Origin of the sequence: Paenibacillus oceani (genome assembly GCF_014705615.1) — a bacterium.
Taxonomy (GTDB): domain Bacteria; phylum Bacillota; class Bacilli; order Paenibacillales; family NBRC-103111; genus Paenibacillus_AB; species Paenibacillus_AB oceani.
In genome coordinates this window covers 1-57,671 of the sequence record NZ_JACXJA010000015.1, presented here as the reverse complement: position 1 = coordinate 57,671, position 57,671 = coordinate 1, and the positions used below count along the sequence as shown (strand labels likewise).

Sequence of the window (57,671 nt, the reverse complement as noted above, 5' to 3'; positions counted from 1 at the left end):
TTGCTGTAATCCCGCTCCGCCAGGATTCGGCCTACCTCGAAGAGCGGCGCATATTCCGCTTTCGTTGCCGGTTCTCCAGTTTTTTGTTGGAGATAAGTATCCATTTCATCAGCAAAACGGTGATTGCGGTTGTTCCGGTTCATTCCGATTCCACGCTCCCCAGCAGTTTTCTTAGCTTCTTCATCGTCCGGAACAGGATGATCCCGACGTTATTTTCACTGATGCCCAGCAGCTCGGAGATTTGCGTATGCTTAAGCTCTGCGCCGAATTTGAGGGCGATCATATTCCGTTCCCTGGCGTTTAACGATTGCAGGGCCTGCTGCAGCTGATCGTTGAACTCTCCTTCGATGATCAGACTTTCCGGACTTTTTTTGCCGGATACAAGCTCCTTCAAACCGGTGAGCGAGAACAGCCTGCTGCTCTTTAGACTTCGATAATAGTCGTTCACGGTATTTCGGGCAATGGCAAACAGCCAGACTTCAAAAGGTGATTTGTTCTCGGAATACGTCCCGATTTTGATGAACGTCCGCTCGAACACTTGGCTGGTCAAATCTTCCGCCGTAAAATGGCAATTCACCCGGTAGGCGATGTAGTTGTATATTCGTTTGTGGTACGTTTCATAAATAAAAGCGAACCGGGATTCCGCTTCTGTAGGCGTTAACGCCTCCTTGGAGACGAAGGGATGAACGATCGCGCGCTGCTGCAAGCAAAAGCTCCTTTCTGATGAATTCTGCTTAGCTAAGCAATTCATAAGTAAATACGGATCATTTGTCTTTTCATTACGCCGTTGAATAAAAGAATTTTACATAACCCGATTATAAGGAATAAAAGTCCGGCCGAGGAAAAAAACAAACAAGCCGGCTGTTGCGCCGGCTTGCTGCGAGGAGAGTAGTGAATTTTATGGAGCTGGCCGTTCCATGCCTGTGCCGGTTCCGCGCCCGCGATTCATGCCGGGATTGCCGCCTGCACCGCCCGGACCTACGCTGCGTCCGCTCGTAACTCCCGATTCATTCAACCAGGTGACGGAGCCGGAAATGTTGAAGTCCACGATTTTCGTTCCACCCGCATAAAGGGTGTAGGCCGTGTCCTGCTTGAGGGCCGGGGAACTGAACACAACCGTCTGATACGCTTTGGAAGGCGTAGCGCTTACGACGACGTTCCCGCTGCCGTCCTTCAGCTCGACGGCCGTGCCTGCCGCTTTCGTCTGCGAGAACGTCATCAGGACGGAGCGCCCTGCGGACTGCTCCGAAGGAGCCATGGCCATGCCTGCGCTTCCGGCGGCGATCAAGGTGCCCCCGCTAATGGTGAACGTTCCGTCATAGTCCAAGGCTCCGTTGCCGCTCGAAGTCGGACCGTTCACGATGACCGTGCCGCCCGACATGTCGATCGAGCCGTTGGAATCCAATCCGTCGCCGGCGGCGTCCACCGTCAAGGAGCCTCCGCTGATGACAAGCTTGCCCTGACTCGCCGCGGTGAAATTGTTCTGTCCCGGGCGTCCTCCGACCGAGGAGCCGTCATTTCCACCGGCAATATTAAGGCCGTCGTCACTGGCGACAAGCCGGATGATCCCGTCGGTTATCGTGATCTCCGAGCTTTCGATTCCTTCATAGCTCTTGGCAATATCGATCGTGCCGCCTGTAATGGCGATGGAAGTATCCGCATGGATACCGTCGTCACCGGACGTTATCCGAAGCTCTCCGCCGGCGATCGCGATCGAACCGTTGCTGTGCACTGCATCGTCTCTGGAATCGATAGTTAAGGTACCCGACGTCACAAGGATCGTCGTGGCCGCTTTAATCCCTTTTGTGCTGGGCGAATCTTCTGTTGCCGTTTGTTGTTGTTGGGCCGTATTCGGGCCGCCCCGCGATCCCGGACGGTCGTTGCCCGTTCTTACCGCGCCGTTCGCGCTGCCGCCGCCTGCCACGATATCGTACGTGCCGCCGTCGATCCGGATCGCTGCCGCGGATTGCAGGCCGTCGCTTCCGGCTTTGATACGGAACGATCCGCCCTCGATGGCGATGCTGCCTTTCGATGAGTCGGTATCGTTCGTCGTTTTGATGCCGTCTCCGCCGGCTTCGATCGCGATCGTTCCGTCTTTGACGGCGACCTGATCCCGGCCTAATAGTCCGTCGTCCACCGCATGGATCTCAATCGTGCCGCCTGTAATTTTCAGATCGTCTTTGCTCGTCAATCCGTCATTATAGTTGCCTCGCACGATCAGCGAGCCCGTTCCGGTCAACGTAAGATCGGCTTTGCTGTATACAGCCGAATTCGGCTCGTCGTCGGAGGTTCCCGCTGCAGCATAATTCGCTCCGTCCGAAATTTTATTCGTTGTGCCTTCCTGCAAAACGATCGTGGCTTTATCCGCTTCTTTAATGTAGAGGGCAGCACCGCTCTTGTTCGTCAAGTCCGCTCCGTTCAGCACGAGCCGTACTTTCTCCGTGTCCGCCACCTCGACCGTAATTTGACCGTCCTCCCATGTGCCGCTGACCACATAAGTTCCGGGCGACGTTATGGCAACGGACTTGTCTTTGGCTTTGGCGCCTGTCCCTTCGATCGTCGCAGCGGCTCCGTTCAGCTTGATATATACCGGATTTTCCTGCGTCCAATCGGTCGCAAAATCGCTGTCTTTGTACGCCGCTTTCTCCGGTTCGCCCGCAACATTTGTCGTATTCACCGCTGCTGCCGATACCGCCCCCGAATCGGCTGGGGCAGAGGAGGGAGGAGTAGAGCTGTCGCCGTTGCAGGCGGCCAAGACGGTCGCCATGCATAACAGGGCGCATCCTATTTTTGTTCGCATATGGGTCATGGATATCTTCCTTTCGTTCTTCTTAATAGTCTGTCGTAGTGGGACTCATCGTTAGGGTAATGTCCAGATTCCCGTTCCGGACTCGGATCGCATCCAGAAATTGCTTTTGATCCGTGGCCGTGCTCATCGTGATCAGATAAACCAGCTCATAGAGGCTGCCGAGCTCGGTCGTTCTTACTTTTTTCAGCTCATAGTTGACGTCAAACTTCTTGAACACGCCGTCGAAAACCGCTTCATAGCTCAAATCCTCGGGAATCGTCACTTTCAGCATCAGCTGGGTCGTTTTCTTGACCCCGAACTTGGTCAAATTCAAAATAAACATCAGCAAGCAGAGGCAAACTGTAAACAAGACGGCATATCCGAAGGAGCCGACGCCGATCGCCAGTCCGGCCGCCATCGTAAACAGGACATATGCGATATCTTTCGGATCGCCGGGCGCGCTGCGGAACCGGATGATCGAGAACGCTCCCGCCAAACTGAATGCACGCGCGATATTGCTCCCGATCAGCAAAATGATGATCGCAACGATCGCAGGCAAAACGACCATGGTCAGCGTAAAGCTCGGCGAATATCCGCTGCGGCTGCTTGTATTCATATAGGTGAAGCTGATCACCAAGCCTACGACAATCGACATCAGAATCGTCAGGAGCGCATGGGGCAACGATAACTCTGTCGTGGCTGCGGCGGAACTGAAAATAGAATCAAGCATACTGCATGCCTCCTTGCCGGGTTTTTCCGAGTTTTACGTATTTTTTGTACTCATTGCCGTATTTGGAGAAGCTCGTGCGAAACATCTGATGCTCCGAAAGCATTCTCGCCAGCCACATCGGGATCGTCTTCTCGGCCTTAACCTCCATTAACCATCGCCCGGGCTCCAGCAAAGGCTCGCCGTAATCTCCCGCTTCCAGCATCAAGTCGTATCGTCTCGACCGGATGTTCGTATCGAACGTAATTCTCAGATCGCGGTTATCGATACTAAACAGCGCTTTTCGTTCATAGGCCAAATACACTTTCGGCTCCAGCTCGTACCGCTGCCGGAAATAGTGGATTTCCTGAATCACTTGCGCGTTCATATAAGGCATGGGGGCCGGCTCGATTCCGGTTCTGACGAAATCGTACGCTTCCTGAAGCCGGAGCGCCGATCTTCTTTTATTGACCAGACCGAACACTTTCTTTTTCAGCTCGAGATATACGCTCGCATCCGCTTTGGGTACGCCATACGACCGCAGCCGGAGCTTCTCTTTGTATTTCGGTTTCGATAAACTTTTGCGAATCAAAGCGTCGTCCTTCGTATCGAAATACAGGTTGCTGATGGAATAAAACGAATACTCCTTGTTGTAATTGTCCAGCTCCATATACTCGAGCAGCCTGTTGGAAAACCGGTGGAAGGCCGCTTCGTCCAGCAAATACTTGTTCTCATATCGATTAAATACTTCAATAGTCATGTGCCAGCACCCTCTCCGCGTCGAACGCTCATCTAACTATTCGCAGTATATCTCCCTAAGCTGAAGCGGTTCTGAAGGCAAGTTGAAGAGAACATGAGAATTAGCTGAAAGACTGCTGAATGAGAAAGGGGGGAGACGGGCGATATTCCTGTTCAAGATCGGCAGACAGGGCAGTTGATAATGGAAGGAACACGGCAAAATGATAGTTATTAATGTTATTAAATAGAATTTAGTTAACTGCATTAATTACACGTCTACTTAATTACGTTAATTAAAATAAGGGCAGGTCTTAGATCGTAATAGAGGCTACATAATATTTCTTATGTAACCATCCGAATCGCATATCCGCCGGACCAATCCCCAGGTACTAGTTAAAAATAGTACTTTTCCCGCCACCACCCAGTTGCTACAATTACCCCATACGTAAATCGTAGTATGCTGACGATTGGGGGCATCTTATGGATACGAGACGTGTGAAAATACTCGCTACCGGCAAATATATGCCGAAACGAAAAGTAACCTCTGAAGAGATCGACCGGCTGCTGGGAGTGCCGGAAGGGTGGGTTTACAAAAAAACGGACGTGTCGGTTCGTTATTTTATAGATGATGAAACGTCCTCCTATATGGGGGCGGAGGCGGCGAAGGAAGCGATGAAATCGGCGGGGCTGCATCCGAAAGATATCAACTGTATCGTCTATGCAAGCGGAACGGCCGAACAACCGATCCCCTGCACGGCTGCGCTGGTACAAAAAGCGCTCGGACCGGAATGGCACGGCATTCCCTCCTTCGATATCAACTCGACCTGTCTGAGCTTTCTGGCCGGGCTCGATGTGATGTCGTATCTGGTGGAAGCGGGCCGGTACGGCAAGCTGCTGCTCGTATCCGCCGAGATCGCTTCGACCGGACTGAATTGGGGCGATAAGGAAAGCGCGGCGCTGTTCGGAGACGGCGCCGCCGCCGTTATTGTCGGCAAAACGGAGGAGGGCGGAGGCTCGAGAATTATTCGGACCGCTTTTAAGACCTACGCAAACGGAGCCCGCTTGTCCGAAATACGCGGAGGCGGTACAAGGCTTCACGCCGGGCAATTCAGCGAATTGACGCGCGAGCACTATTTGTTCCGCATGGACGGCCAGGCTATTTTCCGGATGGCGTACAAACTGCTGCCGGACTTCGTCTCGTCGCTGTTAGCAGGGGCGGGGATGCGCATGGACGACTTCCGGCTGGTTATTCCGCATCAAGGAAGCGCCATGGCGATGCGGTTGATCCGCAAAAAGCTGGGCATCAGGGAAGATCAACTTATGTACATTACGCCGGATCACGGCAATACGATCGCCGCCTCGATCCCGATGGGGCTTCATGAGGCGATACGCCGCGGCCGGATCAACCGCGGAGACCGGATCTTGCTGCTCGGCACCTCAGCCGGATTGTCTCTGGGGGGCATGATCCTTGAGTATTGAACCTCAAGCCGTACTTATCACAGGCGCCCGGGCGCCGGCTGCGTTGGAATGGGTCCGGCTGTTCCATGCGGCAGGACGGAAGGTGTATGTGTGCGACAGTCTGAAACGGTTCGTATGCCGGTATTCCCGGCTCGTATCCGGTTCCGCGTTCGTTCCTTCGCCGAAAGACAATACGGAAGCTTTTATCGAAGGGCTGGTCGGGCTCATTCGAAAGTACCGGATCGCTCTGGTCGTGCCAACCTGCGAAGAGATATTTTATGTGGTTAAATATCGAAATGGACTGGAAGCGGAAGGGGCTGCAGTGTTCACCGATCAGCTTCCCGCTCTGCTGGGTTTGCATAACAAATATGAATTTATCCGGATGGTGGAGAAAAACGGATTGCCGGTCCCCGAAACGTACCGGATCACGAGCGAAGCGGAGCTGAGGGACATTGTTGCCGGTTCAACCGTGTCGCAAAAGTACGTACTAAAGCCCGTCTACTCCCGGTTTGCGTCAAAGGTCCGGATCATCGAGCGAAGCGCCGGCGGCCCACTCGTACAGGCTCCGGATTCCTTGTCGCCGGACTGCCCTTGGGTGCTGCAGCGGTTTATCGAGGGTACGCCGGTTTGCACATACAGCATCGCCAAGGACGGCCGGCTGTTTGCCCATGCGGCTTACGAATCGCGTTACCGGGCCGGGATGGGGGCGTCGGTTCATTTCGCCGCGATCGAGCACCCGGCTGTGCTTCGCTGGGTGGAGACGTTCGTCGCAGCCGAGAAGCTGAACGGACAGATCGCGTTCGATTTTATCGTGGATAGGGAAGGTACCGTATACCCGATCGAGTGCAACCCGCGGACGACAAGCGGGATCCATCTCTTCGCGCCGGGGGACGGGGTAGCCGAGACGGTTCTTCTTTCCGCCCGGGAGAACGGGGTAATGCCGCTCATTCAGCCGCCTGTAGGCCGGTCGTCGATGATCGGTATGATGATGGGCGTGCAGGCGGTACGGCTCGGAGTGCCTTGGGCGGCTCGCGTCGAAACGGTGCGGGATATGCTCCGCAGCCGGGATGTGCTGATCCGTTTCCGCGATCCGCTACCGTTTTGGTCGCAACTTTTCTCATTATGGGAACTGTTCAATATGAGCCGCAGACGCGGTGTCTCGCTGCTGGAGGCGAGCACGATCGATCTGGAATGGAATGATGACGGATGAGAGCGCTGGTTACGGGAAGCACCGGTTTTTTGGGGAAACGGCTGGCCGAACGACTGCACGTGCTCGGGTGGGACATCACGGCTGTCGGCCGGAACGATCAGGCCGGCAAAGCGCTGTCCGGCGCAGGAATCCGCTTCGTCAAGCTGGATTTGCGGGACCGCGAAGCCGTTCACCGGGTTGTTGCCGGGCAGGACGTCGTGTTCCACTGCGCGGCTTTATCGTCGGCTTGGGGGATATACCGGGATTTTTATGAATCCAACGTTACGGCGACCGGGTTTTTGCTGGACGCGGCGCGGGCGCATTCGGTTCAGCGGTTCGTTCATGTTTCCACTCCGAGCGTTTATTTCAACTACACGGACCAATTCAATCTGACGGAAGACAGCGAGCTGCCCAGCCGGTTCGCGAACGATTATGCCCGCACGAAATACGAGGCGGAATGCCGGGTACGCGAGGCGTTCGCTGCCGGACTGCCGTCGCTGATCATTCGGCCGCGGGCGATATTCGGACCGGGCGATCCCGCCTTGTTCCCCCGCCTGATGCGAGCTAATGACAAGGTTGGCATCCCTCTTATCGACGGCGGACGGGCTCTGATTGATCTCACTTACGTCGATAACGTGGTAGATGCGCTGCTGTGCTGCGCCCAGGCCTCCGAATCGGCCTTGGGCGAAACTTACAATATTAGCAACGGCGAGCCGGTTCGATTTGTCGACGCAGTTGACCGTTTGTTCGGTCAATTGGGGGTAACGCCGCGTTATCGCCATCTGGCTTATCCGACAGCTGATCGGTTGGCGGCTGGGCTGGAAACGGTGTACCGTCTGCTTCGGCTTCGCGGCGAGCCTCCGTTTACCCGTTATACGATCGGGGTGGTGAGCTGCAGTCAGACGCTCGACATCGGGAAAGCGGGACGTTTGCTTGGCTATGAGCCAAACGTAAGCGTCGATGAAGGACTCGCCAGATTTGCGGACTGGTGGCGGAAACCTCAAAAGTAGGGCAGATTTGTGCAGCATACGACTGGAGGTACCGACATGATGAAAGCTATTAACCGTAGGCCGGTAACCGTTACGTGGCTGACGGCCGGCTACTGCACACATCCGGAATGGGTTACGATCCGGGGAGGTTCGCGCCGCAACGTGCGGTTTCCTGCCGGTTTTGCCGTTATCGAGCATCCGGAACGCGGAATCCTCTTGTTCGACACCGGGTATGCTTCCCGTTTTTTTGACGCTGCTGCCGGTTGGCCCTATTGGATCTACCGGGAAATGACGCCCGTCTTTTTTGAGGAACGGCAATCTGCGGCATCACAGCTGCTGGACAAGTTCGGCAAGCGAGCGGAGGAGATCCGGACCGTGATCGTCAGCCATTTTCATGCGGATCATATTGCAGGGCTGCGGGATTTTCCGGAGGCGGCGTTTTACTGTTTCCGCTCCGCGTACGAAGCCATTCGGGGGAAGCGCGGCTGGAGCGCCCTTCGCGCCGGTTTTTTGCCGGATTTGATGCCGTCCGATTTCGCCGAACGCGCCGTGCTTCTGGAGGGGAGCGGAGACAGCTGGCAGCCGCTGCCGGACGATCTTCCGTTCTCTACAGGCTGCGATCTATTCGGCGACGGAAGCGTGGTGGCAGTTGACGTCTCCGGTCATGCGGCGGGACAGATGGGCGTGTTCATGACGACGGAAGAGGGGGAGCTATTCCTGTGCGCGGATGCCGTATGGTCGAGCCGCGCGTATCGCGAGAGGCGCCCGCCGCACCCCGCAGCAAGTATCATTATGTCGAGCCGGAGCGACTACCGGACCAGCTTCGAGAAGCTGTGCCAGCTGCACGAAGATCGGCCGAATCTGCGAATTATGCCAAGCCATTGCCGGGAATACGGCGTCCCCGCCGGGAAGGAGGAGAACGGATGAAGATGAAGCAGCTCGCGCTTACCGCTTCCGCCTATATCCGGACCCGGATGCTGGGACGAATCCGCTCCAGAGACCAACTGCTGCAATGGCAGGAAAAGCAAATCTTGCGCCATATCGCACGGGTACGAGCTTTATCCGCTTACTACCGGGAGTTGTGGCAAGGGTTGCCTGACGAGCAGTGGAGAAGCTTTCCGGTAATCGACAAATCGGATATGATGACGCATTTCGACCGGTTGAACACGATAGGCATCCGCAAGGATGAGGCGATGAATGCCGCGCTTCGGGCGGAGCAGACCCGCGATTTCCGGCCCGGGATCGGTTCGGTTACGGTCGGATTGTCCTCGGGTACGAGCGGCAATCGCGGGCTGTTCCTGGTCAGCGAGCGCGAACGGCTCGCCTGGGCCGGGACGGTGCTCGCCAAGCTGCTGCCGGGCGCATTCGCGAGGCGGGAGCGGGTCGCTTTTTTCTTGCGGGCGAACAGCAATTTATATCAAAGCGTCAATCAAGGAAGGCTGCAGTTCGTTTATTTCGACTTGCTGGCACCGGCCGACAAGCTGATCGCCCAAATGAATGCCTACCGTCCGACCGTTGTCGTCGCTCCGCCGTCCATGCTCCGGATCATTGGAGAAGCCCATCGCTCGGGCTCGATGAATGTCCGCCCGAACCGGTTGATCTCGGTAGCGGAAGTGCTGGACCCGCTGGACCGGCTCTATATCGAGGAGAGCTTCATCCGCCCGGTGCATCAGGTATACCAATGTACGGAAGGTTTTCTGGCCGCGACGTGCGAGCGCGGCACCTTGCATCTGAATGAAGATGTCGTTTATATCGAGAAAGAAGTCGTGGACGCCGAGCTAGGCAAATTCGTCCCGATCGTAACCGACTTCTCCCGCATCACGCAGCCGATTATCCGATACCGTTTAAACGATATATTGACCGAGAGAAGGGAGCCATGCCCTTGCGGGTCCCCCTACACGGCGATTGAATCGATCGACGGGCGGTGCGACGATTTGTTTTATATCCCAGCCGCCGATGATCCCGCCCGATTCATTCCGATCTTCCCTGACTTTATATCGAGAACGGTCATTCGTGCCTCCGAGCATATTGAGGAATACGAAGTGGAGCAGCTGGCGGCGGACCATGTACGGATCTCGCTTCGGGTAGAAGCGCCCTATAAACAGGTGACAGAACGGACGGTCGAAGGGATGATGCAGGAGCTGTGCCGGCAAGCCGGCTGCGTCCCGATCCGGATCGATTTCGCTCCGTATGCGAGTGAGCGGGGGGATCGGAAGTTGAGGAGAGTCAGACGGACGATGCGGACGGCAAATATCCCCGATCCGGTTGGACGGGGATAAGGAGTCTGCGGAATTGTCGAAGTTAAGGCTCTCGCCGGTCGATCGCTTCGGCCATCGTTTTGTCCGTCAGGTGCGCATAAATCTGTGTGGTCTCGGGGGAGGCGTGACCGAGTTGCTCCTGGGTTTTGTAAATGTCGTTGCGCAAATAATAGTCGGTCGCGAACGAATGGCGCAGCTTATGGACCGATAAGTACGGCTTGCCGAAATATTTGGCATATTTAATGACCATTTCCTGAATGGCGCGTTTCGTCATCCGTTTGCCTTCTTTTGATCCGTTGGCGACGGCGAGAAACAGCGCTTTTTCTTTTTTGTCCGGCGCATAGCGAAGCGAACGGATCTCCAGGTAGGCGGTCAGCGATTCCACCGCTTCCTGACGGAAGTAGACGGGCGTTTTGAACGTCTCGTCATTTTTACCTTTCCGGAACACGTATACCAGCTTCTTCTTCAGGTCCAGATCGTCTATACTCAAATTGACCACTTCCGAGACGCGCAGACCGGTATTCAAGACCAGGCTGACGATGCAGACGTCGCGAACCTTATTAAGCTCATATGAATATAACGCTTGCTTGTTGTTGCATACGTCCTGGGGGTACCCGCTTTGAATGTAGTCGATAAACTCGAGAATCTCTTTTTCCTGCAGCAGCTTGCCTTCCAGCTTCGCGGCGGTGTCTTTCGGCTTGTGCGTCCGCTTGATCTCGACTTTGGCCATCACGTTCCGCTTGAGCAGGGGATAATAATCTTCATCCTCGGCGATCTGGCTCAAGTAATGAAAGAGCGAGCGCAGCGAAGAGAGCTTGCGGGAGATCGTCGTTCTCGTATTGGCGCCGTCTTTTTTCGATGAAAGATACATCCGGTATGTGTTGATATTCTCCATACGCAGCTTCTCCAGCACTTCGATCGGGATGTCGCGCCAGGCGGCAGCTTCGGTCAGCCCCTCAGCCATCAGCCAGGAGAAAAACGTTTCGTAATCGCGCACATATTCAAGCAGGGAGGAAGGGGACAGGTCCGGCAGCTTATAATTAATAAACTGCTCGACATACCAGGGCATGGCCGGGACGCGTTTGTCCAGCTCTTGGCGGTCTTTCAGTTTAATGACGTTCATAGGGATCACCTCGACAAACTGAGTTCGAATGCAGTTTACGTAACTTTTATTATGTAAACTAAACAAATTTACCGTTATTTTCTTTCCTAATCAGTCTACCCGATAATAAGGGGGACGTAAATGGATTCGGCGGAAGCTTTGGAACGCATTGGCCTAACACTTTGAATCGTTGTGAACGTTTCGCGATTAACGTGTATAATGTGGATATACAGCCGACAGGCAGCACTGATTAGATCAATACGAAGGAGACGGAACCATCATGCAAACGTTTCAGCAGGAAATAATACGCAAGCTCGGCGTACAACCGGCGATCGATAGCGCGGCGGAAATCGAGAAGAGAGTCCAATTTTTAATCGACTATGTGAAAACATCCGGCAAAAAGGGTCTCGTCCTGAGCATTTCGGGCGGGCAAGATTCTACGCTTGCGGGCAGGCTGTGTCAGCTGGCGGCGGAGCGGCTGAGACAGGAATCGGGCCAGCCGTATACATACATAGCGGTCCGGCTGCCTTACGGCGTTCAACTGGACGAAGACGATGCCCAGGCCGCGCTTTCGTTTATCAACCCCGACCGTGTGGTGACGATCAACATAAAAGAAGCGGTCGACCGCTCGATGCAAGCGTTCCAGGCCGGTACGGGCGAGACGTTGTCCGACTACTGGAAAGGGAATACGAAGGCGCGGGAACGGATGAAGGTCCATTACGATTTGGCCGGCCACTACGATCTGCTGGTAGTAGGCACCGATCATGCCGCGGAAGCGCTGACCGGATTTTATACGAAATTCGGCGACGGCGGCTGTGACGTGACACCGCTGGCGGGATTGAACAAACGTCAGGGGAAGCAGCTGCTGGAGCATCTGGGCGCGCCGCGCTCGCTCATTTACAAGGTGCCGACCGCCGACTTGCTGGACCATAACCCCGGCCGCACCGACGAAGACGAGCTTGGCTTCAGCTACGACGAGATCGACGATTATCTGGAAGGAAAACCGGTGAGCGACAGCACCCGCGAGAGGATAGACACTCGGTATATCCGATCCGAGCATAAGCGGAGAATGCCGGTTACTCCCGATGAGACCTGGTGGAATAACGGGTAAGTAGGACCAATGTGCCATATACGGCTGCACTTAGAAAAATTGCCGATTGCAACAGAAGCAATTTAGAGGGGTAACCCATCATGTTTACGTATACTTCGGATGAAGGGAACAGGCCGTATATGAACCTGGTTATTGACTTCAGGTAGTGTAGAACAGTTAAGCCAGCGACTAAGAATACGGTTCCGGCCGTTGCCGAAAGGATGAGTTTGCAGATTCGGGAGCAGCCTGCGAGGGAACGCTTCCATACAAGGAGCAGCAGTGCAGGGAGGGTGGATAACCCCATGATCCACCATTCCAGATTTACAATAGCCAAGTGTATACCGTGGTGAATCGTTCCGATTGTATAAGTACACACCGAGGTCAGAATTCCAATAACGAATCCCGTCAGGAATGGATAGTGCGTCGTATTCACCTAATCTCCTCCCTTGTGATTCATCCATAATTTACCTACTATTATACCATTCATGACCTATGCAGTTCATCCCAGTAGATTGGAATTGAAAGATTCCGTTAAAATGAGCCTAAAGATCAAAATACTTCTTGACTTTTCAGAAACAACCCTATAATCACGAAGGATACCTTTTTAAATACGGGGTATGGTACTTATGCAAAGAATTCTTCACGTTTCTTGAGGAGTATCGATTTGATTGGGTTACCAAAGCCAAGCGGAATACCGCTTTATTTCGCAAGGTCTTGGAGCCTGGCACAGGCAGAGAGCGTTACGTTCCGCTAACACCTGTTATGCTCATCCGTGAAGTGTTCGGAAAGTTAATGCGTCAAGCGCCATCGGGCTTGGTGGCAATAACCAGAATTTAACATAAAATATATTATGTTAAATTCTCAAAATAAAAACTGTCAGGATTCCTGACGGTTTTTTCTTTTGTGCAATCCCGCTGCATCATGGTCGCCGGTTTCAATTCCATTACATTTTGCGCTGCTTCCCGCTATCGTGTTAATGTTGGAGTAGTCACATCATCAATGTTAATCGTGGCACATCATTTTAAGAGATATTGTATATTTTAAGGGAGTTGCGAGCGGAGGATCGACATGCCCAAAATTTTGCTTGTTGAAGACGAAAAAATACTTCGTGAAATTTTAAAGGATTACTTTCTAAATGATGGCTATGAGGTTATGGAAGCCTCTGATGGTATAGCCGGATTGGAATTATTTCAACAACATGAGATCAACTTGATTATTCTCGACATTATGTTGCCGGGAATGGACGGGTGGTCGGTTTGCCGCCGCATTCGCAAAACGTCCGATGTACCTATTATTATGCTTACGGCGCGAGTCGACGAAGACGACACGCTGCTCGGTTTCGAGCTTGGTGCCGATGACTATGTAACGAAACCCTATAGCCCTGCGGTGTTATTAGCAAGGGCCAAGCGCTTACTCGACAGCCGGGCACGTACGAATAAAACGACAAATACGAACGATACACTTATTATTAATGGCATTACTATTCATTTCCCGTCGCGATCGATAACGGTGGATGGCGAGCAAGTAAGCCTCACGCATACAGAATTCGAAATTTTAGCTTACTTGATGCAAAATCAAGGAATCGTGATTTCAAGGGAGCAGCTTATCATGAAAATATGGGGATACGCTTATGCCGGAGACGATCGTACTCTGAACACGCACATACGAAACCTGCGGACGAAACTAGGCAACAAAGCGCAATACATTACAACGGTCGTACGAACCGGATATAAGTTCGTGGATAGCTTATGAAGATCGGGATTGTCGCAAAGCTGTTTCTTCTAACTACTGCTCTTTGCACGCTTATATTGGCTGTTATCTACGTGGGACAAACGATATTTTTTGAGGAATATTATACGAATAGGAAAACGAAAGAGATACAGGCGAACATCGAGGTATTCAAACAGGATCATTTATCCGCTAAGCCCGCTAAAGATGAGTTTCCGTACTTCCAGTACCAAGAGGAAATGTTCTTTCAAAATCATAACACGTGGATCACGATGCTCGACCGCTACGGTAATCTTAAATATACGAACGAATTCTATCTTCAAGTTCAATTAGATAGCGATAAGTCCTATGAATCGTTTAAGGTGCCGTTGCATCACTTGATCAACATAGATGATATGTCATCAAATAAGTTCGTTTTCAGTCCAGACCAACGTCTAATTATTTCCGGTATTAAAAAAGATGCTACAATCATGCCGATTCGAATACAAGACAAGTTCGTTACTTATGGTATGAACGACCAACTTCTAATCATGCCCATCTTCGAAGATAAAGCGACTGTAATTGACGTTCAAATTCCTACTCCGGAAGAGTTCTCGAACTTTAGCTTTAGTTTCTCGAACAGCCTCTTTATGGAGCGGATCAAGGCGTTTCAGGCTAACTTATTGTGGTCGAATAATCCTCAACCGATCAATACGGTTCAAACGTTTGATTACGAGAAAAATAAGGTGAAATACAAGCTTTTCGTCCACAGCATCGAGGACGTAGACGGTGAACCCGCTTTTTTAATTGCGATGACTTCCTTGCAGCCCGTAGGCGAGGCAGTGCGTATGATCAAAGATTACTTAGTTTATATCGTCGTTTTTGTACTTGTGCTTATTTTGCTCGTCTCGTTTTATTATTCTAGAAAGATTGCAAAACCGCTTTTAAGACTTAATTCAGCGACTCAAAAGATTGCTAATTTGGACTTTTCAGAATCGATATTAGTCTCCTCGAAGGATGAGATCGGCGAATTGTCTCACAATATCAACCATTTGTCTGCTACTCTTCATTCCTACATTGGACAGCTTCGGCAAGAGATCGAAATGGAGAAACAGCTTGAGAGCACGCGTAAACAATTTATTTCCGGCGTATCGCACGAACTGAAAACACCGCTAAGCATTATGAAAAGCTGTATCTCCATTCTCAAAGACGGCGTAGCGAGCGATAAGAAGGAGCATTATTTCGAAGCGATGGAAAACGAAGTCGATAAAATGGACCTTTTAATCGTGGATATGCTTGAACTGGCCAAATTCGAGTCCGGGACTTACAAAATGAAGTTGGACGTATTCTCGATCGATAAGATCATCGAGTCGGTATATGAACAACTTGCTTTGGACATTGCTTCCAAACAGCTCGACGTTCGGTTGCAACTTGATCCGGCGGAAGTGGCAGCCAATCAGCTTCGCATCGAACAGGTCATCACGAATTTTATGACTAACGCCATTCGTTATACGCCCTCGAATGAACGCATTATCGTATCGGCCATTGAGGATCAAGAAGAAATCATGATCTGCATAGAGAACTATGGGGTTCATATCCCGCAAGATCAACTAGACAAAGTGTGGGACCGTTTTTACCGTATTGACACTTCTCGACATCGATCCCATGGGGGAACCGGTTTAGGATTAGCGATTTCTAGACAAATATTAGAACTTCACGATTCCTCATACGGGGTAGAAAATACCAAGAACGGGGTCGCTTTTTACTTTTCGCTAAAGAAAGCATAATTACAACAATCTAAGTTAAATTTTGGATTTGCAAATATCGGCAGGCTACAGGATCCGTTCCTTAGTCTGTCTTTTTTATTTGTCAATTCACCTCTCGAAATCTTTATCTTATCTTTATTCCGGCTCCATTTGATCTTGATATCGGGAAATTACTATAGATTCATGAAAACATTTATTCGTTTTTTCACAATTGGCGTCGCAGCAATCCTACTTGTATCTTTTTCTTTGAACTTACGACAGGAGGGAACCACTAAAAAAGATACGATACAACCAGTATCTACTGCTGGAACAACCAACCCTACACAACCGCTGAGCGGAAAAACTATCATTATTGATCCGGGACATGGCGGAAAAGACGTTGGGACAATCGGAGGACAAAACAGTTACGAAAAAGACGTGACATTGCCTACTGCGCTCAAAATTCAGCGAAAACTAAAAGAGAAAGGCGCGAATGTCATCCTTACACGCTCCGATGATGAGACTGTATCGTTAAGCGAAAGAGCGAATATAGCAAATAATCATGAGGCGGATTTGTTTGTCAGCATCCATTTTGATGCATTCGATGACCCGGACGTCCACGGAATAACGGTCTATTACAATAAGACAAGCGATGAATCGCTCGCGCAACAATTACATGACGGGATTTTTAAATCAGATCTGAAGGCGAAAGACAGAGGCGTAAAATTCGGAGATTATCGTGTACTTCGGGAAAACATAAAACCAGCTATATTGCTCGAACTCGGTTACCTCTCGAATAAAAACGAAAAGTCTCGGATAACTTCAACCTCCTATCAAGAGCTCCTATCCACTGCGGTCGTTCGTGGAATAGTGGATGCGATAACGTAATGCGAGGGAGCTCGGAATTGCAACGTTCCACACAAGTGCGATTGTTGTAACGCAATCGCCATTCTTTACTGTCCCGACGCGTGCCAAATCCGGGGGACGTTAGACGTTAATGGATATGGCCGTTAAAAAGAAGGAGTGAAGCTTAAAATGAAGACAAAAAGGCTAGGGATATTGGCGATGGGGATGGCCGTTGTGACGGCAGCCTGTAGTGATTCGGGAAGCGAGGCAGGGACGAACGACCAGGCGAAAACCGTCGTGACTTTTTCGGTTCTGGAGTTGAGTCCTTTCTATGAAACGGCGGAAAAAAGATTTGAAAAGAAACACCCAGACATCGACCTGCAAATTCAAGCCGTGAAAAAATTGGGAGAAACATGGAAGGATGGGGCTTACGAAAAGTATACGAAAACGACGAATACGGAGTTGTTGGCGGGCAAGGGAGCGGACATTCTCGAGTTGACAGGGTTACCGTTGCCAGCATATGCAAGTAAACAGCTTGTTGCAAATATGGACGAGCTCTTGAAACAGGACACGTCGCTGAACAGCGCCGACCTGCAAGCGAAGCTCGAAGTGTTTAAGACGGACGGTGGTTTATACGCCATGCCGCTCGGGTACTTCATGAGTGGATTTGTAGGCGACGGAAATCTACTAGCGGGCGAGAGCATCGACGATAGCCAGTGGACGTGGACCGAATTCGCCGAGGTCGCGAAGGGCTTGGTGCGTAAAGAGAGCAAGGGCCGAATCTACGCTTTGGCTAACAGTCGGCCGGAAGTGATGCTGCAGGAAATCGTCGACGACAGCTTTGCCGATTTCGTCGACGTCTCGGGGAAAAAAGCGGCCTTCGACTCGCCGGGATTCGTCGCCGTCATGCAAATGGTCAAAACGATGTACGACGATGGTATCGCGACCGCCAAGCAGGCCGAAACCGGTCGTCAGTTGTTTTCTTCCGCCGTAATGCTTTCGCCTGCCGCTTTGATCGATGAATCTCACTCTTATTTCGAGAATCCGAAGCTGATGAGGAAGCCGCAAGCCGGAGCGGCGGGTACGAGGCTCCTCCCTAGCACCGAGCTTGCGATTCGGGCCAATTCCCCGGTGAAGGATGAGGCGTGGAAGTTCGTTTCGTTCCTATTGTCTGAGGAAGCGCAATCGCTGGAGGAGAGGGAAGGATACGGATTCTCGCTGCTGGAGTCGGTAAACGAGAAAAAACTGAGCGACATCGAGAAGCAGGTCGCCGGTACCTATAAGCTTCCAAGCGGAGCAACGGCTAAAGTTTCCGCCGAGCAGTTCGCCCAGTACAGACAGTTCATGCGATCTCCGGGGTATTACACGGGGAGAGACGGAAAAGTCGTGATCATGGTCGGCAAGGAATCAGCCGCCTTCTTCAGCGGCCAGAAGTCGGCCAAAGAGGTCGCCAAGCTGATCCAAAACCGGGTGACGACGTATTTGAACGAGTAACGGTTTAAGAAAAGCTTAGGGGATTTAGTTATTCCGAGAAGCTATTTAACGAAAGGGAGGTGAAACATGCACTTTCGTAAATGGTCAAAAAAACATAGTTATATTGCGGTTTGGTTTCTCGCGCCAAGCGTGATAGGTTTTTCCGTTTTTTATTTAATACCATTCGTAATGGGAGTCTACTATTCATTCACGAATGGAGCTTCAGGAGGTTCGTTCGTAGGCTTCGCCAACTATCAAGATCTGCTGGCTAGCGATTCCTTTCGAAAGGCTGCGCTAAATACGGCTTTATTTACTTCAGTCAGTGTGCCCATTACAGTAGTAATTTCCCTTTTCATTGCCCTGCTGCTCAATCAAAATATATATTTTCGTAATTGGCTTCGAACAGCATATGTCTTGCCGCTCGTAGTGCCGGTTGCATCCGTTGTCCTCATCTGGCAAATCCTTTTCGATTGGAACGGGGCATTAAACAGTTGGTTGAGCGGCTTTGACCTTGAACGTATAGATTGGATGAAGTCGGAGTGGGCGAGAGTCGTGCTTTCTGTTGTCTATGCGTGGAAAAACGTAGGGTATAATGTCATCTTATTTCTAGCCGGTTTGCAAGGAATTCCGAAAGACTATTACGAGACAGCCGAAATCGAGGGTGCAGGCGCTTATCACCAATTTACGCGAATCACGTTGGTTTATCTAACACCCACGACGTTTTTTATCGCCTTAATGGCACTGGTCAGTTCGTTCCGGATCTTTCGGGAAACGTATTTAATCGCCAGTGATTACCCGCACGACAGCATCTACATGCTGCAACATTACATGAACAATATGTTTCTGTCGCTAGACATTCAGAAGCTAACTTCGGCAGCCACGTTGATGGTTGCATGTATGGTCATCATCGTTTCCGTTATGTTCACCTTGGAACGTCGCCTAGCATCATTCATGGAGTAAACAGGGAGGGAGTATGAAGCCAAGGGCCATCATTTCTAAAACTATAATCACGATCTTCCTGGCGCTATTGGGTATCGTCATGCTGGCGCCAATCGTTATATCCTTAACAAATTCACTCATGACGGAGCAGGAGATCGCGTCCAATTACGATCGGATCGGTCAAATGACCGTTGATGCCGCAAGCGGAAAAGACGCGTTCGTGAACTTGAAGATTATTCCCGATTGGGTTTCCTTCAATCAATACGCGAAAGTGCTGATTGCGACTCCGACGTATCTGAAGTTTTTTTGGAACTCGGTCTATCTGGTTGCACTCATTATCGGTGGTCAGGTTATCGTCGCGGCACTAGCTGCTTATGCTTTCGGGAAGCTTCGGTTTCGTGGCAGAGACAAGCTATTTTTCATTTATTTGATGACGATGCTCATGCCGTTTCAAGTGACTCTCGTCCCGAACTACATTATTGCCGACCAATTAAATTTGTTGAACAGTGCAGGAGCGATTATCCTTCCCGGAATATTCGGGGCATTCGGCGTATTTATGCTTAGACAATTCATCAAAACGCTCCCGTATGATTACGTTGAAGCCGCGACGATGGACGGCGCGAGCCATCTGAGCATTTTCCTGCGGATCATCTTACCGCTTGTTAAACCTGGTTTAGCTGCGCTTATCGTTCTATTGTTCGTCGATTATTGGAACATGGTAGAACAACCGCTTATTTTTTTGGACGATGACTTCAAGCAGCCGTTATCCGTCTATCTATCCGTCATCCAAGAGGAAGCAAGGGGAGTTGGATTTGCTGCATCCGTCTTATATATGTTTCCGATGGTGTTGTTGTTTTTATATGCGGAAACTCATTTTATCCAGGGCGTCCAAATGTCCGGCATCAAGGGATAGGGGGATTCAATATCAATAGCCTTGAAACTGAACACGAAAATGTGAAAAGAAAGAGAACGATCAAACGGTTATCGTTGTTATTTTTTGGAGGATTACTCATCCTAACGCTTTATAGCAATACATTGCAATCGATGGGCCTCCCGAAAGTCTTGGTCGCGTTCGGCAGAGAAGAACCGCTCGTTCATGTCTTTCATGGCGAGGGCGTTCTGGAGCCGGTCATCGAAGCTTCGTTATCGAATAAATCCGGCTGGGAGATCAAAGAAGTCATCGCTGCGGAAGGGGACAGCGTAAAAATGGGGCAAACACTCGTCGTTTACGTAAACCGCGAAGCAGAGAATCGTTATCTCGATGCTCAAGCGCAATTGAAGCAACAGCAGCTTGTAATTGAAGGGCTGCAGGATCAATACGTGAAAGCTTCTCAAAACAACGATACTTTTCTAATTCGAAACGTGAAGCGGAGTCTTGAAAACGCCAAAATTTCGTTAGAAGTTGGGCAAAGAAATCTCGACAGCTTAAAAGAGGCGCTTGCTTCCGAACGTGAATTAAAGGCACCGTTCGATGGAACTGTCCGCAAAGTGAATGCCGTAAAGGATATGGCATCGGCAAGTGTTGGCCCCGATATCCAATTGGCCTCGTCGAAGCAGGGTTACCAAATGCCGCTCCAAGTCCCCGCTTCCATTAGCAAGCTTATTAGAATTGGACTGTCAACCGATATCCAGGTCCAGCTTGCGGATACAACGGAAACGATGAGCGGTATAATTCAACTCAGGGAATCAGCGAGCCGCGCGATTAAGGGGAGCGAAACCGCATCCCAAGATAAGGGGGAGGTGACAACGAACAAACGTATTTGGATTAGCGTCAATAACGAGAAACTTCGAGGTGGGGAACAAGCAAGTCTGCAACTTAGCATTTCTACTCCGAACGAAAGTGGAATCCTTGTCCCCAATGAAGCCATACACCGTGAGGGGAACGCAACCTACATCTTAGTCGTCGAAGAGAAGAAGGGGGCTCTCGGCAACACAAGCGTAGCCCGAAAAGTCCATGTTCAAACAGGCGGTGCCAACGAGTACGAAACCGTCGTTAAAGGAGGCTTTTTTCCCGATTCACCGATTATCCTGAAGAGCAGCGAGCCTATACAAGACGGAGAGCGCGTAAGAGCCAAAACGAACAAAACGAATTCATAACTTACAAATAGGAAAGTGGGAATAAATATGAAAAAGTTTATTGTTACTATCATCCTTTGCATCATGGCTGTTGGCTTATCCGCATGCTTAGCCAGCGATAACGCTCCACAATCTGAACAAGGACAATCTCAGACTACTGCGCCGTCTAAATCAAATTCTAATGAAAACACAGTCAAAGCAGCGCTCGAACCGCTGGATAATAAACAGAAGACAATTGTTGTTTCTGTTCTTTCCGCGACCGATTTTTATAAACTCGCGAAAGAAAAATACGAAAAACTCCATCCGAATACGACGATTCAACTCAAAGAGTTTGAAGGCAGCAGTAGTAATGGCCTCATGAGTAAATCCGAAGTAGAAAAATACGTCAAACAAACAACAACAGAAATATTGTCAGGCAAGGGAGCGGATTTGTTCGCGTTTACGGTAATTAACGAATTGCCCATCGACAAATACATTAACAAGAAAGCCTTCGTTAACCTGGACGAATGGATGCAGATAGATTCCTCGTTCGATCCTAACAAGTATCAAATGAACATCATCGAGGGCAGCAAATTAAACGGCGCTTCTTACATACTGCCACTTGAGTATTACCTGGAAGCATATTATGGAGACGCGGAAGCATTCAAAAATGCTGGTGTCACAATCGATGACAAGTCTTGGACATGGAGCGACTTTGCCGATATCAGCAAGCAATTGAAAGCGAAGAACAACGAACGTTATGCGATGGGGAACTTCGCTCCTGAGCGGATGATCAACAATCTGGTATCTGATAATTATTCGCGCCTGATCGATGGGGCGGGTGGAAAGGCATCTTTTGACTCCCCGATATTCATGGATATGCTCAAACAAGCAAAAGCCTTGTATGATGATAAAATACTGAAATCGGATTATGTAGATATGAAAAACAGTAGTTTTACATATTCGAGAATTACATCACCAAGCGATTACCTTGTGAGGCTTGGATTGTATTATCCAAACGGCAAAGTTTATCAAAAGCCGCATTCCTCCGGTCAGAGATCCGGCGTTTCGTTCGAGCCAACCAATCAAATCGCAATGAACGCGAATTCTAAAGTGCAAAGAGATGCGTGGGAGTTTGTGAAGTTTTTATTGTCTGAGGAAATTCAATCCAATCCTCGTCAATCGGGCTTTTCCATGATTAAAGCAATTAATGATAAAGCCATCGAAGACCTAAAATCGAAAGAGGTCTTGCAAAATACAAAGGGTGGGAACATTAAAATTAAAGCTCAAGACCTCGAGCCAATTCGCGAGTTGCTGTCCGCACCTAGTGTCAGGAGTATGGGGGATGAATCGACGGTCCAAAAAATAATTGCCGAAGAAACGAAAGCATTCTTCAGTGGCCAGAAAACGGCTGAAGCTGTCGCTAAGCTCATCCAGAACCGTGTAGTGACTTATTTAAATGAATAATCAGCTGCTCCCGAGATTGAAGAGAAACCTCCGCCATTTTCAGTGGCAGAGGTTTCTAAGTTGATCAGGGGCATGGATGGCTACTCGAGATCAACGTTGAATCCGCGGGGCGTTCGCGTATTGATCAGAAGCGGTTCCGTTACCGGACCCTCTCCGTCCCGGGAATAGGTTACGGTGTCGGGGCGATCCAATGTTACCTTATAGCGTCCGGGGACAAGCGGATGACCGTCGGCATCCACCGGATTCCAGGTCACGGTAAAATGATACCGATTGCCTTCCTGAAGCGGACCATGGACGACAGGCAGCGTCTGCTCGTAGACGGGGGTGAGCGGCTGATCGTCCTCGCCGACCGATTCGACCTTAAACGTCCATTCGTACGGATCCAGCACGATATCGTGTCCGGTATTATTTTGAAAGAAAACGGTGAAAGGGGAAATCTGATCGGCCGGGAGATGCCCGTTAAAGCCGCTTGGAGGATAAAGCGCGGCGACAACGCCGCCGTCCAGATGGATATCTCTCATTTCCGGCTTGTATGGCTCCAGTTTGTCCCTCACCTTGATGTCATAGGTGAAGATATGACGCTGTCCGTCGAAGACGAGACGGGTGGCAAAAGTACGCGTTTCTCCGGGAACCGGCGGCTTCGTCTCCGAATCGGCGATAGATACGAACTCGGTTGACCCCATCGGTTTTCCATTCGAGTCCATGTCCGTTATTTCGATTTGTTTGCCTGTTAAATCTTTGTTGATGCGGATCGTTCCGGACGTGAGCATGCGTTGGCCGCCCGGCAGACGGCTTACCTGGAGCTTTTCCATCTCAAAGTATCCGTCCGGGTCGCGCATATAAGGTACAACGTAATCCGGGAAGCTACCGATCTTGAGATCGATTTGATTCAAGTTGCCGTTGTCCGGCGAGGCCGGCTGGAACGAAACGTCCGCTCCGAACGCCTCCGCGAAAGTGCGCAGCTGGATATAAGCCATATTGTTGTAATTGATGACAGGATTATCGCCGGAAACCTCGACAGGCTGGATCGTGACCCCGTTGTAAATAGCGACTTGGCTCGGAAATAAATACGCCTGAAGCGAGTCTGATGCGACAACTGCGGTGGAGGAAGCGACAGCGGCGCCGCAAATAAAACCGATTATATATTTTCTCATCATCGAAATCCTTTCCATAGTTTGTAAAAGATTAGACGGATTCGAAGCCGGAATGTTGCACTGTCGCCGGATATTCCGTTCACTTAGTGTCAGGCGCTAATCGCAATATAAGCAGCGAATTATGATAGAATGAAACTATCTGTCAGATGGGAGAGTGAGAGAAATGGACAATAAAGAACGGTTTTCCAACCGGGTCGAGATGTATGCCAAATACCGGCCGAGCTACCCGGAGGCGGCGATGAGTTATTTGTACGACACGGTCGGTTTGTCGGACGATTGTACGGTGGCGGATATCGGAGCCGGAACGGGGATTTTCTCCAAGCTTCTTATCGCACGGGGCATCCGGGTCATTGCCGTGGAGCCGAACGAACCGATGCGCCGCGCAGCCGAAAGCGATTTGGCCGGAGAGCGGAACTTTCGTGCGGTTGCCGGGGCGGCGGAGAGCACCGGGCTTCCGGATCAGTCGGTCGACTTTATCGTGTGCGCCCAGTCGTTTCATTGGTTTAATCATGCCGAAGCGCGGATCGAATTTCACCGGATTTTAAAACCGGGCGGGAAAGCGGTGCTGATCTGGAATTCGCGGTTATTGAAAGGAACCCCGTTTCTGGAACAATACGAACAGCTGCTGCGGACATTCGGCACCGATTATGCGAAGACGAACCATAAAAACATATCGAGAGAGGCGCTGACTGCTTTTTTCCATAACGGGGATATGCAAGAGGCCCGGTTTATGAACCGTTACGCTCACGATTTCGAGCAGCTCAGCGGCAGAATGCAGTCCTCCTCGTACATTCCGGTTTCCGGCGATCCGGCTTATGAACCGATGATGGTGGAGCTGCGGAACGTGTACGAGCGGACGAACCAGGATGGGGTCGTGTTTTTCGACTACGAGACCGAGGTGTATTGGGGCGAGGTTTAATTTTAAACAAGCGTTAACTTTAAAAGAGACCGGCAGGGAAACGCCCGAAGCTCGGCGTCGCCAACCGGTCCCTCTTTGTTTATTCAGGAGCCGTCTTTCTCGCATGACAGATCCGCATCCTTATTTTGTATGAGAAGCTGGAGCAGATCGTACAACCGGCTGCGTTGGGCGATGGATAAATTATTGAGCAGTTGGTCCGCCACCTCGGACTGAACGGCAAGGATAGGTTCCAGATGAGCTTGCGCGAGCTCCGTCAATTGTTAAGGGTCGCCCTGTGGTCTGTCGGGTCGGGTACGCGGACGAGCAGGTTATCGATCTCCAGCGCATCGACAAAATCGGTGACGGTTCGGGCTTTAATCCCTAATTCGGCCGCCAGCTCGTTCATGCGGATTTTTACCCGCCTCCGCTACGGCGGACAGCGGCAGCCCACTTGACGGGGACTCCAAAATCATTTATCTTTAATTTAAGATATAAAAGTTTAAGAGTTGAGTGAGGGGAGACTTTACTATGACAACATTCCGTACTATCGAAGGTATTTTCAGAGGTGCGCCTTTCCATATGGTAGGAGACGGCTTCCGGATGTCCAACTATTTTCCGTCCGGCAACAACTTTCAGCACCGGATCAGCCCGTTCATTCTGATGGACTATAACGCTCCATTTGTTTTCCCGCCCAGCCCGTCGGTAAAAGGGGTAGGCGCCCATCCGCACCGGGGGTTCGAGACGGTGACGATCGCTTACGAGGGCTCGATCGAGCACCATGACAATTACGGCAATCACGGTATTATCGGGCCCGGCGACGTACAGTGGATGACAGCGGGATCGGGACTGCTGCATAAGGAGTATCATGAGACTGCGTTTTCGAAGCGCAGCGGTTTGTTCCAGATGATTCAGCTATGGGTGAATCTGCCCAAGGCTCACAAGATGCATGCGCCGAAATATCAGGAACTGCTTCACGCGCAGATGGGGCGGGTGGAGCTTCCGGACGGCGGCGGGACGGTGCGGGTGATCGCTGGCGAATACGAAGGCGTCGCAGGACCGGCGTCCACGTTTACGCCGATTCACTTGTTCGACATGACGCTGAAACTTAACGGAAAGGCGGCGTTCGAACTGCCGTCAGCGTATAACACCGCGGCTCTGGTCCTGAAGGGCGAGGCGAAAGTAAACGGCGATCGCACCGCCCAAGAAGGAGACTTCGTCCTGTTCGGCAACAGTCCGGGCGCGATTTCGATCGAGGGGTTGGCGGACGATACGGCCGTTTTCGTCTTAAGCGGCGAACCGATCAACGAGCCGATCTACCAGCACGGCCCCTTCGTGATGAACAGCCGGGAGGAAATTATCGAGGCGTTTCAAGATTTCCAGTCCGGCAAGATGGGCAGCACCGATTTTTAAGCGCCGGAAGTGTATAATAGTGGAGCGGGGAAAACCCTGCTCTGCTATTTTTGAGTTGGAAGAGAGCCGAGAGGCAGGACGGAGAGGAGATACTTTATGACTAGACGTCGTGTGTTTACAGGTTCGCCTTGGGAGCCGGTGGTCGGTTATTGCCGTGCCATCCGGATCGGGGACCGGATCGAAGTAGCGGGTACAACTGCGATGCAGCAAGGGGAAGTTGTCGGCGAGGGGGATGCTTACGAGCAAACCCGATTTATTTTGCTGACGATCGAGAAAGCGTTGAACGAATTGGGAGCTTCGATGTCCGACGTAGTCCGGACAAGGATGTTCGTTACCGATATATCGAAATGGGAGGAGATCGGGAAAGCGCACGGCGAATTTTTTTCCGAGACATCCAACCTGCGGCGACGATGGTTGAAGTACAAGCGCTTATCGATCCGCGTCTGATGGTGGAGATCGAGGTCGAGGCGATCGTGGAAGAGGCGTAGGGAGTAGGTGGCCGGGTGTGGTCGGAGTTCTGGATGATATTTTCAAGTATACATAACAAATATTATGTAACCATCAATGTGTATCGAAGAAACAAATACGACTATCACTAAGTCTTATCCGCTACGGAACCTGGTAAACCCGACAGTAGGAGGCAGCACAATGGGTATTGCAATCCGACAAGAAGAAATCGAGGATGTTACTGAAGTCTATCGTGTCGTTCAAAAGGCCTTTGAGAATGCGGATTATTCGGATCATGACGAGCATCACCTGGTAAACAGGCTTCGAAATTCGACGAAGTTTATACCGGAGTTGTCCCTAGTAGCGGAATATGAAGACAAAATCGTCGGATACATTTTGTTTACAGAAATCAAGGTCGGTGATCGGGTTCTGGTTGCGCTTGCGCCTGTTGCTGTAAGGCCGGACATGCAAAGTAAGGGGATCGGAAAGCAGCTGATTACGGAAGGACACCAAATCGCCGCACGGCTTGGGTATCAGGGTTCCGTTGTACTGGGCCATGAGAAGTATTATCCGAGGTTCGGTTATAAAAAAGCAAGTTTATATGGGATACAAGCGCCGTTTGATGTACCTGAAGACAGCTTTATGGCCGTTGCGCTGACGGATGGCGGTCTGTCAGGTGTCCATGGGGTTGTCGAATATGCGAAAGAATTTTTTGAAAAGTAGAGAATCAGCTGGGAGGCTTCTTGCCCGGGAGGAATCTCGGCGTCAAGCAGAAATAAAGCAGGGGGCTGCCTTTGTTTATAACCGACGAATTCCTTGCGATACGACATTACATTCATAGAATAAAAGGAACTGGATAGATGTCAGCGAATACCAATTAAGTATTACAAAACTTGCATCCTTCGTGATAAGAGGAGGACGTTTTTTTGAGTAACTGGCACCGAATGATATGGATTGATAGACAAATCCGTGAAAAGAGGTACCCCAATTGTGCTCAAATCTCGGAGCGTTTTAATATTTCAATCCGTCAAGCGTCCAGGGATGTTGAGTACTTACGCGATTCATTAGAAGCACCGGTGAAGTACTGTTATTTGAAGAAGGGATATCATTACACCGATCCTGTATTTCAACTCCCTGCCGTTATGATTACAGAATCACAAAAGAAGGCGCTTTCTATTTTGTCACAGGAATTTAACAAAATCCGAGGAAGCGACGAGTTTGGGTTGGGAGATTTATTCGATAAACTTGAGCGTGTTTCAGATGAAAGAAACGGACAGGCACGCTCTTTGTCTTGGCGAGCAAATATGGAAATAACTGAGATGAAAGAACTTGTTGCGACGACTGTTTCAAAATCGGATATGTATGCCCCTTGCGTTCATAAGACGGAACCGTTTTTCGCAGATGTTAAATTTGAGACAAGCACCGTTGTAGAGCTTTTTCGGCTAGACGCAGTACATAGCGGCAATTCTGTTTATCGTATTCGTTATTACAGCGTAGAAGCGTTCATACTTCTTTTGCTTTCAATACCTTATGAATTTCGTATTCTCTCACCGAACTGGCTCAAAAACATACTTTGTCATCGACTTGAAAAAAAACTTCACGGATTCAGAGAGTAGGACACTATATGTCATCCTCGTGAGATAATCTAGTACTGAGAACGATGTACATATATTTGAAGGGGGGGGATATGTATGCAAGTCAAACTTGAAAACTTAAAATGGCGCCCTTTCTGGGCATCGTATATAGGGGCGTTGAAAGGTTGCTTGGATTTTTTAAATATCCGAATGTCTGATTCTTGGCTATCCGGTGGTGTCGGTCATGCTTTTGTTCTAAACATAAACAAAAATGTATCTGCGGCCGGACCGACAGCATGGAATAATGAAATGACCAGACTATTAGGGCACAATCTCGGTTTTAACGTCAACAGTGTAAGTGCATGGAAGAATGACCCTCAGTTTGAAACCAAGCAACGGCTCGCATGGGAAACTGTAAAACGCTCGTTAGAAAAAGGAATACCTTGCCTAGGGTGGGAACTTGGGATTGCAGAATACTATGTTGTAAATGGGTACAACCAGTATGGATATTTCTATTCAGGAATTGGAACTGCTGATTATTTGTTCGATCTCGAAAATGATTGGAAACAGGACTTAGAAATAGGCGTTTTCTCCGAGAAAATGAGGCAAGCTTTACTTCTTAGAGGTTTAACTTTATCGACAAACGTGCAAATTTACATGCGTTTCGGTTGTTGGATCATCAAAGATGTAGAAGATGGGCGCGAGTTCTCCGTTCTGGAAGATAACAAGGGAAGACTTATGTTTCATGGGGAATATAATATTAGTCAAGCTTTTAAACCGTGGGACCAACTTGGCAGATCTTCAATCGGATTGTTGGAGTTATACACTGTAGAGCCAGCATACTTGTCCAATGATCCCGCAATAGTGAAGGAAGCGCTTGAATTCGCAATTGAATATGGGCAGGGCCCTCGCAAGTGGGTCAAGGAAGGCTTCAATAGCGGACTCCAAGGATACGAGACGTGGAGATATGCTCTCGACAATCGTTGTGCGGATGGTTTTGGAGTCGCCTATAATGCATCGTTCTGGCAGGAATGCCGGACGTTAGCTGCACAATTTTTAGTAGAAGCCGCCGATCGAATCGGTGGAGAGAACGCAATACAATTGTATGAAGCAGCCAAATGGTACGATGAGGTTTCTCAAGAGTTAAAGTTTGTTGCGGAGAAGTTTCCTTTTCATCAGCGCAGCCCTGAACATATCAGAGATGGAGACGCCCTAGACCAGGCAAGTCATGCGTTAGGACGTGCACAAAGGGCCGAACAACAGGGGATGGAGCGGATAAAAAGATTGGTGGACAATTTGTTAAAATAAATCAATACTGAGTAAATTTTTTATTTACATTACAATAATATGTAAACTCAAATGACTAACCAAACTGTAAATAGAAAACGCCGGAATCCGCAAACCGCGGACAACCGGCTTTTTGGCGTTGCGTCTTACTCGGACCGGCTTCGGGCCGTCTGCAGACGGCTGGCCGCTTCCTTGAACAGTAGCTCGACCTCAACCGCGCCTGCGCGAAGATCGGTGTCTTGGCCCAGACGGAGGGATTGTTCCAGTCTCTGCAAAATGGTATCCACCTGTCTCATGGCGATCGCGATGCTGTTGGTATCAGTGGACTGGAGCTCTATACGGGTCCGGTCCAGCTGCTCTTTTTCCCGGGCGACCCGGGAACGCATCTCCCCGAAGATGCGGAGCTGCTTGAGCATCTGATCCGTCCGCCGCTGCAAGGCATTCAGCTCCCGGCCGAAGGCGTTTAACTCCGCATTGGCCTGTATCACATCAAAGGCGGCCGCTTGTTCGGTTTGATCGAGAAGCGTCTGTATGCGTTGACGTTCGCGGACCAGCTCATCGAGCGGGTAACCGGACTCGGAGCGAAGCCGGTCGATCGCGGCCGAAACTTCGGAGAAATGGCTCGCTGCTTGCCGGGCAGAGGAGGAGGCGCTTTTCTCTACGTTTACAATTCCGTTTACTTCCACAGCCATACTATCGACCTGACTGGACCATGCTTTCGTATCCCGGTAGAGCCGGTAAACTCGCACAATCGGGCTGAATACGGAAAAAAATGGCACTTTACACGCCAAAAGCTCGGCTTGGAGCGGTTCGGCCTGCCGGTGCAGGGCAAGCAGTCTATTCTCGATGTCCGCTAATGCCCGCTGTGTCCGTCCCTGAACGAAACCTTGCCCCAATCCTCTAAACGGTTCGGCGGCAATAAGCGCATTCAACCGGGTCATTTGGTTCTGTTGCAGTTTAATCGCTTTTCGGAGCCGTTTTTTGGTTACGCTCCGCTTAAGTCCTAATACCACCAATAGAAAAATCAATCCTGCGACGAACAGAGCAAATAGCAACCCGAGCAGATTGGATACGATAAAAGACAGCGCGCTGTCGGCCAGGTCGTCCAGGATCGATTCGAATCGGTACAAATCATCCACCTGAGGCAGCCCCCTTAAGGAAATCAGCTATCCTGCAGGACTGTCGTTTGCGAAATCGTATCAATCGAACAGGTCCCCAAAAATATCCATTACATTTTTTTTGCGTTTGTATTTCGGATGATGCTTGTCATAGTATTGCGGCTCCGAGTAGGCGGGAGGGCGTTCCTCATAACCGGTTCTCCGTTCTGGCTGCGGCTCCTGTCTGTCATACCATTGATTGAACGGCTCGCGTACTTCTCGGACACCCGCCATCAATTTGTCGAGCTCCCCGCGGTCCAGCCAAACTCCTTTGCACGAAGGACAGATGTCGATCAGGATGCCTTCCTTTTCGACTTCACGCATCTTTACATCGTCACAGATTGGGCAATTCATGAGTGGGATGTCAGCCTCCTTGAATATCGGAATGGTAACTGCTTTTACCTTAACACGATATCCGGCGGCATGCAAAAAAGAGGTGCCGGGACGAACAGTTTTTCAAGGGAAGGGAAAGGGTTATCGGGATACGAAGAGGGACTCCCAATTGAATCAAACCGGAATAACAAAAACCCGCCAACCGCCGAATACGATTCGGAAGGGAGCGGGTCTGTTTGCTATTCAGCTCAACCGGCCGGCTTGCCGGAGCCGGTCAGACTGATCTCAATCGCGCCGCGAACGAAACCGCCGGATTGCCGGAGCAACTGCTTAGCCTGCTCGTACGTGGAGCCGGTGGCGATCATTACCGTAGCGGTTTTCACATCGCCGCGAGTCGCCCGGAAAGCTTGTTCCACGATGTCGTCCGGTGCCCCCGTAGCCCGCTGTATGATGCCTTTCGCCCGGTTGACAAGTTTGAAGTTCGTTGCCTGCAGATCGACCATCAGATTGCCGTACACTTTGCCCATCTGAATAAAGGAGGCGGTCGTGAGCATGTTCAAAATCATCTTCTGCGCCGTCCCGGCTTTCAGCCGCGTCGAGCCGAGCACGGCTTCCGGCCCGGTAACCGCTTCGATCGAAATGTCCGCGTGCTTGCTCATGACCGAATCGGGATTGTTGCATACGCAGACGACAGCCGCTCCGGCTTCCTTCGCTTTTTTCATCGCGCCGATGACATAAGGGGTCCGTCCGCTGGCTGCGATCCCGACCACGACATCGTGCACGCCAATGCCGCGTTCCCCGATATCCGATGCGCCGAGCGCTTCGTCGTCCTCCGCACCTTCCACCGCACAGCGAATAGCCGTATCCCCGCCGGCTATAATTCCCTGCACCATCTCCGGTTCCGTCCCGAATGTCGGCGGACATTCGGAGGCGTCCAGGATGCCCAGCCGTCCGCTCGTTCCCGCTCCGACATAAAACAATCTGCCGCCCGCACGGAAGCTGGCGACAATCGCATCGACCGCCTTCGCAATCTGAGGCAATACGGCCCGGACCGCCGAAGCGACCTTCTGGTCTTCGTCGCTCATCATCTCAAGCATGCCCAGTGTCGGCGCCTGATCGATGTCGCGGGTATGTTCATTTTGCTGCTCCGTCAGGAGACGCTCCAAAGCACGATTCATATTCATAAATGTCCCTCCACAACTGTTTTATCGAGGCTGCAACTCATAGGGGTGAATGGATTTCCTTTCGGTATCTTTTGTCTAACTATAAACGATCAAGGCGAGGATTGTAAAATAAATTTTTATGATTAAATATTTATGTTGAAATAATATTTCACGATGATATAATGGGCGTGTGGGAAATGAAAATAAATTTTACCACAGACCTTATGAGTGAAATTTTGTGTCAGTTCATAAGGCGTGTGTAAGCGTTGTCAGTCATCCGGGTCCTTATATCGAGCGGATTTATCCAAGCGGGGTGTCTGAGGAAAAAAGCGAGGGGAGGGCAACAGGGAGATGGGGAATCTGGAATACCGCCATTATGAAAGCGGTAACGAAGAGGCCATTGTTCAACTATGGAACGAATGTTTGCATCACGATCCGGTTACGCCGATCAGACTGCGCAATATGGTGCTACTTGACGCTAATTTCGATCCGGAAGGGCTGTGTCTCGCCTATGAAGACGGCCGGCTTGTCGGCGCGGTGTATGCCGTCAGGCGGTTGTTGCCGATGCACGGGACGGAGCTAGAGCCGGATAACGGATGGATTCCGTTTTTCTTTGTCGCTCCGGATCGGCGAAGGCAGGGAATCGGCAGCAGACTGATGGAGGAAGCGCTGGACTTTTTGCAGCGGTTGGGACGCAAGCACGTATTTTTCTCATCGTATGCGCCGAACTATTTCACACCCGGCGTGGATGAAGCAAGCTACCCGGACGGTTACGCCTTCCTGCTGAAACACGGGTTCGCCAAGCTGTATTCGCCGGTGGCGATGGACTATTCGCTGGTCCGGTACGCAGCGCCTGAAGACGTCAAACGGTTGAAACGAACACGGGAGGACGAAGGGTATGCGTTCAGATTGGCGCAGGACCGGGATCTCGTTGATGTGATCCGGTTTGCGGCGGACCTGTTCAACCCCGACTGGGGAAGAGCGATCCGGGAAGGACTGCTGCGCGGTCTGCCGATGTCCGCGATCCATGTCGCCCGCTTCGAAGGCAAGTTGATCGGGTTCTGCATGCACGGCGGCTACGAGGGCGTGCTCGAGCGGTTCGGACCGTTCGGTGTCGCTCCGGCGCATCAAGGGAAGGGACTCGGCAAAATGATGCTGCACGATTGTTTGTCGAACATGAGGGCTCAAGGACTTCATGGAGCATGGTTTTTGTGGACCGGGGAGACGACGACGGCGGGGCTGCTGTACAAAAAGCTTGGTTTTCAAGTGACGAGGCGGTTTCACGTATGCCGGAAAAGCTTCTGACGTCCCCGTAATACCTTACTGGCCGCGTCGTTCATCCGGTTTCCCGGAGAAAGCAGAGAAGTGTAATCATTCATCTATCATTCAGGGAGGTCTTTTCGTATGAACAAAAAAATGGCAGTACGCGCAGTAAGCCTCGCCGTCACGTCGGCGCTGGCAGTCAGTCTGGCCGCATGCGGCTCGGGTAAAGAAGGCAGCGGAAGCGACGACGGCAAGAAAGGTCCGGTGACGCTCACGCTGCTGTCCCACTACGCCGGAGCGCAGGAAGAGAAGCTGAAGCCGTATGTGGATATGTGGAACAAGGACCATCCGGACATCCAGGTGAAGCTCGAGCCGGTGGACTTCGGGGAATTGCTGAAAACGATCCAAGCGAAGCAAACGGCCGGGCAGGTCGCCGATATTATGCACGTCTATTCGCTATGGGGCGGCCAACTGACGAAAAACAAAGTGCTGGCCGAGCCGCCGGCCGACGTGATCGACGACGTCAAGAAAAATTACCCGGACGCATCCGTAAAAGGCGCCTCCATCGACGGCAAAATATACGGCTTCCCGACGGAAGTAAACGCTTACGCCTTGTTCTATAACAAAAAACTGCTGAAGGAAGCCGGATTCGACAATCCGCCGAAAACATGGGATGAGATGTACAACATGGCCAAGACGCTTACGAAAAAGGACGGCTCCGGCAAAATTACGCAGCAAGGCTTCGGCTTCGTTCGCGGGTACGCTTCGATCGTCGATCAGCCGTTCATGTCGCTGATGGCGACGGCGGGCGGCCAGCTGATCAGCGACGATCTGACCAAGGCGCAGCTCGATTCCGACGCAGGCAAGAAAACGATGGATTATGCCGCGAAGTTTTACAAAGACGGCATCGCGGACGTCTCGTTCAGCGTAAGCAAAACGTTCCCGGCCGAGCAAACGGCGATGACGATCCAGGCGGGCTGGTATGCCGGTTCGCTTGCCGGAACGATGAAGGAGGCCTACCAGAATATCGGCGCGGCGCCGCTTCCGTCTCCGGACGGCTCGAAGAAAGGCTCGATCGCTTACACGTGGATGTGGGGCGTCAACAACAAATCGAAATATCAGAAGGAAGCATGGGAGTTCCTCAAATGGTTCAATACGGTATCGGTTAAAGACGGCTTGACGCCGGAAGGCGGGTTCCTGCTGGATGCCTTCAATTCGCTGTCGACCCGCAAGTCCGACCTTGACGCGAAGCCGATCAAGGACAAATTGGCCGGCGATGCCGTGCTGAAGACGTTCGTCGACGCTTTGAACTACGCGTTGCCGGAGCCGAACCCGGCTGCCGGAACGGAAATCCAGGATATTTTGTTCAAGCAGATCGAGAGCACCTGGACCGGTCAAACGACGCCGGAAGCAGCCGTACAAGCGGCCCAAAAAGACATTCAGTCCAAGCTCGCGAAATAATCCTAGAGCATCATACGAGGGCCGTTGCGATCCGATCCATAGGGCCGGTCGCTCCGGCCCGTTACCCTACACCTGCTTCTAGCAGCACCCGATTGGAGGATTGGCATGAGCGGAAATGGCAAACTGAGCCGCGGCCAAGGACTTCTGGGCTGGTTGTTTTTATCGCCAGTCATCGTGTTTTACGCGATCTTTTTCCTTGTGCCGTTAATCTTCTCGTTGTTTTTAAGCTTTACGGAATGGGGCGGCTTCGACTTGACGCTGATCGAATGGGTCGGCCTCAAAAACTATAAAGCGCTGTTCGCGGACGGCTCGACCTTTTTGAATCCGATCATCAAGAACACGTTCGTGTTCGCCTTCGGTACGGTCGGCCTCTCGTTTTTCATCGCTCTGTTCGTCGCTTACACGATTACCCGTCTGCGCTTCGAAGGGTTTTGGCGGACGCTGTACTTCCTGCCTACCGTGACGACGGTCGTAGCGGTCGGGAACGTGTGGCTGTATTTGTACAACCCGACGAACGGGCTGATTAATGCCGTGCTGAACAAGCTGGGCGTCTCGTCGATCAAATTTCTGGACGATCCGAACACGGCGCTCGCTTCGATTATCGTCGTGGGCGGCTGGCTCGGAATCGGCAGCTCGGTGCTGATTTTGACTGCAGGGCTTAAGGCGATCTCCGACGATTATTACGAGGCGGCGACGATCGAAGGAGCGGGGCTCGGGGCCATTTTCTCGAAGATTACGCTGCCGCTGCTCAAGCCGTCGATTTTGTTCGTGCTTATTACTTCCTTTATAGGAGGACTGCAATCGTTCACCTTGTCGCTCGTCATGACCAAAAACGGCGGGCCCGGCAATTCGACGAACGTCGGCGGGCTGGAGATGTATAATCAGGCGTTTTCTTACGGCAATTGGGGAATTGCCAGCGCGATGGCATTTGTTCTGTTCATCTGCGTCTTTATCGTCACGATCATTCAGCTGACTGTATTTCGCCGGGGAGGGGTGGAGAGCTACACATGAAACCGAAAAAATTTCCGTGGTTTTCGTATACGATCATCATCATCGGCAGCATCATGATGGTATTCCCGTTTCTCGAGATGATTTTCTCCTCCTTCAAAGGAACGGCGGACTACAACCGGCTTCATTATTCGTTATTCCCGGAAACGTTCGAGACGAGCAATTATGCGACGGCGTTCGAGCAACTGAAGCTGGGGCTGCTGTTCAAGAACAGTCTGGTCAAGTCCGTCGTGACGACGGTGATCGTGCTGCTGACGAGTTCGCTTGCCGGTTATGCGCTGACGAAGCTGCGGTTTCGCGGTCAGAAAGTTCTCTTTCGCTTCATTCTGGCGACGATGATGTTCCCGGCGTTTCTGTTTCTGATCCCCAACTTTTACATCATGGTTCATTTCCCGTTCGTCGGAGGCAACGACTGGATGGGAGAAGGCGGGGACGGGGGGATGGCGAAATATATGCTCGCGCTAATTCTGCCCTTCACGGTCAGCGCGTTCGGCATCTTCCTGATGCGCCAGTTCATCATGACGATCAACGATGCTTACATCGAGGCTGCCCGGATCGACGGAGCGTCCGAGCTGCGGATTTTCTTCCAGCTTATTCTCCCGATGACGGTACCGGCGCTCTCGACGCTGGCGATCTTCGAATTTATCGGCAGCTGGAACGAATTTATCTGGGCGCTGCTCATGTACACGGTCAACAAAGATTTGGCGACATTGCCGGTCGGCATCCAGCAGCTCAAATCCCATCTCGATGCGAATATGACACAGCCGCTCGTCAATGCGGCGCTCGTCATCAGCACCGTCCCGATTTTGATCGTGTTCGTCTTCCTGCAGAAATATTACGTACGGGGCATGATGAACACAGGCTTGAAAGAGTAGCCATTTGATTTGCCAAACGATTATTGGATACAATGAAAAGGAGATCGAATCGATGACGGAACAAACCAAAAAACATATATTGGCGATTAGCGCGCATGCGGGAGACCAGGAGCTGACGGCGGGAGCGACGATCGCGAAGTATACGCAGGAAGGCCATAAAGCGACGTTCCTCCACCTCACCCCGGGAGAGAAAGGGCATCCGCGTCTGACTCCGGACGAATACGCAAAGCAGAAAATCGAGGAATCGTATAAAGCAGCGGAAATACTCGGAGCTGACGTCCGTTATTTGCAATACAAGGATGCGGAAATTCCGGTTGACGAGCAGATCAAATACGAAGTGGCGGACGTCATCCGCGAGCTGAAGCCGGACATCATTATTTCACACTGGAAACACAGCATCCACAAAGACCACGCGAACACGCATAAGATTGTAGAAGATGCGCATTTTTACGCTGCGCTCAAAACGATCGAGAGAGAGCTGCCGGCGCACTATACCCGGAAAATCTACTTCTCGGAAAATTGGGAAGATATGCACGAGTTCGTACCGGAAGTGTTCGTGGATATTCCCGAGGAAGCATTCGACGCCTGGGTCCGGGCGCTGAGCGTATACGCATTCGCCCGCGGCGAGACGTACGGTTTCCCCTATATCGACTATTACAAAGCGTTGACGGTCGTCCGCGGAGCGCCGGTATACTTCAAGCGGGCACAAGGATTTATGGTACCGAGGGGAGGGCTGAACAAGCGCCTCCAATGGTTTGAATAATAAGGCCGGCAACTAGAAAAGGTGGAATTCATGTGAACGGCGGATTGGTTCGGATACGGGAAATGATCGGGCAAATTACGCCGTCGGAGCGTATTATCGCGGATTATATTTTGGCTCACCCGCATGAGCTGGCGCATATGTCTGTCGCGGATCTGGCCGAGCGGAGCGGAGGCAGCCAGGCGGCCATCATCCGGCTGTGCAAATCGCTCGGGCTGAAGGGTTACCCGGAATTAAAGATGAAAGTGATCGGCGATCTGCAATCGAAGGAACGGTACGAATATCGCGAGTTTCGTCCCAATGACTCGATCGATACGATCGTGCAGAACGTGTCGTACAACAATGTGCAGTCGATCCTCGATACAATGAAAATATTGGATCTCCATCATTTGCAGCAGGCGGTTGAGGCGCTGAGCAAGGCGAGCCGGATTTTTTTCTACGGCGTCGGCGCCTCCAACCTGATCGCGCAGGATGCGCAGCAAAAGTTTTTGCGGATTAACAAACCGTCGTTTACCTTTACCGATCCGACGGTGCAACTGACGGCGGCCGTCACGGTCCGTTCGGACGATGTGGCGGTCGGCATCTCGTACTCGGGCGAAACGAAGCCGGTAATTCAAAGCTTGATCTATGCGAATGAAGTCGGTGCGCCTTCGATCGGCATTACCAAGTACGGCCATACGACGCTGGGCAGCGTTGCCGCGATTCCGCTACATATCGCTTCGACGGAGAATGAAATCCGGAGCGGGGCGATGGCGTCACGGATCGCACAGCTGAACCTGATCGACATATTGTATCTCGGCGTCGCCAGCGCCAACTTCGAGGAAGCGGTCCAATATTTGCAGCGAAGCCGCAATGTGCTGGGGGATATGGAGAAAATCGAAACCCGAAAATAGGAGGGAAACCTATTGGCAACGATCAACCGGCAGCCGATCTATGCGGGAGTGGATGTGCTCGCACGCGCTCCGTCCGCCTATCTGGGCGGCAAGCGGTTTGGCCTGCTCTCGAATCATACGGGGATTACACGCGATTACCGGTCTACGATAGACGTAAGCGCAAGACTGGAAGCAGGGAAGCTGACCGCTTTGTTCGCCTGCGAACACGGTATCCGCGGGGAGCGGCAGGCGGGAATTTTGTTCGAGGATGAGACGGAGCCGGAGTTGGGGATTCCCGTCTACAGCCTGTACGGGAAGTTTCGGGCGCCGACGCCCGAGATGCTGGATACGGTCGATGCGCTCGTATTTGACTATCAGGATTTGGGCGTCCGGTTTTTCACTTATTTAACGACATTAATTTATACGATGCAGGCTTGTGCGAAAGCCGGCAAAGAGCTGATCGTTCTAGACCGGCCGAATCCGCTCGGCGGCTTGTCGGTCCAAGGGGGACTTCTCCGCGAAGGCTACCAGTCGATGGTCGGAGGCTGGAAAATCCCGATCTTGACGGGGCTGACCATCGGGGAATTCGCCAGACTGGTGAACGCCGAATCGGGCATGAACTGCAACCTGCAGGTCGTTCCGCTGGAAGGCTGGACGCGGAACATGGAGTTTCCGCAGACCGGCATGCCATGGACGATGCTGTCCCCGAATATGCCGACGATGGATACGGCGCGCGTCTATCCCGGCACCTGCTTGTTCGAAGGAACGAATCTGTCCGAGGGAAGAGGGACGACGCGTCCGTTCGAGCAGATCGGGGCTCCATGGATGGACGGCAGACATGTCGCCGAAGCGTTGAACCGGCGCGGATTGCCAGGCGTCATCTTTTATCCGGCCTATTTCACTCCGATGTTCTCCAAGCATCAAGGCGCGATATGCGGCGGGGTTCAATTGTACGTAACGGAACCGGAAAAGTTCCTGCAAGTCCGCACCGGGTTGTATATGCTGGAGCAAATCCAGAAGATGCATCCGGACGAATTCGCCTGGCTGCCGCCGTTCAAGGAAGGCTCGAAGTCGTTTATCGAGCTGCTGACCGGCAGCGACGTTGTGCTCAAGACGCTGCACGAGCCTGGAGCCGCCGAGCGAATCGCAGACGAATGGGACAAGGAAGCGGCGGAGTGGACTCAGACGCGCGTGCCGTTTTTGCTGTACGAGTGAGGATGAACCGAATATTGTTGAAGTGTAACCCCTGGCTGAGCTGCAGCTGGGGGTTTTACATTTTTGGCTGTGTCCATACGTTATTACCCTAGTATCATTTACTGTATGGTATGATTTGGTTACAGTGTAGGCTTACAGATCGATTTGCTGCATGTCGACCGGGAGGACGGGGAAGATGAACATCCTTTTTCGCAATATCGTACGGGCGGTTATCGTACACGACAATAAAATGTTGATTGCCCAAATGAAGGGAGCACATTCTTTCTTGCCCGGCGGAGGGGTGGAACCCGGCGAAGGAGCGAAAAATGCGCTTGCAAGGGAACTGTATGAAGAGCTCGGTGTTGAGTGCCAGATTGGCAGATTTCTTGGAGTCGTCGAGACGCATAGAACGGATGAGTTGGGAAGATTGCATCACGAGGTCAGTCATCTTTTTGTAGCGAGTTCAGACCATTTACAATCACACAATGCGCCTAATTCGGTTGAGGCTCATCTTGAGTTTTACTGGATTGAGTTTAGTACGGATAGTATAAAACGGAATAATGTGCTACCAACTGTACTTCAAGAGCACATTGTGAGTCTGAAAACCGCCAATCGCTCTGAATGGATAACAACCTTTGAACTCTAAACCGGAAGGAGGATGCAAGTGGGATGAGATTTTCCTCGCCGGGTATGATCGCTTCTGTCGGGTGCATCATTCTAAGTATGATCCTATTATTCTGGAACCCATACTCCGGGACCCGGGCGGGAACGGATACGATTGTTTTCATTTCCATCATGGTCATTCTGCCCGCTTGTCTAGGTGTAACCGCTTCCTTATTCAGATTGCGGGTACTGATGATTATCGTGTTCGTCTGGTCTTTGCCTTATGGCCTTTATTTGACTGTGGCCGCCGTACCGAGTCTGTTCAACCTGTTTGGTGCCGTCCTTCTTTTCTATCTCATATCCGCCTTAACGATGAAAAAATCCAGGGTAGATTAATTTGAGAAATGGCGAGGTGATCGGATGTACGTCAAAGTATTCAATTACGTTCCGGAGCTGATCCGGCTGGGTGATGCGGATTATACGCAATATTTGGATGATCTGACCGAAGAGCTATCCGCCAATCAGCCCAAACAGTGGATGATCCGGGCCAGCATTGAAAATGCGACCAAGCCATTCGTCGCTGATCCGAACCGGGATCAATCGTTTCAGAAGCTGCTCGATTTCGATTTACGCCAGTTATCCTGCGAAACCGCCAATCATGTCTTTCATCTGTTGCCGTGCCCGATCGATGACATTTCGATCCACATCCTGCCCGCAATCGAGTCCAAAGGGGGAGGGTGCTGCTACGCGCCTGGCAAATTCCTTCTCGGGATTCGATGTGACGAGCTTGCTCCGATGCGGTTAAAGCGGAATATTGCCCACGAATACAGTCATACGGTACGATACACCCAGGAAGCCCTGATCGACTCGCCAAATAAATCCGTTTTTCCGTCTTCCAAAACAATGCGGGGGTACTTGGCCTATGAAGGATTAGCTATGGTTTTGGGGGACTCCTTATATCCTCATCCCGGTTTCCCTCCCTATGAGGTTTCCGCGGAAAGCGAAGCAGCCTTCTGGGAAAAAATCGATTTGGATGCTTCAGGCACGGATGCTTACATCCGCTATATATCGAAACGGGCGTATGAGATCTCCTCCAGAATTGTGAGCAGCTATCTCGCCAAACATGAGATTTCGATCGTAGAAGCCCATTCCAGAACGGATAAGGAATTGTACTGGAAAAGCGGTTACCCGTTTATTCGGTAAATTCGAATTCAAGCCAGACGCGATTCAACCCGAAACGCGTCTTTTTGTCAATCGTTCGCTTCGTCCCGGTATTCCCTCGGCGACATGCCGTTCAACAGACGAAAGAGCTTCGAGAAGTAGTGGACGGAGGCAAAGCCGTGCTTCTCGGCAATCTCCGTAATGCTGATGGAGGTATGGCTCAAGTCTTCCTTTGCCCGGTTGATCCGGAACTGATTGATATATTGCGTAGGCGGCAAACCTGTTGCGTGTTTGAACAGTTCGAAAAAATAACCGCGGCTTACGCGCATTTCTTTGTAGTAAGATTCCAAAGGTTTTACCAGGCCGTGCAGCAGATCCTGATCCAATCGTTCCAACACTTTGTACATTCGCCGGTCCGGGAACCGGTCGTCTCTCAGTACGAAGCTCAGGAAAAACTCGATAAAATGCAGAAAATAGCTTTGCAGCTTGATGTTGCGAATGTATGTTCGCTCATTGGGATAATGATTTTCTGTATAAAATTTTTCGAACAGATCCGTCCATACCCGCAGCTTCTCCACTTTCAAATATTCGGGAATTTCATAGGGGAAAGGGGCGCTGACCAAGGAAACATTCAATTGTGATGCGTCATAACAGATCATACTGGGATGATTGAACCAGGCACGACGATCGATGTGGCTCCAATCGAAATAACAGCAAATATGAACCATCGGTATTATACTGTCGGCGATCCAATCGTGCTGCTGCCCTGCCGGGATATAGACCAGAGAACCCGGATCGGTCCGGTAAACGCGCCCGCAAGTTCGTAAGCTCCCGCTTCCTTCGCTGATCAAATAAATCGATGAGCTATAACAGTGACGATTGAGGCTCGTCTGTCCCTTGGAAAACGGATAGCGGGTTGCATAGTGGACATAGGGGTGATAGGCAGCGAAGTTCATACCCGTTCACATCCTTTCCTCAGTAATCGTAGCATTGACATGACGATTGTACAAAAGGACGACGGTCGTGTAAATACATCAACAGTCGGAGTTGCTACAATATTCGCTGAAGGAACATTATTCCCAAGGAGTGAACGTGAAGATGGATAGCAGCTTTCTGTTGACGGATGAACAAATGATGCAATTCATTACGAAAGGCTACCTGGTGCTTCAGAACGACTTGGACCCGCAACTGCATAAGAAGGTAATGGATACGATCTATCGGGTATTGCATGAAGAAGGCAATCCGGGCAATAATATTTTGCCGCGTGTCCCCGAGATTATGGAGTTTTTCGATACGCCTGTGGTAAAAGGCGCTTTAACGAGTGTGTTGGGAACCGATTATTATATGCATCCGCACCGCCACTGTCATTATAACAAGCCGGGAAGTCAGATGCCGGGAGGGGGGCAATGGCATAAAGACGGGTATTGGTCCTCGATGCGCAGTCACCGGCCGTGGTGGGCGATGATCTTTTATTACACGCAGGATATAACCGAAGATTTGGGACCGACCGCGATTATGCCGGGGACCCAGTATTACGAGAAGTTTATCGGCGATCGCGGAGAGACTCACCTGCCGACCGGCAAAGCGGGTACAATGGTGCTTGTGCACTTCGACTTGTGGCATAAAGCTTCGCTGAACGTGTCCAGCCTGGACCGTTACATGCTCAAATTCCAGTTTGTCCGTTTGCGCGCGCCCGAAAATCCGACATGGAATCATCGCAGGAAGGAAATGATCGTTCCCCATGGAACGCCTGCCGTTCATTTGAATCTATGGAGAGATGTGTGGGATTGGCTGCGCGGCGAACACACAACTTGTATGGATGCTGCGGCTGTAGATGAATTCACTCTGCAAAAGGTATTGCAAGATTTGAAGTCAGTTGACGAATCCGTTCGGGCTCAGGCTGCGGATCAGCTGGGATTGTGGGGAGAAGCCGGGGCTTCATTGGCGCCAGCATTGGGACAATTGTTGGACGATACGGAGACGGCAGCTTTGAATGCCGCATACGCCCTTGGTCGTCTGGGACCTAAAGGTATTGATGAATTAATCAAACATGTAACCGAAGGGACCACACAGGTAGCGGAGCGGGCCGCATATGGGCTGCAAGGTGCCTCGGCCGGGGCGATCCCCGGGCTTCTGCAAGTATTGCAGCACAAGGACGAGAAGCGCAGAGCATTGGCAGCCTTCGTGCTTGGCATGATCGGTCCCCAGGCAATTGATGCAGTTCCGGCGCTGATCGCGAGTATTCAAGATGAAAGCGAATGGGTGCGCCGTAATGCGGTCGAAGCTTTGGGCATAATCGGTAATGCAAGCGGCCAGGTCGTACCGGCATTGGCGCAGGCTCTGATAGCTTCACTGCTCAATGAAACGGAAGAGAGGGAGCAGGCGAGTGATATGTATGTGAATAAGCAAAAATATATATCCAATAAAATTGGATATACGGCGGCATTGTCCTTGCTGCGAACGGGTAAGGATGGAGATGCCGGGCTAGTCGTCCGTGCGCTTGAGAAAGCGCTCCATAGCAAAGACCGTTACGTTAGAGCGTATGCCTCCGAGGCGCTCACCCATCTTCGAACCGCGGAAGCAGTGGACGTTTTGATCCGCTATTACCGAACTTCCAGATGGTGTCCCGATACTAGCAAAGCGAGCACGTTTTAACCTCCGAGCTTATATCATTGAGAAAAGGCCTTGCTCTTTCTGTAGAAGGAGCAGGGCCTTTGCATGCTTACGGGGATTAATGATACGCCCGTTCTCTCTGCTTGCTGAATGCGACGAATGCCGCAAATACGAGGAGGATGATTCCCGTAAACATAAATCCTTCGCTGATCCCCAATGACAGCCACCCGAGAACGGATGATCCGGCAACTACACCGAGTGAGAAAAAAGCGTAGAAATAGCCGTACGCTTTCCCCCGCAGCTCCGCCGGCGTTGCCCGAATGAGCATCGTATTGATGGAGGGGAACAAAAAGGCGAAGCCGACTCCGTATAGACCTAACACGATATAAAGCACAGCCGTTGTCTCAGACTGGCCGATCAGCAGCTGGCTGATTCCCATAAGACCGATACCGATGGCCATCGTGATAGGCGCGGCGACCCGATCGAATATCCGGTTCGTCGGAAGGACGAAGATGAGAACGGCGATAATCCCGAAGGCGCTCATCAACGTACCGCTTAATCTCGAATCATAACCGAGCGTCTGAACGTGCAAGGGCAGCAAGTACGCAATGACGCCTTGAGAAAACATTAAGAAAAACGCGCCGCCGTATGCCTTTAATACGCCTTCATTAAAGAATCGGCCTAAACCGTGCGAAGCGGCAGCCGCTTTTTCTTTTTTCGTCACCTTGAACTTCCCGAGAAAAATCGCCGACAGAACGGCCAACACCATACCTAACGCCGCCACGCAGCTGAAAACGAACGGAACGGACGACTTGCTTGCCATAATGCCGCTGAAGGCCGGTCCGGTAATCGCCGCCAATCCGACGAATGTGCCGGTAAAGGCCACTTTTTTTCCTTGTTGCTCCTTGACCGTCGTGTTCGCGGAGTACGTAAATGCGGCCGGTACAATAAGCCCTGCGACGAATCCGTGCACGATCCGGACGAAAATCAGGAACGACGGCTGATCGACGAACTGATACAACAGCAGGGCGGCGCTCGTCAGCAATAAGCCGGCCATCAGCATCTTGAACGGCCCGGCCTTGTCCGTCAGTATACCGGAGACGATATTGCCGACCGTATTGGAGAGGGAATACAGTCCGATCACAAAGCCGACAACAAACGAGCTGGCGCCGACGGAAGCGGCAAACGTGCTCATCACCGGCAGCTGCGAAAATAAATCGAAAAAGGAAAAAAACACGATGCTGTATACGAGCAGAGCGTGGTTAAACGGCTTGACGCTATAGGTCTCCTGCGCCTTCTTTAATCTCCCGTCCATTACAAAGTTGCCGAACGGCACAAAAGCAACAACAACCGCCGCTGCCGACCATAACAGACTCCACTGCAGCCGGATGGCTGCATACAGGATCGCCAGGGCATAAAGGCTGAAGATTCCGCCGTGCAGACTCCCTACAATTGTGACCGCCTGGTTGATCCCCCAAATGTATTTCAAAGGCATCGCGATGCCTAGTAACACCAACAAGGAAATTCCGTCGAAAAGTCCCGTTAACCTTAAGATGTAAACTGGATGTAACCGCACTTGATATGCTCCTTAGCGAATAATATAAAACCCGTTTCTCTATTCTAACACGTATTGCAGCAAGGTAGAGAGATCAATTGTGATCGAAATATGAGGCTTGCGTCAACAGGAGCGGATCACACCCGCTGCCCTTAGAAACGATTCCGCCCCGCCACGGACAGTCCGGGACCATCTATAAGCGTGACAGGAAGCGTGACAGGAGAGGATGAACGCATTGGCGGGGAATCCATCTTTTGGACTATATCCCTATGGCATTATCTCGCAAAAGGTGATGCCAATTACCCAATTCACCGGTTCATGTAAATTATTTGCAGACGCCGGCCGATGAATGGATTGTCGAGACAATTAGGAAAAATTCATTAGGCGGACTAGGTATTCCGAACCTGCGAAGCTGGTGAAGTACTAGTCTTCCGGACTCGGACGTCAGGGAGAAACGGATCAATGGGAGTGTGCGAATGTTGCCGAATCACTTATTGGTACACGACGGTTTCTTTGGAGCTTTGGAGCCTTCGATCGTTTCCATGTTCCTCGATCATTTGAGCCGGCATCCGCTAGCAAGAGAGAGATCACGCGGACAACCCCCGGAACGCTGCCGTTCGAACTCGGGGGTTGTTTGGCTTGGCCGCAAAGGGAGGAGGACCGCTTCCCGACGGAACGGCTTTCCGACTACCGGCAGCAACTACCGGACCAGTTCAATAAACCGGCCGGCCGTAATCGAAAGCGGCATGTTGCGCATGGTCATAATTCCGACGTTCGAGGGAGGCAGCCGGACGTCCAGCGAAATCTCGAACAGCGAACCTTCCTCCAGCTCCTTCGTTACAAACTCTCTCGTCACATACGAGATTCCAAGACCTCTCCGCGCAAACTCGATCAGCAGATCCACGCTCCCGACCTCGATCTCCGGCTTCAGCGTGTAGCCGTAGCTCTGGAACAACTCCGTGATCGCCATCCGCGCCCGGCTGTTCCGCGAGAAGAGAATGACCGGGTACTGAAGCAGCTTGTCCAACGAAAAAACCACCTCTTTCAGCTCGGCGAAACGGGCTCCCGCCACGAAACAATCCTGAAGCTGAATGCTCTCCCTTACTTCGAGCTGGGAATCGATAATCGGCATACGAACGACGCCCAGATCGATCCGGCCTTCCTTCAGAAACGAAATCACCTCCGGCGTCGTCCCATGACTCAGATGGAGCCGGATTCCCGGATAAGTTTGATTGAAATCTTCCAGGTAGGGGAGCAAATAGTGCTTGAACAACGAATCGCTTCCGCCGATCCGCAGCTCGCCGATATCCAGATTTTTAAGCGCGGCCATCTTCTCCTCGGCCAGTGTAATCAGGATGTGCGACTGTTCGATATACGAGTACAGGATCGAGCCTTCATGAGTCAGCGCCACGCCTTTCGGATTCCGGTAAAACAACGTGATGCCGAACCGGTCCTCCAGCTGTTTGATCGCATGGCTGACGCTCGGCTGGGTGAGATATAACGCCTTGGCGGCCTGAGTCAGACTGCCTGTTTTGGCGGCCCAATAAAACACTTTGTACAGCTCGTAATTGTTTCCCATAGACACCATCTATAGCTCCTGTAAAATGTATTAATTACTTACATGGTCGTTAAACGTATTATAGTGGAAATACGAGAAAGAAAACAGAGTTTGTCGATAGGAATCCGCATTTACCGCTGTTTTTATCGGTTTGATCCATCAACAGAGCCACTGCCGGAAGGAGAAGGAGCATGGAACCGACTACACTCATCTTATTTGGTGCGACAGGGGATTTAGCCAAACGTAAAATATACCCGGCCTTATATAATCTATTTGCCGATCAGAAGCTGCCGCCATCGTTCTCCTTGATTGGTCTTGGAAGAAGAGAACATTCGGATGCCTCTTTTCAGGCGCATGTGGAGCAGTCATTGCGTCAGTTTTCCAGAAGGGAAATCCGCGATTCGGCGAGCCTTCAATCGTTTTTGACTATGTTTCGCTATTGCATTTTGGATGCCGGACGCAAGGAAGATTATGCGAAGCTGCTGCAGATGGTCGAAGAGCGGGAACAGGCGCTGCGCATTCAGCCGAACCGCTTGTTTTATTTATCGGTCGGGCCTGAATTTTTCGAGAAGATTGCCGCCCATATTCAAGAAAGCGGGTTAGGTTCGGCGAACGGCTGGAAACGCCTGGTGATCGAGAAGCCTTTCGGCCACGATTTGCAGACGGCGCGGGATTTAAACCGGAAGCTGAGCCAGGCTTTTACGGAGCGCGAGATCTTCCGGATCGACCATTACCTTGGCAAACCGATCGTTCAGAAGCTCGAGGAGCTGCACCAGACCGATCCGCTTCTCCGGGAACTGTGGAGCAGCCGCCGCGTCGCTAACGTGCAGATTACGGCGAGCGAAACCGTCGGTGTCGAGGAACGGGCGGGATATTACGATCAGGCTGGCGCGATCAGGGACATGTTCCAGAACCATATGCTGCAGCTGCTGATGATGGTGGCGAGCCATTTCCCCGCAGATCTGCCCCGGGGAGACGGGCGCTCCAAGAAGAGAAGCGTGATGGAAGCTCTTCGGCCGCTGGTCAAACAGAATACAGGCGCTGCTGTTATCCGCGGTCAATATCAGGCGGGGGAGATTCAGAATACACCAGTGATCGGTTATACGGCCGAGCCGGGGATTGATTCCGCTTCGCGGAACGATACATTCGTCGCCGCCAAGCTGCTGATCGACGACGATTACTGGAGAGACGTTCCCTTCTATATCCGGACAGGCAAAAGAATGCGGGAGAAGTCGACCCGGATCGTCGTGGAATTCAAAGATGCAAAGACGAAGTCCGGCAGCCGGGCGCCGAACCTGCTCGTATTCGAGATCGGTCCGGACGAAGCCATTACGCTGCAATTCCAATCCAAGGATTCGTCGCAGCTTGAAGCGTTCGATCCGATCCGGATCGACGCTCCCGTAAGCCCGGGCAACGTTCCGGAAGCGTACGAAAATCTGATAGACGACGCTTTGCACGGAGACCCTACCTTTTTTGCCCATTGGGACGAAGTCGAATTGTCGTGGAAATGGGTTCAACCCGTCTTGGAAGCGTTCGAGGAGAATCTGGTTCCGCTTCACCTCTATGCTGCAGGCACTTACGGTCCGGCCGAGTCCGACCGGCTGCTTGCGGAGGACGGCTTTCATTGGTGGTTCGACATAAAGCCAAACCAACCATCCGAACAGAAAGAAGGAGAGCAATCTTATGCCTATCACACAAACTATTGATCAATTGTGCATCGACACCATCCGTACGCTGTCCATCGACGCTATCAATAGCGCCAACTCCGGTCATCCGGGGCTTCCGATGGGAGCCGCACCGATGGCGTACGCCCTCTGGTCCGGACTGCTGAATCACAATCCAGGCAACGCCAGATGGTTCAACCGGGATCGTTTCGTCCTGTCCGCAGGGCATGGCTCGGCGCTGCTTTACAGTCTGCTGCATCTGTCCGGTTATCAGGTGTCGCTGGACGATCTGAAGCAGTTCCGCAAGCTGAACAGCAAAACGCCGGGACATCCCGAATTCGGACATACGGACGGCGTGGACGCAACGACGGGACCGTTGGGACAAGGAGTCGCCATGGCTGTCGGGATGGCGATGGCTGAAGCGCACCTTGCCGCAAAATTCAACCAAGCCGGATTCCCGGTAGTCGATCATCATACGTACGCGCTCGTCGGGGACGGCTGCCTAATGGAAGGGATCTCTTACGAGGCGATGTCGATGGCCGGCCATATGAAGCTCGGCAAGCTGATCGTCTTGTACGATTCGAACGATATTTCCCTGGATGGGGATCTGAACCTATCCTTCGGCGAAAATATTCAAAAAAGAGCAGAATCGGCGAATTGGCAGTACATTCGGATCGAGGACGGCAACGATATTTCGCGAATCTCCGATGCGATCAGGGAAGCCAAGCAGAACGATTCGCAGCCGACTCTCATCGAAGTCCGTACGATCATTGGCTACGGCAGCAAAGTGGCCGGTACGAACAAAGCGCATGGCGTTCCGCTCGGCGCAGAAGAAGCGAAAGCAACCAAGGGTGTATACGGCTGGCAGTACGAGGAAGAGTTCACGGTGCCGGAGGAAGTGAAGTCCCACTTTCAGCAGCTGAAGCAGCAGGGTGAAGCGAAAGAAGCGGAGTGGAACAAACTGTTCGCTGCTTACAGAGCGGAACACCCGGCGCTTGGCGGGGAGCTGGAGCAAGCGATCGACGGTTCGGTATTGATCGATGCCGGCGACATTTTGACCTTTGACAGCTCCAAATCGATTTCGACCCGGGTCGCCAGCGGTCAAGCGATCAATCATTATGTGAAAATCGTTTCGTCGATATTCGGTGGAAGCGCGGATCTATCGCATTCGACGATGACGGACATTTCCGGCGAAGCTACCTTTGCGGTAGACTCCTACAAGGGCCGCAATATTTACTTCGGCGTCCGGGAGCACGCGATGGGCGCGGCGGGGAACGGGATGGCTTTGCACGGAGGCGTCAAGCCGTTCGTCAGCACGTTTTTCGTATTCAGCGATTATTTACGCCCGTCGATCCGGCTGGCCGCCCTGCAAAAGCTGCCTGTCGTTTATGTATTTACCCACGACTCGATTGCCGTTGGCGAAGACGGACCTACGCACGAGCCGGTCGAGCATTTGGCCGCTCTGCGCACCATCCCGGGACTTACAGTCATCCGGCCGACGGACGCCAACGAGACGGCCAGCGCATGGGTTTATGCCTTGCAGCAACAAGAGGGCCCGGTAGCTTTGGTTCTTAGCAGACAAAACCTGCCGGTTTATGAGGCGACCCGAGCCAACGTGGATAACGTTGCGAACGGCGCCTACATCTTGACCGAGACGAACGATCAGCCGGATGTGATCCTGATCGGAACCGGCTCCGAGGTTTCCCTGGCGGTACAGGCCAAGGCGGAGCTGGAGCGAGACAACATTTCCGTACGTGTCGTGGCTATGCCGTGCCGGGAGTTGTTCGACCGTCAGTCCGACGCTTACAAGCAAAGCATTTTACCGGATTCCGTATCCAGACGGATAACGATTGAAGCGGGGATCTCGTTAGGCTGGGACCGGTATGCGGGACTTGGCGGCAAAGTGTTGTCGATCGATACGTTCGGGGCATCGGGCCCAGGCAGCGAAGTGATGGAATATTTCGGATTTTCTACAAATCAGGTAGTGCGTCTGGCGAAACAAATATTATAATAGCAAGGGTACAAACTATTAAAAAAAATGGAGGTTGTTGGAAGTGAAGTTTTTCATCGATACAGCGAACCTGGAGCAAATCAAAAAAGCGAACAAAATCGGTATTCTTTCCGGCGTTACGACGAACCCGTCTCTGGTGGTCAAGGAAGGCGTGAAATTCGAAGACCGCATCGCCGAAATTTTGCGTGAAGTGCCAGAAGTCGAATCCGTATCCGCCGAAGTCACACCCGATGCGCTTACCGCCGAAGAAATGATCGCACAAGCGAACGAACTGATCAAAATCAACAATTACGATAAAAACATTACGATCAAGCTTCCGATGACGCTGGAAGGTTTGGAGGCTTGCCGGTACTTGACCCAAAAGGGCGTGAAAACCAACGTTACGCTGATTTTCACCGTTAACCAGGCGCTGCTGGCCGCTCGCGCAGGCGCAACCTACGTATCGCCGTTCCTTGGCCGGTTGGACGATATCTCCGAAGACGGCGTGCAGTTGATCGTTAAAGTCGCGGAAGTGTTCCGCACTCATAACCTGGACGCCCAAATCATCGCCGCCTCCGTCCGTCACCCGGATCACGTCACTCGTGTAGCGATGGCAGGGGCTCATATTGCGACTGTTCCTTTCAGCGTAATCGAGCAAATCTCGAAACATCCTTTGACCGAGCAAGGCCTCGAGAAGTTTGCAGCAGACTGGAAGAAGGCCGTTCAATAAGCAGTAAGGCTAACGAGCAGAAACGGGGGAGACCGGCTGCTTCACGCCGATCAAGCTCCATTATCTAAATAAGCAACCGTGGCTGTAGAAGCCGCGGTTGTTTGTTTTGATAAGAACCGGATAAGAGCGGTTTGTACCCGTTATTTTTCCGAAAGCTTGCTTGTACGGTGAAATAAGATCGGTTTGTAGCTGCTATAATCGGCGAAAAGGGTGCAGACGCGGCGAGTGGGTCGAAATAAGGAGTGCAAACCACCTCTATTGGTTCCGATTTTGCAAATAGGCCGTAAATAGCGGATGCCAAAAGCGCTTATTTTGTTTAGAACCCGCACGCGGAGATGGTTTTGGCGAAGGCGAACACAACCTGCGCACAAAAAGGGGGAATCCCAGCGTATCTGAAACCATTCGCAAACGTAATGAAAGCCGAGATTAGCCAGCTATTTGAGAGATGGAGGGTTTATCGGTCTAATGTCGAATCATGTTTAGAACAAATGGATAAAGGATCGGAAGTGACTAATGAACATTCGTCTGTTGAATGACTCTGATGCCCAAGTGTATAGAGAAGTAAGGTTGCGTGCATTGAAAAATGACCCCGATGCATTTGGATCAACGTATGAGCAAGAAGAAACTAAACCACTGGAGCACATTATAGAAAGGATACACCTTACCAAAGATCAATTTACATTGGGATGTTTTGACGACAGTAACACATTAGTCGGCATTGTCAATTTTTCACGCGAAAACAGGCTTAAGACAGCGCATAAAGGAAACATCTACGGTATGTACGTAGAGCCTCAATTTCGAGGACGGGGGGTAGGTAAAGCCCTTATATCAGCCTTGATTGAAAGAGCAGCAAATGAGTGTGAAGGGTTGGAACAGATCCATTTGACGGTTGTATCTGCTAACAAATCGGCAAAACGCTTATATGTCTCGCTGGGGTTTGAAGTTTACGGTATAGAACCGCGTGCATTAAAGTTTGATGAACAGTATTACGATGAAGACTTAATGATTTTAAGATTGTGACTTGTAACCTAGAGGGAACAATAGTTCAACGAACTGGCAACAATTGGTACATCTATCACTCATAAAAAGAACTCTCCGGAAGCGGAGGGTTTTTCTGGAGGTGATGGTGCAGGACAACGGGATGGGCATTCCGCGGAAAGATCTTTCCCGTATACTCGACCGGTTTTACCGGGTGGACAAAGCCCGTTCCAGAATTATTGTGCCAGCTGCCCTGGGTCTTCCATCCCGATCTACGGCACCACGGATAATGAAATGTAACCCATACCGATACAACGACTGGCGAAGGTCAGGTTGTCCTTTCTTGGTGCTCGACCCCGTTCCCTTATCAGACTAATATGAGTAACTTATCATTGGCCCATGGTAATATATGTATGCTACAGTATGGGAGATGGATGTATACAACGGAGTTTGATCGATTGAGCACATTTAATTGAGATCGGGGTTTTATTCATCATCTGATTTGAGTTGCTTGGAAAAGGGGAGGTCAATGAAATGGTTCCAAAACATATCGTATCTGCGGCAACCATTGTAGTTAACGAGCGCAACGAAATTTTATTGATCAAAGGACCTGAACGCGGATGGGAAATGCCAGGAGGGCAAGTGGAAGAAGGGGAATCGTTGAAAGATGCGGCAGTAAGGGAAACCAAGGAAGAGAGCGGGATCGATATAGAGGTAACAAAGTTTTGTGGGATTTTTCAAAACGTAGGCGCTAGTATTTGCAACACTTTATTTTTAGGCAGACCAATCGGAGGAGAATTAACAACTTCTCAGGAGTCGTTGGAGGTAGGATTTTTTCCAATCGAGACCGCATTAGAGATGGTAAGCTGGGGAAATTTCAAACAAAGGATGGAGCTTGGTTTGAATGAAGAACTTCATCCTTTTTATGTTGAATTTTCCATTCCGCTAAAGGATTGCTAGTGCGCCAACGTTTTCCGACGGATCGCGTTTCCTGATGATAAACGACAGGATGGAACTGCTGCCGGCCATGGAAACTCGCCCGCTGAAAAAACGGCCTCGTGCGGCAGTCGACTGACCGCAAGCAGGCCGGAATGATGCGCATACTAGGTTTGCAAACGTAGAGTGACAAGTGCACGTATTCTTAAGAAACCGCGTAAATCGCGGTTTTTTAACATTCAAAGCTTGTTCTTACTAAAAAGTTAAAGTGAAAAAGCGAACTATTCTTTACCATGAAAAGCCTCCGCTTACACAAGGGGCATTCATTCATCGATGAATCGCTCGGTTTCAAGCAAGGAAAGAACCAATAGGAGCGGTTTGTACCTGTTATTTTTCCGGAAACCGGTTTGGACTGCGGGATAAGAGCGGTTTTCAGCTTCTAAAATCGGCGAAAAGGGTCCGTATGCGACAAGTGTGTCGAAATAAGGGTTGCAAACCGCCTCTATTGGTATTGGTTTTACGGAAAGGCCGTAAATAGCGGGTGCCAAAGGCTCTTATTTTGTTTGGAGCCCGCACGCGGAGACGGTTTTGGCGAAGGCGAACACAAACTGTACACAAAAATGAGGGTAACGGGCTTCAGTCGGAGTCAAGTCTTTCCCACGAACCTCATCGATGAGCGCCTGAAGCGGAGGCAGCCTTTTCCTTCTACGCACACACAAACGTGAGGGTTTGCACGTCAACGTACCGTCCGAACGTTTTACTGGTTCTGTACCCCGATAAATACACGACTCCATTTACCATAGTGACGCCATTACGGACAATCAACGTTTTGTATCGCACCATCGAAAGTGAAATTAGGACCATTACAATAGTAGTGACAATAATGACGATAAGAACTATGTTTATTGCCTTTTACAATAATTCCCTTGCAGCTATAATGAAGACAATTGCTATCGCAATTAGGATAAGGAGCTGATCCACATGCGGATTCATCCGGTATTTCATGTTCTTCGTTATGCGTTGGGACTTATTTATGTGGCGGCAGGGATAAACGGTTTTTTCGTGTTAGGGGGACTTGAACCGTTTCTGCCCGAAAGTCCAGAAGCGCTCGAGTTGCTAGGAACGGGCTACTTGCTTGCGATGGAGAAGTCGGTTGAGCTGCTCGGCGGCCTGCTGCTGCTCTGGGGGCGGTTTATTCCGCTTGGCCTGGCCGCGCTCTTCCCGCTGACGATGAACATCGCCGCCTTCCATCTGTTCCGCGACCCTCAACTGCTGGTGCCCGTCCTCATCATGTCAGCCGCCCATCTGTATCTGTTATGGGTGATCCGTGACCATTATCGGCCGCTCTTTGCCTACCGGCTGTAGTCAATGGGACATCATCATGGGATGAAGCAAAGCGAAGGGAGACCGGCACAGAAGGAGCCGTGCTTCAAATCGATGCGATCGGCGTACACGTAGCAGCAGATGTAGAGTTTACAATCGATAGATTGTACTTATCTGCAAACAGCACCTTATGCTTGTGGTGTCGCTATCCTGAAAAAGAATATGGTTCGCAAGCCTGCTACCGGTCGTCACCGGCCGGAGCGGGCTTTTTCGTATTATCTCAGCGGAAGCGAGCCCGTTTTTGTAAATTTACTTCACCTGTCGTAGTAATTGTGTTATAATCGGATTACTACGACAGGTGAAGTACGACAGGCATAGTAAGGAGGGGGACACTTGATAAGCAGCGACATAATTCGGGGGTACAATGATACGATCATCCTCTACATGCTGCTGGACGGGGAGTCTTACGGCTATGAAATATCGAAAAATATCCGGAGACTGTCGGAGGAGAAATACGTCATGAAGGAAACGACGCTGTACTCCGCCTTCACGCGTCTGGAGAAAAACGGCTATATCGTCTCCTTCTTCAAAGAAGAAACGTTCGGGAAGCGTCGTACTTATTATCGGATTACCGCAGCCGGTCTTGACTATTACCGGGAAAAGTGCGAGGAATGGCAATTGACGCAAGAGGTTGTAAATCGTTTCATAAAGGAGCTGTAGCGTATGGACACCATTATCGGGTATTTGGACAATATGTTCGCCTCATTGCCGAAAAACGATCAGACGATCAAACTGAAGCAGGATTTACTTGCTACGATGGAGGAGAAATATTACGAGCTCAAACACGAAGGCAAATCGGAGAACGAAGCCGTCGGCATCGTCATCTCGGAGTTCGGCAATATCGACGAACTGGCCAGTGAGCTTGGCCTGTCGCGCGGCCGTGAGGAGAAGTCATTACGGCACATCTCCGACTGGGAAGCGGAGGAATATGCGACCGCCAAACGGAAGAGCGGCTTTCTGATCGGGCTCGGCATTTTTTTGTGCATTACCGGGGTCGCGCTGCTTGTGCTGTTGACCAATCTCTCGGAGGACGGCCTTCTCGGGCCGCTCGTCACGGATAATACCGGCGGCTGGATCGGTCTGATCGCCATGTTCATGCTGATGGTGCCGGCCATCGCGATGTTCATCTACAGCGGGACGAAGCTGAACTCGTTTCACTATATGCAGGGCGAATTTGTCATTCCGCACGCCTTGCAAACCTATATTCGTCACAAACAAATAGCATTTACTCCAACGTTCACACTGGCTTTGATCGTGGGTGTGTGCCTGTGCGTCATGTCGCCGGTCATGATATTTGCGGCCTCTGTCATTAGCGAGGATTTGACCGTTTACGGAGTGGCGGCGATGCTTCTGATGATTGCAGTTGCCGTCTTCTTGTTCACGTATTACGGTAATATCAAAAACAGCTTCTCGGTGCTGCTGCAGGAAGGCGACTATTCGCAGGAAAAGAAGGAGGAGAATCGGGTCGTCGGCGCCGTGGCCGCGATCGTATGGCCGATTGCGACCTGTGCGTTTCTGATTAGCGGACTCGTCTACCAGCAATGGCACATCAACTGGATCATCTTCCCCGTGACTGGCATTTTGTTCGGAATGTTCAGCGCGGTGTACAATATATCGAGGGGTAACAGAGCGTCTTGATTGGAAGGAAGGGGGCAGGGGCATCACAAAGGCCTGTGTCAGAACACCCCGATAAGACGTAGGCGCGGGACGTCCCTGGATCATCTACGTCAAGGCTGCCGGCAGACCGGCAGCCTTGTTGCGCTATCGGATCGTTTGAGCAAGTGCTGCGAATCCGGAAATAAGGTAATCCTCGATCGGAATGCCGCCGCTGGCTGGACCTCCCCCCGCTCCGTCAGACCGGCGACCGCCTCAGGCACGCTAAAGAGTGCTTACGATTGAAGCGACTTTTCCGACAGTTTGATATAATGCTCCATAGAAATTAATTACTCCTCAGTGACCTCCTCCAGATTGCATGTGCCCACATCTACAAATACAACTAGAACTAGACGTTAGCTATAGCTGCTGCAATCCCTCAGCTGTCCCACATCCGCTGCTAAACGCCCTGCCACCTCACCCTGCTTGAAAGTTAACCGCCTCTGGTTCTATTATTCCACATCCATTCAACGAATTACGGTTGGACCGAATTCGCCTTACAAACTATATCTAATCTAAGGAGGATGTTATGCAGGTAGACGGAAACTCTTTTTTTGTCATTACAGGTGGCCCTGGCTCAGGAAAGAGTACGCTCCTTGATTATCTCGAACAACAAGGCTTCCTGCGGTCGGTCGAAGCGGGACGCAGCATTATTCAGGAGCAAACGATGATCGGCGGGTCCGCTCTGCCCTGGAAAGACAAAATGCTTTTCGCCGAGCTCATGCTGTCTTGGGAAATACGTTCATTCGAGCAAGGACTGAAGCATGGAAATACCGCCCCTGTGTTATTTGATCGAGGTGTGCCTGACGTCATCGGGTATCTTCGACTGGAGGGGTTGGATGTTCCGGTTCATATCCAGTGCGCTGCCGAGTTTTTTCGATACAATACACGCGTCTTTATAGCCCCGCCATGGCCGGACATTTATCGCCAGGATGCTGAACGTAAACAAGATCTGGAGACTGCCTTCCGAACCTTCGACATGATGACAGCCGTTTACACCGAGCTTGGTTACGAATTGGTCGAGCTTCCGCGATGCAGCATCAAAGAGCGCGCCGAATATATCCGATCGAACATACGTTGACGAGGAGTGATGGAGGGATAGACAAGCAGGGCAGAAGCCTCTTCATTTTTAAGGAAATCGGAATGTCGGAAGTTATCGATAAGCTGAAAGACAAAAAATAATTATCCCCATTAATTATTATCGTAATTAAATATTTTAAATACGGCTTATTTATATGGTGTGAATGGGGACAGTCTGATGATCTTGATAGCAAAAAGCCAATAAGATGATAGCCTCTCGGAATTAGACAGGAATTGAAGGAAGATGGTGGAAGAAGCACGAGGTTGGGAACTGGAAGTCATGGAAAATGAAAACCAGTTTCAAAAAAGGGCAGACTCCGCCAATTTGCCAAACGGGAAATTTTTAAAAACTAAGCAGCGG

General features: G+C 51.2%; 53 protein-coding genes and 1 pseudogene. 40 read left to right on the top strand and 14 right to left on the bottom strand.

The genetic code is table 11. The features are described 5' to 3' along the window. Positions 1–139 precede the first annotated feature (139 nt). The 4 genes from IDH45_RS12735 to IDH45_RS12720 form a co-directional block, all read right to left on the bottom strand. On the bottom strand, positions 140–706 hold the full coding sequence (locus tag IDH45_RS12735) for a sigma-70 family RNA polymerase sigma factor (protein WP_223836612.1): 567 nt from the start codon (positions 704–706) through the stop codon (positions 140–142). Between the two features lie 192 nt (positions 707–898). Then, on the bottom strand, positions 899–2,767 hold the full coding sequence (locus IDH45_RS12730; RefSeq protein ID WP_223836611.1) for a carbohydrate-binding domain-containing protein: 1,869 nt from the start codon (positions 2,765–2,767) through the stop codon (positions 899–901). A 64-nt stretch (positions 2,768–2,831) separates the two neighbouring features. Beyond that, complete coding sequence (locus IDH45_RS12725; protein WP_190928114.1) at positions 2,832–3,518, bottom strand: DUF4956 domain-containing protein; 687 nt, start codon at positions 3,516–3,518, stop codon at positions 2,832–2,834. Continuing rightward, on the bottom strand, positions 3,511–4,254 hold the full coding sequence (locus IDH45_RS12720; RefSeq protein WP_190928112.1) for a polyphosphate polymerase domain-containing protein: 744 nt from the start codon (positions 4,252–4,254) through the stop codon (positions 3,511–3,513). Before IDH45_RS12720 ends, IDH45_RS12725 begins: the two co-directional genes overlap by 8 nt. 458 nt (positions 4,255–4,712) lie before the next feature. Here IDH45_RS12720 and IDH45_RS12715 point away from each other — a divergent pair, with 458 nt between their 5' ends. Genes IDH45_RS12715 through IDH45_RS12695 form a run of 5 tightly spaced genes read left to right on the top strand, consistent with a single transcriptional unit; the run spans position 4,713 to position 10,147 of the window. Beyond that, complete coding sequence (locus IDH45_RS12715) at positions 4,713–5,711, top strand: beta-ketoacyl-ACP synthase III (RefSeq protein WP_190928110.1); 999 nt, start codon at positions 4,713–4,715, stop codon at positions 5,709–5,711. Next, a complete protein-coding gene (locus IDH45_RS12710) occupies positions 5,701–6,900 on the top strand; it encodes an ATP-grasp domain-containing protein (RefSeq protein ID WP_190928108.1) in 1,200 nt (399 codons plus the stop codon). The genes IDH45_RS12715 and IDH45_RS12710 overlap by 11 nt, the downstream gene beginning before the upstream one ends. Beyond that, positions 6,897–7,889 carry an NAD-dependent epimerase/dehydratase family protein gene (locus IDH45_RS12705; RefSeq protein WP_190928106.1) on the top strand — a complete coding sequence of 331 codons (993 nt, stop codon included), beginning with the start codon at positions 6,897–6,899 and terminating at the stop codon, positions 7,887–7,889. Before IDH45_RS12710 ends, IDH45_RS12705 begins: the two co-directional genes overlap by 4 nt. 36 nt (positions 7,890–7,925) lie before the next feature. Further along, complete coding sequence (locus IDH45_RS12700; protein WP_223836610.1) at positions 7,926–8,795, top strand: MBL fold metallo-hydrolase; 870 nt, start codon at positions 7,926–7,928, stop codon at positions 8,793–8,795. Beyond that, on the top strand, positions 8,792–10,147 hold the full coding sequence (locus IDH45_RS12695) for a F390 synthetase-related protein (protein WP_190928105.1): 1,356 nt from the start codon (positions 8,792–8,794) through the stop codon (positions 10,145–10,147). The genes IDH45_RS12700 and IDH45_RS12695 overlap by 4 nt, the downstream gene beginning before the upstream one ends. Before the next feature lie 22 nt (positions 10,148–10,169). On the opposite strand, the gene xerS is transcribed toward IDH45_RS12695, so the two are convergent. Then, positions 10,170–11,249, bottom strand: coding sequence for a tyrosine recombinase XerS (gene xerS / locus IDH45_RS12690; protein WP_190928103.1), 1,080 nt, complete (start codon positions 11,247–11,249; stop codon positions 10,170–10,172). Positions 11,250–11,508: 259 nt separating this feature from the next. Here xerS and nadE point away from each other — a divergent pair, with 259 nt between their 5' ends. The 9 genes from nadE to IDH45_RS12645 all read left to right on the top strand — a co-directional run bounded on the left by nadE (position 11,509) and on the right by IDH45_RS12645 (position 22,550). Further along, entirely contained in the window at positions 11,509–12,339 is an 831-nt protein-coding gene (gene nadE, locus IDH45_RS12685) for an ammonia-dependent NAD(+) synthetase (protein ID WP_190928101.1), read from the top strand. 1,047 nt (positions 12,340–13,386) lie between these two features. Continuing rightward, complete coding sequence (locus IDH45_RS12680) at positions 13,387–14,070, top strand: response regulator transcription factor (protein WP_190928099.1); 684 nt, start codon at positions 13,387–13,389, stop codon at positions 14,068–14,070. Then, complete coding sequence (locus IDH45_RS12675) at positions 14,067–15,812, top strand: HAMP domain-containing sensor histidine kinase (protein WP_190928097.1); 1,746 nt, start codon at positions 14,067–14,069, stop codon at positions 15,810–15,812. Before IDH45_RS12680 ends, IDH45_RS12675 begins: the two co-directional genes overlap by 4 nt. A 162-nt stretch (positions 15,813–15,974) precedes the next feature. Beyond that, positions 15,975–16,658 carry an N-acetylmuramoyl-L-alanine amidase family protein gene (locus IDH45_RS12670; RefSeq protein WP_190928095.1) on the top strand — a complete coding sequence of 228 codons (684 nt, stop codon included), beginning with the start codon at positions 15,975–15,977 and terminating at the stop codon, positions 16,656–16,658. 147 nt (positions 16,659–16,805) lie between these two features. Then, positions 16,806–18,110: an ABC transporter substrate-binding protein gene (locus IDH45_RS12665; RefSeq protein ID WP_190928093.1), complete on the top strand. Its 1,305-nt coding sequence runs from the start codon at positions 16,806–16,808 to the stop codon at positions 18,108–18,110. Positions 18,111–18,176: 66 nt separating this feature from the next. Beyond that, complete coding sequence (locus IDH45_RS12660; RefSeq protein ID WP_190928091.1) at positions 18,177–19,049, top strand: carbohydrate ABC transporter permease; 873 nt, start codon at positions 18,177–18,179, stop codon at positions 19,047–19,049. A 13-nt stretch (positions 19,050–19,062) separates the two neighbouring features. Beyond that, complete coding sequence (locus IDH45_RS12655) at positions 19,063–19,941, top strand: carbohydrate ABC transporter permease (protein WP_190928090.1); 879 nt, start codon at positions 19,063–19,065, stop codon at positions 19,939–19,941. Between the two features lie 41 nt (positions 19,942–19,982). Further along, the gene (locus tag IDH45_RS12650) at positions 19,983–21,125 is read left to right on the top strand and encodes an efflux RND transporter periplasmic adaptor subunit (RefSeq protein WP_190928088.1); all 1,143 of its coding nucleotides are present in this window, start codon (positions 19,983–19,985) and stop codon (positions 21,123–21,125) included. Between the two features lie 27 nt (positions 21,126–21,152). Then, positions 21,153–22,550, top strand: coding sequence for an ABC transporter substrate-binding protein (locus IDH45_RS12645; RefSeq protein ID WP_190928086.1), 1,398 nt, complete (start codon positions 21,153–21,155; stop codon positions 22,548–22,550). Positions 22,551–22,630: 80 nt separating this feature from the next. Here the strand turns inward: IDH45_RS12645 and IDH45_RS12640 are convergent, their stop codons facing one another. Then, positions 22,631–23,704, bottom strand: coding sequence for a flagellar hook assembly protein FlgD (locus IDH45_RS12640; RefSeq protein ID WP_190928084.1), 1,074 nt, complete (start codon positions 23,702–23,704; stop codon positions 22,631–22,633). A gap of 163 nt (positions 23,705–23,867) precedes the next feature. On the opposite strand from IDH45_RS12640, the gene IDH45_RS12635 reads away from it, so the two are divergent. After that, a complete protein-coding gene (locus tag IDH45_RS12635; RefSeq protein WP_190928082.1) occupies positions 23,868–24,623 on the top strand; it encodes a class I SAM-dependent methyltransferase in 756 nt (251 codons plus the stop codon). An 83-nt stretch (positions 24,624–24,706) separates the two neighbouring features. On the opposite strand, the gene IDH45_RS34015 is transcribed toward IDH45_RS12635, so the two are convergent. Both IDH45_RS34015 and IDH45_RS34010 read right to left on the bottom strand, forming a co-directional pair. After that, entirely contained in the window at positions 24,707–24,880 is a 174-nt protein-coding gene (locus tag IDH45_RS34015; RefSeq protein WP_223836609.1) for a hypothetical protein, read from the bottom strand. Then, positions 24,877–25,008 carry a MarR family transcriptional regulator gene (locus IDH45_RS34010; RefSeq protein ID WP_223836608.1) on the bottom strand — a complete coding sequence of 44 codons (132 nt, stop codon included), beginning with the start codon at positions 25,006–25,008 and terminating at the stop codon, positions 24,877–24,879. Before IDH45_RS34010 ends, IDH45_RS34015 begins: the two co-directional genes overlap by 4 nt. 122 nt (positions 25,009–25,130) lie before the next feature. Here IDH45_RS34010 and IDH45_RS12625 point away from each other — a divergent pair, with 122 nt between their 5' ends. The 5 genes and pseudogenes from IDH45_RS12625 (at position 25,131) to IDH45_RS12605 (ending at position 29,341) form a co-directional block, all read left to right on the top strand. Then, on the top strand, positions 25,131–26,012 hold the full coding sequence (locus IDH45_RS12625) for a pirin family protein (RefSeq protein ID WP_190928080.1): 882 nt from the start codon (positions 25,131–25,133) through the stop codon (positions 26,010–26,012). A 96-nt stretch (positions 26,013–26,108) separates the two neighbouring features. Next, a pseudogene (locus IDH45_RS12620) lies at positions 26,109–26,500 on the top strand (RidA family protein). Between the two features lie 160 nt (positions 26,501–26,660). After that, the gene (locus IDH45_RS12615; protein WP_190928078.1) at positions 26,661–27,182 is read left to right on the top strand and encodes a GNAT family N-acetyltransferase; all 522 of its coding nucleotides are present in this window, start codon (positions 26,661–26,663) and stop codon (positions 27,180–27,182) included. A gap of 203 nt (positions 27,183–27,385) precedes the next feature. Continuing rightward, positions 27,386–28,075, top strand: a complete 690-nt coding sequence (locus IDH45_RS12610; protein ID WP_190928076.1) for a hypothetical protein — start codon at positions 27,386–27,388, stop codon at positions 28,073–28,075. A 75-nt stretch (positions 28,076–28,150) separates the two neighbouring features. After that, a complete protein-coding gene (locus tag IDH45_RS12605; RefSeq protein WP_190928074.1) occupies positions 28,151–29,341 on the top strand; it encodes a hypothetical protein in 1,191 nt (396 codons plus the stop codon). A gap of 125 nt (positions 29,342–29,466) precedes the next feature. Here the strand turns inward: IDH45_RS12605 and IDH45_RS12600 are convergent, their stop codons facing one another. The 3 genes from IDH45_RS12600 to murQ all read right to left on the bottom strand — a co-directional run bounded on the left by IDH45_RS12600 (position 29,467) and on the right by murQ (position 31,988). Next, positions 29,467–30,459 (bottom strand): hypothetical protein, encoded by a 993-nt coding sequence (locus IDH45_RS12600; RefSeq protein WP_190928072.1) that lies wholly within the window; start codon positions 30,457–30,459, stop codon positions 29,467–29,469. Positions 30,460–30,519: 60 nt separating this feature from the next. Next, entirely contained in the window at positions 30,520–30,831 is a 312-nt protein-coding gene (locus IDH45_RS12595; protein WP_190928070.1) for a TFIIB-type zinc ribbon-containing protein, read from the bottom strand. 227 nt (positions 30,832–31,058) lie between these two features. Then, the gene (murQ, locus tag IDH45_RS12590; RefSeq protein ID WP_190928327.1) at positions 31,059–31,988 is read right to left on the bottom strand and encodes an N-acetylmuramic acid 6-phosphate etherase; all 930 of its coding nucleotides are present in this window, start codon (positions 31,986–31,988) and stop codon (positions 31,059–31,061) included. 336 nt (positions 31,989–32,324) lie between these two features. On the opposite strand from murQ, the gene IDH45_RS12585 reads away from it, so the two are divergent. From IDH45_RS12585 to IDH45_RS12540, 10 genes are all read left to right on the top strand, one after another. Continuing rightward, on the top strand, positions 32,325–33,278 hold the full coding sequence (locus IDH45_RS12585) for a GNAT family N-acetyltransferase (RefSeq protein WP_190928068.1): 954 nt from the start codon (positions 32,325–32,327) through the stop codon (positions 33,276–33,278). 99 nt (positions 33,279–33,377) lie between these two features. Further along, the gene (locus IDH45_RS12580) at positions 33,378–34,697 is read left to right on the top strand and encodes an ABC transporter substrate-binding protein (RefSeq protein WP_190928066.1); all 1,320 of its coding nucleotides are present in this window, start codon (positions 33,378–33,380) and stop codon (positions 34,695–34,697) included. A 105-nt stretch (positions 34,698–34,802) separates the two neighbouring features. Continuing rightward, positions 34,803–35,708, top strand: a complete 906-nt coding sequence (locus tag IDH45_RS12575) for a carbohydrate ABC transporter permease (protein WP_190928064.1) — start codon at positions 34,803–34,805, stop codon at positions 35,706–35,708. Next, entirely contained in the window at positions 35,705–36,580 is an 876-nt protein-coding gene (locus IDH45_RS12570; protein WP_190928063.1) for a carbohydrate ABC transporter permease, read from the top strand. The genes IDH45_RS12575 and IDH45_RS12570 overlap by 4 nt, the downstream gene beginning before the upstream one ends. Positions 36,581–36,632: 52 nt before the next feature. Beyond that, on the top strand, positions 36,633–37,343 hold the full coding sequence (locus IDH45_RS12565; protein ID WP_190928061.1) for a PIG-L deacetylase family protein: 711 nt from the start codon (positions 36,633–36,635) through the stop codon (positions 37,341–37,343). Positions 37,344–37,375: 32 nt separating this feature from the next. Next, entirely contained in the window at positions 37,376–38,233 is an 858-nt protein-coding gene (locus IDH45_RS12560; protein WP_190928059.1) for a MurR/RpiR family transcriptional regulator, read from the top strand. 12 nt (positions 38,234–38,245) lie between these two features. Continuing rightward, the gene (locus IDH45_RS12555) at positions 38,246–39,427 is read left to right on the top strand and encodes an exo-beta-N-acetylmuramidase NamZ family protein (RefSeq protein ID WP_317891199.1); all 1,182 of its coding nucleotides are present in this window, start codon (positions 38,246–38,248) and stop codon (positions 39,425–39,427) included. A gap of 175 nt (positions 39,428–39,602) precedes the next feature. Further along, positions 39,603–40,052 (top strand): NUDIX domain-containing protein, encoded by a 450-nt coding sequence (locus IDH45_RS12550; RefSeq protein ID WP_190928057.1) that lies wholly within the window; start codon positions 39,603–39,605, stop codon positions 40,050–40,052. Positions 40,053–40,075: 23 nt separating this feature from the next. After that, the gene (locus IDH45_RS12545) at positions 40,076–40,405 is read left to right on the top strand and encodes a hypothetical protein (RefSeq protein WP_190928055.1); all 330 of its coding nucleotides are present in this window, start codon (positions 40,076–40,078) and stop codon (positions 40,403–40,405) included. 24 nt (positions 40,406–40,429) lie between these two features. Continuing rightward, the gene (locus tag IDH45_RS12540; RefSeq protein WP_190928053.1) at positions 40,430–41,212 is read left to right on the top strand and encodes a hypothetical protein; all 783 of its coding nucleotides are present in this window, start codon (positions 40,430–40,432) and stop codon (positions 41,210–41,212) included. Between the two features lie 47 nt (positions 41,213–41,259). On the opposite strand, the gene IDH45_RS12535 is transcribed toward IDH45_RS12540, so the two are convergent. Then, positions 41,260–42,126, bottom strand: a complete 867-nt coding sequence (locus IDH45_RS12535) for an AraC family transcriptional regulator (protein ID WP_190928052.1) — start codon at positions 42,124–42,126, stop codon at positions 41,260–41,262. Positions 42,127–42,268: 142 nt separating this feature from the next. On the opposite strand from IDH45_RS12535, the gene IDH45_RS12530 reads away from it, so the two are divergent. Next, a complete protein-coding gene (locus IDH45_RS12530; RefSeq protein WP_190928050.1) occupies positions 42,269–43,825 on the top strand; it encodes a HEAT repeat domain-containing protein in 1,557 nt (518 codons plus the stop codon). 76 nt (positions 43,826–43,901) lie between these two features. On the opposite strand, the gene IDH45_RS12525 is transcribed toward IDH45_RS12530, so the two are convergent. After that, a complete protein-coding gene (locus IDH45_RS12525) occupies positions 43,902–45,359 on the bottom strand; it encodes an MFS transporter (protein ID WP_190928048.1) in 1,458 nt (485 codons plus the stop codon). 679 nt (positions 45,360–46,038) lie between these two features. Continuing rightward, on the bottom strand, positions 46,039–46,917 hold the full coding sequence (locus IDH45_RS12520; protein ID WP_190928323.1) for a LysR family transcriptional regulator: 879 nt from the start codon (positions 46,915–46,917) through the stop codon (positions 46,039–46,041). Between the two features lie 170 nt (positions 46,918–47,087). Between IDH45_RS12520 and zwf the strand changes: the two genes are divergently transcribed. The 9 genes from zwf (at position 47,088) to IDH45_RS12475 (ending at position 57,311) form a co-directional block, all read left to right on the top strand. Next, complete coding sequence (gene zwf / locus IDH45_RS12515; RefSeq protein WP_190928046.1) at positions 47,088–48,602, top strand: glucose-6-phosphate dehydrogenase; 1,515 nt, start codon at positions 47,088–47,090, stop codon at positions 48,600–48,602. Further along, positions 48,586–50,571 (top strand): transketolase, encoded by a 1,986-nt coding sequence (gene tkt / locus IDH45_RS12510; RefSeq protein ID WP_190928322.1) that lies wholly within the window; start codon positions 48,586–48,588, stop codon positions 50,569–50,571. Before zwf ends, tkt begins: the two co-directional genes overlap by 17 nt. A gap of 43 nt (positions 50,572–50,614) precedes the next feature. Next, the gene (fsa, locus tag IDH45_RS12505; protein ID WP_190928044.1) at positions 50,615–51,280 is read left to right on the top strand and encodes a fructose-6-phosphate aldolase; all 666 of its coding nucleotides are present in this window, start codon (positions 50,615–50,617) and stop codon (positions 51,278–51,280) included. A gap of 513 nt (positions 51,281–51,793) precedes the next feature. After that, entirely contained in the window at positions 51,794–52,300 is a 507-nt protein-coding gene (locus IDH45_RS12500; RefSeq protein WP_190928043.1) for a GNAT family N-acetyltransferase, read from the top strand. A gap of 492 nt (positions 52,301–52,792) precedes the next feature. Further along, complete coding sequence (locus tag IDH45_RS12495) at positions 52,793–53,218, top strand: NUDIX hydrolase (RefSeq protein ID WP_190928040.1); 426 nt, start codon at positions 52,793–52,795, stop codon at positions 53,216–53,218. Between the two features lie 957 nt (positions 53,219–54,175). Then, a complete protein-coding gene (locus IDH45_RS12490) occupies positions 54,176–54,559 on the top strand; it encodes a DoxX family membrane protein (RefSeq protein WP_190928038.1) in 384 nt (127 codons plus the stop codon). Between the two features lie 351 nt (positions 54,560–54,910). Then, complete coding sequence (locus IDH45_RS12485) at positions 54,911–55,237, top strand: PadR family transcriptional regulator (RefSeq protein WP_190928036.1); 327 nt, start codon at positions 54,911–54,913, stop codon at positions 55,235–55,237. 3 nt (positions 55,238–55,240) lie between these two features. Then, entirely contained in the window at positions 55,241–56,215 is a 975-nt protein-coding gene (locus IDH45_RS12480) for a permease prefix domain 1-containing protein (RefSeq protein WP_190928034.1), read from the top strand. Between the two features lie 544 nt (positions 56,216–56,759). Further along, complete coding sequence (locus tag IDH45_RS12475; RefSeq protein ID WP_190928032.1) at positions 56,760–57,311, top strand: AAA family ATPase; 552 nt, start codon at positions 56,760–56,762, stop codon at positions 57,309–57,311. The last annotated feature ends 360 nt before the right edge of the window (positions 57,312–57,671 follow it).

Excerpts from the sequence above, each read along its gene's own strand:
- IDH45_RS12605 (WP_190928074.1), top strand. The coding sequence starts at position 28,151 with ATGCAAGTCAAACTTGAAAACTTAAAATGGCGCCCTTTCTGGGCATCG.
- IDH45_RS12730 (WP_223836611.1), bottom strand. The coding sequence starts at position 2,767 with ATGGCGACCGTCTTGGCCGCCTGCAACGGCGACAGCTCTACTCCTCCC.
- IDH45_RS12520 (WP_190928323.1), bottom strand. The coding sequence starts at position 46,917 with ATGGGAAACAATTACGAGCTGTACAAAGTGTTTTATTGGGCCGCCAAA.
- IDH45_RS12670 (WP_190928095.1), top strand. The coding sequence starts at position 15,975 with ATGAAAACATTTATTCGTTTTTTCACAATTGGCGTCGCAGCAATCCTA.
- xerS (WP_190928103.1), bottom strand. The coding sequence starts at position 11,249 with ATGAACGTCATTAAACTGAAAGACCGCCAAGAGCTGGACAAACGCGTC.
- IDH45_RS12625 (WP_190928080.1), top strand. The coding sequence starts at position 25,131 with ATGACAACATTCCGTACTATCGAAGGTATTTTCAGAGGTGCGCCTTTC.
- IDH45_RS12490 (WP_190928038.1), top strand. The coding sequence starts at position 54,176 with ATGCGGATTCATCCGGTATTTCATGTTCTTCGTTATGCGTTGGGACTT.
- IDH45_RS12480 (WP_190928034.1), top strand. The coding sequence starts at position 55,241 with ATGGACACCATTATCGGGTATTTGGACAATATGTTCGCCTCATTGCCG.
- IDH45_RS12640 (WP_190928084.1), bottom strand. The coding sequence starts at position 23,704 with ATGAGAAAATATATAATCGGTTTTATTTGCGGCGCCGCTGTCGCTTCC.
- IDH45_RS12530 (WP_190928050.1), top strand. The coding sequence starts at position 42,269 with ATGGATAGCAGCTTTCTGTTGACGGATGAACAAATGATGCAATTCATT.
- IDH45_RS12500 (WP_190928043.1), top strand. The coding sequence starts at position 51,794 with ATGAACATTCGTCTGTTGAATGACTCTGATGCCCAAGTGTATAGAGAA.
- IDH45_RS12715 (WP_190928110.1), top strand. The coding sequence starts at position 4,713 with ATGGATACGAGACGTGTGAAAATACTCGCTACCGGCAAATATATGCCG.
- IDH45_RS12580 (WP_190928066.1), top strand. The coding sequence starts at position 33,378 with ATGAACAAAAAAATGGCAGTACGCGCAGTAAGCCTCGCCGTCACGTCG.
- IDH45_RS12565 (WP_190928061.1), top strand. The coding sequence starts at position 36,633 with ATGACGGAACAAACCAAAAAACATATATTGGCGATTAGCGCGCATGCG.
- IDH45_RS12535 (WP_190928052.1), bottom strand. The coding sequence starts at position 42,126 with ATGAACTTCGCTGCCTATCACCCCTATGTCCACTATGCAACCCGCTAT.
- IDH45_RS12675 (WP_190928097.1), top strand. The coding sequence starts at position 14,067 with ATGAAGATCGGGATTGTCGCAAAGCTGTTTCTTCTAACTACTGCTCTT.
- zwf (WP_190928046.1), top strand. The coding sequence starts at position 47,088 with ATGGAACCGACTACACTCATCTTATTTGGTGCGACAGGGGATTTAGCC.
- IDH45_RS12680 (WP_190928099.1), top strand. The coding sequence starts at position 13,387 with ATGCCCAAAATTTTGCTTGTTGAAGACGAAAAAATACTTCGTGAAATT.
- IDH45_RS12575 (WP_190928064.1), top strand. The coding sequence starts at position 34,803 with ATGAGCGGAAATGGCAAACTGAGCCGCGGCCAAGGACTTCTGGGCTGG.
- IDH45_RS12720 (WP_190928112.1), bottom strand. The coding sequence starts at position 4,254 with ATGACTATTGAAGTATTTAATCGATATGAGAACAAGTATTTGCTGGAC.
- IDH45_RS12615 (WP_190928078.1), top strand. The coding sequence starts at position 26,661 with ATGGGTATTGCAATCCGACAAGAAGAAATCGAGGATGTTACTGAAGTC.
- IDH45_RS12705 (WP_190928106.1), top strand. The coding sequence starts at position 6,897 with ATGAGAGCGCTGGTTACGGGAAGCACCGGTTTTTTGGGGAAACGGCTG.
- nadE (WP_190928101.1), top strand. The coding sequence starts at position 11,509 with ATGCAAACGTTTCAGCAGGAAATAATACGCAAGCTCGGCGTACAACCG.
- IDH45_RS12570 (WP_190928063.1), top strand. The coding sequence starts at position 35,705 with ATGAAACCGAAAAAATTTCCGTGGTTTTCGTATACGATCATCATCATC.
- IDH45_RS12665 (WP_190928093.1), top strand. The coding sequence starts at position 16,806 with ATGAAGACAAAAAGGCTAGGGATATTGGCGATGGGGATGGCCGTTGTG.
- murQ (WP_190928327.1), bottom strand. The coding sequence starts at position 31,988 with ATGAATCGTGCTTTGGAGCGTCTCCTGACGGAGCAGCAAAATGAACAT.
- IDH45_RS12475 (WP_190928032.1), top strand. The coding sequence starts at position 56,760 with ATGCAGGTAGACGGAAACTCTTTTTTTGTCATTACAGGTGGCCCTGGC.
- IDH45_RS12660 (WP_190928091.1), top strand. The coding sequence starts at position 18,177 with ATGCACTTTCGTAAATGGTCAAAAAAACATAGTTATATTGCGGTTTGG.
- IDH45_RS12595 (WP_190928070.1), bottom strand. The coding sequence starts at position 30,831 with ATGAATTGCCCAATCTGTGACGATGTAAAGATGCGTGAAGTCGAAAAG.
- IDH45_RS34010 (WP_223836608.1), bottom strand. The coding sequence starts at position 25,008 with ATGAACGAGCTGGCGGCCGAATTAGGGATTAAAGCCCGAACCGTCACC.
- IDH45_RS12540 (WP_190928053.1), top strand. The coding sequence starts at position 40,430 with ATGTACGTCAAAGTATTCAATTACGTTCCGGAGCTGATCCGGCTGGGT.
- IDH45_RS12545 (WP_190928055.1), top strand. The coding sequence starts at position 40,076 with ATGAGATTTTCCTCGCCGGGTATGATCGCTTCTGTCGGGTGCATCATT.
- IDH45_RS12695 (WP_190928105.1), top strand. The coding sequence starts at position 8,792 with ATGAAGATGAAGCAGCTCGCGCTTACCGCTTCCGCCTATATCCGGACC.
- IDH45_RS12700 (WP_223836610.1), top strand. The coding sequence starts at position 7,926 with ATGATGAAAGCTATTAACCGTAGGCCGGTAACCGTTACGTGGCTGACG.
- IDH45_RS12495 (WP_190928040.1), top strand. The coding sequence starts at position 52,793 with ATGGTTCCAAAACATATCGTATCTGCGGCAACCATTGTAGTTAACGAG.
- IDH45_RS12635 (WP_190928082.1), top strand. The coding sequence starts at position 23,868 with ATGGACAATAAAGAACGGTTTTCCAACCGGGTCGAGATGTATGCCAAA.
- IDH45_RS12550 (WP_190928057.1), top strand. The coding sequence starts at position 39,603 with ATGAACATCCTTTTTCGCAATATCGTACGGGCGGTTATCGTACACGAC.
- IDH45_RS12725 (WP_190928114.1), bottom strand. The coding sequence starts at position 3,518 with ATGCTTGATTCTATTTTCAGTTCCGCCGCAGCCACGACAGAGTTATCG.
- IDH45_RS12645 (WP_190928086.1), top strand. The coding sequence starts at position 21,153 with ATGAAAAAGTTTATTGTTACTATCATCCTTTGCATCATGGCTGTTGGC.
- IDH45_RS12655 (WP_190928090.1), top strand. The coding sequence starts at position 19,063 with ATGAAGCCAAGGGCCATCATTTCTAAAACTATAATCACGATCTTCCTG.
- IDH45_RS12585 (WP_190928068.1), top strand. The coding sequence starts at position 32,325 with ATGGGGAATCTGGAATACCGCCATTATGAAAGCGGTAACGAAGAGGCC.